The 57,671-nt window shown below is 39.1% G+C and carries 61 protein-coding genes and 3 pseudogenes (1 of these 64 running past the window's edge); 44 read left to right on the forward strand and 20 right to left on the reverse strand.

Annotation, left to right across the window (positions count from 1 at the left end; genetic code table 11):
- Positions 1–383: 383 nt before the first annotated feature.
- The 4 genes from PVV70_RS07665 to ssb (PVV70_RS07680) all read right to left on the reverse strand — a co-directional run bounded on the left by PVV70_RS07665 (position 384) and on the right by ssb (PVV70_RS07680) (position 2,040).
- A complete protein-coding gene (locus tag PVV70_RS07665) occupies positions 384–779 on the reverse strand; it encodes a type II toxin-antitoxin system HicB family antitoxin (RefSeq protein WP_273758679.1) in 396 nt (131 codons plus the stop codon).
- The gene (locus PVV70_RS07670; RefSeq protein WP_273758680.1) at positions 776–976 is read right to left on the reverse strand and encodes a type II toxin-antitoxin system HicA family toxin; all 201 of its coding nucleotides are present in this window, start codon (positions 974–976) and stop codon (positions 776–778) included. Before PVV70_RS07670 ends, PVV70_RS07665 begins: the two co-directional genes overlap by 4 nt.
- 64 nt (positions 977–1,040) lie before the next feature.
- A complete protein-coding gene (locus PVV70_RS07675) occupies positions 1,041–1,577 on the reverse strand; it encodes a hypothetical protein (protein WP_273758681.1) in 537 nt (178 codons plus the stop codon).
- A gap of 10 nt (positions 1,578–1,587) precedes the next feature.
- Entirely contained in the window at positions 1,588–2,040 is a 453-nt protein-coding gene (gene ssb, locus PVV70_RS07680; protein ID WP_273758682.1) for a single-stranded DNA-binding protein, read from the reverse strand.
- A gap of 301 nt (positions 2,041–2,341) precedes the next feature.
- On the opposite strand from ssb (PVV70_RS07680), the gene PVV70_RS07685 reads away from it, so the two are divergent.
- Both PVV70_RS07685 and PVV70_RS07690 read left to right on the forward strand, forming a co-directional pair.
- Complete coding sequence (locus PVV70_RS07685; protein WP_004859817.1) at positions 2,342–2,533, forward strand: hypothetical protein; 192 nt, start codon at positions 2,342–2,344, stop codon at positions 2,531–2,533.
- 67 nt (positions 2,534–2,600) lie between these two features.
- Positions 2,601–3,029, forward strand: a complete 429-nt coding sequence (locus PVV70_RS07690; RefSeq protein ID WP_273758683.1) for a type II toxin-antitoxin system HicB family antitoxin — start codon at positions 2,601–2,603, stop codon at positions 3,027–3,029.
- A 47-nt stretch (positions 3,030–3,076) separates the two neighbouring features.
- On the opposite strand, the gene PVV70_RS07695 is transcribed toward PVV70_RS07690, so the two are convergent.
- The 7 genes from PVV70_RS07695 to PVV70_RS07725 form a co-directional block, all read right to left on the reverse strand.
- Positions 3,077–3,607, reverse strand: coding sequence for an antA/AntB antirepressor family protein (locus tag PVV70_RS07695; RefSeq protein ID WP_273758684.1), 531 nt, complete (start codon positions 3,605–3,607; stop codon positions 3,077–3,079).
- A 273-nt stretch (positions 3,608–3,880) separates the two neighbouring features.
- Positions 3,881–4,207 carry a hypothetical protein gene (locus PVV70_RS07700; RefSeq protein WP_273758685.1) on the reverse strand — a complete coding sequence of 109 codons (327 nt, stop codon included), beginning with the start codon at positions 4,205–4,207 and terminating at the stop codon, positions 3,881–3,883.
- A 185-nt stretch (positions 4,208–4,392) separates the two neighbouring features.
- Positions 4,393–4,839 carry a hypothetical protein gene (locus PVV70_RS07705; RefSeq protein ID WP_273758686.1) on the reverse strand — a complete coding sequence of 149 codons (447 nt, stop codon included), beginning with the start codon at positions 4,837–4,839 and terminating at the stop codon, positions 4,393–4,395.
- On the reverse strand, positions 4,799–5,860 hold the full coding sequence (locus PVV70_RS07710) for a DUF1376 domain-containing protein (protein ID WP_273758687.1): 1,062 nt from the start codon (positions 5,858–5,860) through the stop codon (positions 4,799–4,801). The genes PVV70_RS07705 and PVV70_RS07710 overlap by 41 nt, the downstream gene beginning before the upstream one ends.
- Positions 5,850–6,329 carry a crossover junction endodeoxyribonuclease RuvC gene (locus tag PVV70_RS07715; RefSeq protein ID WP_273758688.1) on the reverse strand — a complete coding sequence of 160 codons (480 nt, stop codon included), beginning with the start codon at positions 6,327–6,329 and terminating at the stop codon, positions 5,850–5,852. Before PVV70_RS07715 ends, PVV70_RS07710 begins: the two co-directional genes overlap by 11 nt.
- Before the next feature lie 155 nt (positions 6,330–6,484).
- Positions 6,485–6,850 (reverse strand): hypothetical protein, encoded by a 366-nt coding sequence (locus tag PVV70_RS07720; protein WP_273758734.1) that lies wholly within the window; start codon positions 6,848–6,850, stop codon positions 6,485–6,487.
- A 99-nt stretch (positions 6,851–6,949) separates the two neighbouring features.
- Positions 6,950–7,201, reverse strand: coding sequence for a helix-turn-helix transcriptional regulator (locus PVV70_RS07725; protein WP_273758689.1), 252 nt, complete (start codon positions 7,199–7,201; stop codon positions 6,950–6,952).
- Between the two features lie 109 nt (positions 7,202–7,310).
- Between PVV70_RS07725 and PVV70_RS07730 the strand changes: the two genes are divergently transcribed.
- From PVV70_RS07730 to PVV70_RS07760, 7 genes are all read left to right on the forward strand, one after another.
- Entirely contained in the window at positions 7,311–7,928 is a 618-nt protein-coding gene (locus tag PVV70_RS07730) for an XRE family transcriptional regulator (RefSeq protein ID WP_273758690.1), read from the forward strand.
- 167 nt (positions 7,929–8,095) lie between these two features.
- A complete protein-coding gene (locus tag PVV70_RS07735; RefSeq protein ID WP_273758691.1) occupies positions 8,096–8,470 on the forward strand; it encodes a hypothetical protein in 375 nt (124 codons plus the stop codon).
- Between the two features lie 63 nt (positions 8,471–8,533).
- Positions 8,534–8,890 (forward strand): antA/AntB antirepressor family protein, encoded by a 357-nt coding sequence (locus PVV70_RS07740; RefSeq protein WP_273758692.1) that lies wholly within the window; start codon positions 8,534–8,536, stop codon positions 8,888–8,890.
- A gap of 71 nt (positions 8,891–8,961) precedes the next feature.
- Entirely contained in the window at positions 8,962–9,690 is a 729-nt protein-coding gene (locus tag PVV70_RS07745; protein ID WP_273758693.1) for a Rha family transcriptional regulator, read from the forward strand.
- Positions 9,691–9,702: 12 nt separating this feature from the next.
- A complete protein-coding gene (locus PVV70_RS07750; RefSeq protein ID WP_273758694.1) occupies positions 9,703–10,038 on the forward strand; it encodes a hypothetical protein in 336 nt (111 codons plus the stop codon).
- Positions 10,039–10,049: 11 nt separating this feature from the next.
- Positions 10,050–10,874: a hypothetical protein gene (locus PVV70_RS07755; RefSeq protein WP_273758695.1), complete on the forward strand. Its 825-nt coding sequence runs from the start codon at positions 10,050–10,052 to the stop codon at positions 10,872–10,874.
- A gap of 42 nt (positions 10,875–10,916) precedes the next feature.
- Complete coding sequence (locus tag PVV70_RS07760; protein ID WP_273758696.1) at positions 10,917–11,084, forward strand: hypothetical protein; 168 nt, start codon at positions 10,917–10,919, stop codon at positions 11,082–11,084.
- On the opposite strand, the gene PVV70_RS07765 is transcribed toward PVV70_RS07760, so the two are convergent.
- Entirely contained in the window at positions 11,075–11,332 is a 258-nt protein-coding gene (locus tag PVV70_RS07765; RefSeq protein ID WP_273758736.1) for a hypothetical protein, read from the reverse strand. The two genes, PVV70_RS07760 and PVV70_RS07765, sit on opposite strands and share 10 nt — an antisense overlap.
- On the opposite strand from PVV70_RS07765, the gene PVV70_RS07770 reads away from it, so the two are divergent.
- The 14 genes and pseudogenes from PVV70_RS07770 to PVV70_RS07835 form a co-directional block, all read left to right on the forward strand.
- Entirely contained in the window at positions 11,253–11,624 is a 372-nt protein-coding gene (locus tag PVV70_RS07770) for an endonuclease (RefSeq protein ID WP_273758735.1), read from the forward strand. The two genes, PVV70_RS07765 and PVV70_RS07770, sit on opposite strands and share 80 nt — an antisense overlap.
- Positions 11,614–11,964 (forward strand): DUF1376 domain-containing protein, encoded by a 351-nt coding sequence (locus PVV70_RS07775; protein WP_273758697.1) that lies wholly within the window; start codon positions 11,614–11,616, stop codon positions 11,962–11,964. Before PVV70_RS07770 ends, PVV70_RS07775 begins: the two co-directional genes overlap by 11 nt.
- A pseudogene (locus PVV70_RS07780) lies at positions 11,954–12,229 on the forward strand (hypothetical protein); the annotation flags it as partial. The gene PVV70_RS07775 and the pseudogene PVV70_RS07780, both read left to right, overlap by 11 nt.
- 52 nt (positions 12,230–12,281) lie before the next feature.
- Positions 12,282–12,512, forward strand: a complete 231-nt coding sequence (locus tag PVV70_RS07785; RefSeq protein ID WP_273758698.1) for a hypothetical protein — start codon at positions 12,282–12,284, stop codon at positions 12,510–12,512.
- Between the two features lie 186 nt (positions 12,513–12,698).
- Entirely contained in the window at positions 12,699–13,766 is a 1,068-nt protein-coding gene (locus PVV70_RS07790) for a YdaU family protein (RefSeq protein ID WP_273758699.1), read from the forward strand.
- Positions 13,759–14,199, forward strand: coding sequence for a hypothetical protein (locus PVV70_RS07795; RefSeq protein WP_273758700.1), 441 nt, complete (start codon positions 13,759–13,761; stop codon positions 14,197–14,199). Before PVV70_RS07790 ends, PVV70_RS07795 begins: the two co-directional genes overlap by 8 nt.
- Positions 14,200–14,244: 45 nt before the next feature.
- Positions 14,245–14,682 carry a hypothetical protein gene (locus PVV70_RS07800; protein WP_273758701.1) on the forward strand — a complete coding sequence of 146 codons (438 nt, stop codon included), beginning with the start codon at positions 14,245–14,247 and terminating at the stop codon, positions 14,680–14,682.
- Between the two features lie 195 nt (positions 14,683–14,877).
- Positions 14,878–15,309: a hypothetical protein gene (locus tag PVV70_RS07805; RefSeq protein ID WP_273758702.1), complete on the forward strand. Its 432-nt coding sequence runs from the start codon at positions 14,878–14,880 to the stop codon at positions 15,307–15,309.
- A 292-nt stretch (positions 15,310–15,601) separates the two neighbouring features.
- Positions 15,602–16,075, forward strand: coding sequence for a hypothetical protein (locus tag PVV70_RS07810; RefSeq protein WP_254475367.1), 474 nt, complete (start codon positions 15,602–15,604; stop codon positions 16,073–16,075).
- A gap of 83 nt (positions 16,076–16,158) precedes the next feature.
- Entirely contained in the window at positions 16,159–16,824 is a 666-nt protein-coding gene (locus PVV70_RS07815; protein WP_273758703.1) for a hypothetical protein, read from the forward strand.
- Positions 16,825–16,911: 87 nt separating this feature from the next.
- On the forward strand, positions 16,912–17,403 hold the full coding sequence (locus PVV70_RS07820; RefSeq protein WP_273758704.1) for a hypothetical protein: 492 nt from the start codon (positions 16,912–16,914) through the stop codon (positions 17,401–17,403).
- Positions 17,404–18,126: 723 nt separating this feature from the next.
- The gene (gene ssb / locus PVV70_RS07825) at positions 18,127–18,564 is read left to right on the forward strand and encodes a single-stranded DNA-binding protein (protein WP_273758705.1); all 438 of its coding nucleotides are present in this window, start codon (positions 18,127–18,129) and stop codon (positions 18,562–18,564) included.
- Between the two features lie 15 nt (positions 18,565–18,579).
- Positions 18,580–18,933: a hypothetical protein gene (locus tag PVV70_RS07830; RefSeq protein ID WP_273758706.1), complete on the forward strand. Its 354-nt coding sequence runs from the start codon at positions 18,580–18,582 to the stop codon at positions 18,931–18,933.
- Positions 18,902–19,225: pseudogene (locus PVV70_RS07835) on the forward strand (hypothetical protein); the annotation flags it as partial. The gene PVV70_RS07830 and the pseudogene PVV70_RS07835, both read left to right, overlap by 32 nt.
- 1,419 nt (positions 19,226–20,644) lie before the next feature.
- Here PVV70_RS07835 and PVV70_RS07840 read toward each other — a convergent pair.
- The 4 genes from PVV70_RS07840 to PVV70_RS07855 form a co-directional block, all read right to left on the reverse strand.
- Entirely contained in the window at positions 20,645–21,424 is a 780-nt protein-coding gene (locus PVV70_RS07840) for a hypothetical protein (protein WP_273758707.1), read from the reverse strand.
- A gap of 100 nt (positions 21,425–21,524) precedes the next feature.
- A complete protein-coding gene (locus PVV70_RS07845; protein WP_273758708.1) occupies positions 21,525–22,055 on the reverse strand; it encodes a hypothetical protein in 531 nt (176 codons plus the stop codon).
- Positions 22,056–22,140: 85 nt separating this feature from the next.
- Positions 22,141–22,830 (reverse strand): hypothetical protein, encoded by a 690-nt coding sequence (locus PVV70_RS07850; RefSeq protein ID WP_273758710.1) that lies wholly within the window; start codon positions 22,828–22,830, stop codon positions 22,141–22,143.
- A 1,216-nt stretch (positions 22,831–24,046) separates the two neighbouring features.
- Positions 24,047–29,023: a type ISP restriction/modification enzyme gene (locus tag PVV70_RS07855; protein ID WP_273758711.1), complete on the reverse strand. Its 4,977-nt coding sequence runs from the start codon at positions 29,021–29,023 to the stop codon at positions 24,047–24,049.
- A 1,409-nt stretch (positions 29,024–30,432) separates the two neighbouring features.
- On the opposite strand from PVV70_RS07855, the gene PVV70_RS09830 reads away from it, so the two are divergent.
- From PVV70_RS09830 to PVV70_RS07875, 5 genes are all read left to right on the forward strand, one after another.
- The gene (locus PVV70_RS09830) at positions 30,433–30,783 is read left to right on the forward strand and encodes a hypothetical protein (RefSeq protein WP_404977255.1); all 351 of its coding nucleotides are present in this window, start codon (positions 30,433–30,435) and stop codon (positions 30,781–30,783) included.
- A 48-nt stretch (positions 30,784–30,831) separates the two neighbouring features.
- On the forward strand, positions 30,832–32,523 hold the full coding sequence (locus tag PVV70_RS09835; protein WP_404977264.1) for a filamentous hemagglutinin N-terminal domain-containing protein: 1,692 nt from the start codon (positions 30,832–30,834) through the stop codon (positions 32,521–32,523).
- 17 nt (positions 32,524–32,540) lie between these two features.
- The gene (locus tag PVV70_RS07865; protein ID WP_404977265.1) at positions 32,541–39,029 is read left to right on the forward strand and encodes a hemagglutinin repeat-containing protein; all 6,489 of its coding nucleotides are present in this window, start codon (positions 32,541–32,543) and stop codon (positions 39,027–39,029) included.
- Positions 39,026–39,433, forward strand: coding sequence for a hypothetical protein (locus tag PVV70_RS07870; protein ID WP_273758712.1), 408 nt, complete (start codon positions 39,026–39,028; stop codon positions 39,431–39,433). Before PVV70_RS07865 ends, PVV70_RS07870 begins: the two co-directional genes overlap by 4 nt.
- Before the next feature lie 179 nt (positions 39,434–39,612).
- Positions 39,613–40,014, forward strand: coding sequence for a hypothetical protein (locus tag PVV70_RS07875; protein ID WP_273758713.1), 402 nt, complete (start codon positions 39,613–39,615; stop codon positions 40,012–40,014).
- Positions 40,015–40,116: 102 nt separating this feature from the next.
- Here the strand turns inward: PVV70_RS07875 and PVV70_RS07880 are convergent, their stop codons facing one another.
- Positions 40,117–40,317: an AlpA family transcriptional regulator gene (locus PVV70_RS07880; protein ID WP_015856172.1), complete on the reverse strand. Its 201-nt coding sequence runs from the start codon at positions 40,315–40,317 to the stop codon at positions 40,117–40,119.
- Positions 40,318–40,524: 207 nt separating this feature from the next.
- Positions 40,525–41,691, reverse strand: coding sequence for a site-specific integrase (locus tag PVV70_RS07885; RefSeq protein WP_273758714.1), 1,167 nt, complete (start codon positions 41,689–41,691; stop codon positions 40,525–40,527).
- A gap of 175 nt (positions 41,692–41,866) precedes the next feature.
- On the opposite strand from PVV70_RS07885, the pseudogene PVV70_RS07890 reads away from it, so the two are divergent.
- The 5 genes and pseudogenes from PVV70_RS07890 to PVV70_RS07910 all read left to right on the forward strand — a co-directional run.
- A pseudogene (locus PVV70_RS07890) lies at positions 41,867–43,141 on the forward strand (phage portal protein); the annotation flags it as partial.
- A 13-nt stretch (positions 43,142–43,154) separates the two neighbouring features.
- Positions 43,155–44,063 (forward strand): hypothetical protein, encoded by a 909-nt coding sequence (locus PVV70_RS07895; RefSeq protein ID WP_273758715.1) that lies wholly within the window; start codon positions 43,155–43,157, stop codon positions 44,061–44,063.
- A 94-nt stretch (positions 44,064–44,157) separates the two neighbouring features.
- Positions 44,158–45,285 (forward strand): N4-gp56 family major capsid protein, encoded by a 1,128-nt coding sequence (locus PVV70_RS07900; RefSeq protein WP_273758716.1) that lies wholly within the window; start codon positions 44,158–44,160, stop codon positions 45,283–45,285.
- Between the two features lie 20 nt (positions 45,286–45,305).
- Positions 45,306–45,686 (forward strand): hypothetical protein, encoded by a 381-nt coding sequence (locus tag PVV70_RS07905; protein ID WP_273719624.1) that lies wholly within the window; start codon positions 45,306–45,308, stop codon positions 45,684–45,686.
- 11 nt (positions 45,687–45,697) lie between these two features.
- Positions 45,698–46,078 (forward strand): hypothetical protein, encoded by a 381-nt coding sequence (locus PVV70_RS07910; protein WP_273758718.1) that lies wholly within the window; start codon positions 45,698–45,700, stop codon positions 46,076–46,078.
- A 35-nt stretch (positions 46,079–46,113) separates the two neighbouring features.
- On the opposite strand, the gene PVV70_RS07915 is transcribed toward PVV70_RS07910, so the two are convergent.
- Both PVV70_RS07915 and PVV70_RS07920 read right to left on the reverse strand, forming a co-directional pair.
- A complete protein-coding gene (locus tag PVV70_RS07915; RefSeq protein ID WP_273719622.1) occupies positions 46,114–46,398 on the reverse strand; it encodes an addiction module antidote protein in 285 nt (94 codons plus the stop codon).
- A complete protein-coding gene (locus tag PVV70_RS07920) occupies positions 46,379–46,687 on the reverse strand; it encodes a type II toxin-antitoxin system RelE/ParE family toxin (RefSeq protein WP_273719623.1) in 309 nt (102 codons plus the stop codon). Before PVV70_RS07920 ends, PVV70_RS07915 begins: the two co-directional genes overlap by 20 nt.
- Before the next feature lie 73 nt (positions 46,688–46,760).
- Between PVV70_RS07920 and PVV70_RS07925 the strand changes: the two genes are divergently transcribed.
- The 11 genes from PVV70_RS07925 to PVV70_RS07975 all read left to right on the forward strand — a co-directional run.
- A complete protein-coding gene (locus PVV70_RS07925) occupies positions 46,761–47,468 on the forward strand; it encodes a hypothetical protein (protein WP_273758719.1) in 708 nt (235 codons plus the stop codon).
- Position 47,469: 1 nt separating this feature from the next.
- Positions 47,470–48,927 (forward strand): hypothetical protein, encoded by a 1,458-nt coding sequence (locus tag PVV70_RS07930; RefSeq protein ID WP_273758720.1) that lies wholly within the window; start codon positions 47,470–47,472, stop codon positions 48,925–48,927.
- Complete coding sequence (locus PVV70_RS07935; protein WP_273758721.1) at positions 48,927–49,352, forward strand: hypothetical protein; 426 nt, start codon at positions 48,927–48,929, stop codon at positions 49,350–49,352. The genes PVV70_RS07930 and PVV70_RS07935 overlap by 1 nt, the downstream gene beginning before the upstream one ends.
- Before the next feature lies 1 nt (position 49,353).
- Complete coding sequence (locus PVV70_RS07940; RefSeq protein ID WP_273758722.1) at positions 49,354–50,196, forward strand: hypothetical protein; 843 nt, start codon at positions 49,354–49,356, stop codon at positions 50,194–50,196.
- Between the two features lie 103 nt (positions 50,197–50,299).
- A complete protein-coding gene (locus PVV70_RS07945; protein WP_273758723.1) occupies positions 50,300–51,679 on the forward strand; it encodes a hypothetical protein in 1,380 nt (459 codons plus the stop codon).
- On the forward strand, positions 51,679–53,784 hold the full coding sequence (locus PVV70_RS07950; RefSeq protein ID WP_273758724.1) for a glycine zipper family protein: 2,106 nt from the start codon (positions 51,679–51,681) through the stop codon (positions 53,782–53,784). Before PVV70_RS07945 ends, PVV70_RS07950 begins: the two co-directional genes overlap by 1 nt.
- Positions 53,781–54,413, forward strand: a complete 633-nt coding sequence (locus PVV70_RS07955) for a transglycosylase SLT domain-containing protein (protein WP_273758726.1) — start codon at positions 53,781–53,783, stop codon at positions 54,411–54,413. The genes PVV70_RS07950 and PVV70_RS07955 overlap by 4 nt, the downstream gene beginning before the upstream one ends.
- Before the next feature lie 10 nt (positions 54,414–54,423).
- Positions 54,424–55,425 carry a phage tail protein gene (locus tag PVV70_RS07960; RefSeq protein WP_273758727.1) on the forward strand — a complete coding sequence of 334 codons (1,002 nt, stop codon included), beginning with the start codon at positions 54,424–54,426 and terminating at the stop codon, positions 55,423–55,425.
- Positions 55,426–55,433: 8 nt separating this feature from the next.
- Positions 55,434–56,447: a phage tail protein gene (locus tag PVV70_RS07965; protein WP_273758728.1), complete on the forward strand. Its 1,014-nt coding sequence runs from the start codon at positions 55,434–55,436 to the stop codon at positions 56,445–56,447.
- Between the two features lie 7 nt (positions 56,448–56,454).
- The gene (locus PVV70_RS07970; RefSeq protein ID WP_273758729.1) at positions 56,455–57,588 is read left to right on the forward strand and encodes a phage tail protein; all 1,134 of its coding nucleotides are present in this window, start codon (positions 56,455–56,457) and stop codon (positions 57,586–57,588) included.
- A 9-nt stretch (positions 57,589–57,597) separates the two neighbouring features.
- A protein-coding gene (locus PVV70_RS07975) for a hypothetical protein (RefSeq protein WP_273758730.1) crosses the window boundary here: on the forward strand, positions 57,598–57,671 show its start. 142 nt of this gene lie beyond the right edge of the window; the window shows 74 of its 216 coding nt (coding positions 1–74); its start codon is at positions 57,598–57,600; the stop codon falls past the right edge of the window.

The following is a 57,671-nucleotide window of genomic DNA, read 5'->3' on the forward strand; positions in this document are numbered from 1 at the left end:
ATGCAAAATAGATAAGCCAATTTTATCAATAAAAACAGTAATTTAAACTGCTTTTAAAGCTTAATATTTTATCAAATTTTAGAGGATATTTTTGAATTTTAGATACAATACGACTAGTGCCGTACTGACATTAAATAAAATTTTTCACACATTGTCAACAGAAAAATCTAAATATTGTATAATTTCTATTTTAAAGCAAAATATATAGAATTCTGAAAACATTTTACATGTTATAAATTAATTAAACAGTTATTGTAGCAGGGAAGAGAAATGACAGGTACAGAAATATTAGATGCCGTGTATATGATATCAATGATAGTCATATCCCTCTTAACTATAGCAATTTGTTTACCTGCTGCTTTTTGATTTTCATTAATATATAGCTAAATATTAAGCTCATGGCGGGCTGCTGTTGCCAAAAAAGCAGATCTTGTTAAACCTCTCTCTTGTGCGCAATTATCAATTGCACGTAAAAGCCCTCGTTCAATTGATATATTTGTACGTACAACTTCTGCATCATTTTCAATAAAAGGAACTTGTATTAAAAAAGCTCCTTCTGATAAAGCTTTTTTAACAGCTTTCTGTTGTATTACTTCTTCAAATTTTAAAGGAACAGGCACTGTATCCATATCTTCACAATAAAGTTGTAAGGCTTCGGTAGCATTTATAATAAGATTTTCTCCTTCATCAGCAGCAGAGAATAGACCTTCAAAATCAGGAAACTGAACACCAAAAGCAGCATCTTCATCTTTATGAACAAGAGCAAAAAATCTTTTCATTCTTCTTCTCCTTTTTTTAACCAGCCTGCTTGTAATGCAATAGAACGCGCTGTACCGATTGGAAGATTTTTCTTAGGATGTGGAACAATAACAACCTTACCATCTTTTTTAAATTTATGGTGTGAACCTTTCACTTTCACAAACTCAAAGCCATCGCGTTTTAATTTTGCAATTATCTTTCGGCTGTTTTGTTCCATTACCCAATCTCATAATGTGTATATATTTACACATTATACTTTTTCTTATTTTAAGTCAATGTTTTTAATAACCAAAATATTTTTGGAGAGTATTAAGAACGATATGCAATGAAGGTACAAGATATGCTAACTCTTGATTTTCTATAACAAGATATTGCAATGCAGCATAAAAATTGTACTGTCTATAAAGGTGTTGTGTTTCTTTTATTACCTCTTGCATATTCAAAAATTGTTTTGTTGCAAATTCAGCCCACTTTTTTCTAGCTGCTTCATCAGAAGATGAGGGCATTTCATTATAAATTGCACTAGGCAATGTTTTTGCACAGAGGTAATCATTTCTTACTTCAAGATATTTTTGTGCAGCATCGTATTGATCTTGATTGAGATTTCCTTGTAAGTAAAGCCGTCCGATATAAGTACCGGAAAGCGGATTTTTTGCCTCTTCTATGGTCAAACAGAAGCGTTTGGCACGCATTTCAATTGCCAATTTATCGATAGGATCACGAGGCATTTTTGTCCGTGAGATACGCCCATTGGGTTCTCTGATACATCCTTCAATGCGTGGACGACCACGTTTTGCTCGTTTTTTTCTTTTTGTCATATTTTTTCAATCAGAATGGTATGCTGTCATGAAGAGATACGCTATAATCGGAGACACCAGAGGCGATAGCATAATTTTGAGAAGTAATGGGTGAAGGGGTAGAGGATGCTGATTGCTCTTTCTTTGCATCAAGCAAATACAACTCGCCTTTGAATTGTGGTAAAACAATCTCTGTTGTATAATGTTCACCACCATTTTTATCTTGCCATTTGCGTGTCTGTAATTTTCCTTCTACGTAAACCTTTGAACCTTTGTTGAGATACTGAAGAGCAATTTTTGCCAAATATGGATTAAAGATCACCACGGAATGCCATTCAGTTTTTTCTACTTTTTGATTGGTCTTTTTATCTGTATAGCTCTCAGAAGTTGTCATACGAAAATTGACCACCTCACCACCAGAAGTCATTGTTTTGCTTTCGGGATCAGCACCAAGGCGCCTGATTAACGTCACTTTATTTAGCATGTTTGTAGCCCCATTAGACTTGCAATTTAAAACGTATAAAATCTTAGCATAATTTGCTTATTTTTTCAATTATTTCAGTTTGTTAATAACAGTTTTTTAAGTATTACATTATAATATTATTTGACAAATCATGCATCAAAAAACCATGTCACACAAATGGCACGGCTTTCTTATTTCTGCTTTTAACTTTTCAATAAATATCCTTTCATTAAGAGTCTGTATCAAACTTTTTTGTTCGATTTATTGTTGACTGTCGAACCTTTTTGTGCGATATTCATTTTATGCAGAAAGGGGAGGCTAAATGAAACGAGAAGCACTGCTTAGAGAATTACGTAAAGAAGCCAGAAAAAGAGGCATTCATTACAGTGAAGCTCCTGATGCAGGTAAAGGGTCACATTATTTGGTAACTTTTGGAGACAAGACAACCGTTATAAAATCTGGTGAATTGACCCCACTTTACGTGAAAATAATAAAAAAGCAGTTGGGGGTATGAGTTACTCTCTCAACAGCTTTAATTTTTCGTTTTAAAAGCATTTCGATTATGGCGAGGAGACCTAAACATGGAGTACACTTATCAAGCAAAACTGGAATCTGACCCAGATGGTGGTTTTATTGTAACCTTTCCAGATGTACCAGAAGCAATAACAGCTGGAGAAAATAGAGCAGAGGCATTAGAGAATGCTGTTGAAGCTTTAGGGTTAGCATTACGGAGCTATCCTATGCGTGGTTTGCCTTTACCAATGCGACAACAGTATAAAGACCTTGTAGAGGTTACGGTAGATGCGTGGAATGCTCTTAAGCTCGCAGTGGTAGAAGCCTTTAATGAAGCGAATATCACAAAAACAGAATTGGCACATCGTTTGGGTAAAAAAGAAACAGAAGCAAGACGCATTCTTGATCCAAATTATCCAACTAAACTTCAAACTCTAGAGCAGGCACTGACTGTTCTTGGTAAGCAAGTCGTTATTACAATCAAAAACGCAGCTTGATCTCTTCCCCGCTTAAAGCAGGGAAGATAATCATACTTCCTTTAAATCTAAGCAGCTTTCACAACAGATCTTGCTAAAATCTGCTTTGCTTCTTTAATGATGGCTTTATATTTTTTGTTCTCTTCATCTACTCTAAAAGCATCAACAAGACGAACATGAATAGGACCTAAAAGATACAAAGCTTTTTCACCAGCATTCATACCCTCCCAATGGCTCGGTAAATCAAAGCGTTTATCACTATCATAGTCAATTGACTGTCTTCTTAGTTTCTTTTCACACTCAATAAAGTAACGACGCGCTTGTCTGCCTTTTTCATTGCGCTCAACCATTGAGAGCTCTTTCGCCATATCTAATGTGAGGCAATATTCTGTACTTGGACGACCACTTTTAGGTTTTACTAAATTTTTAGTAAAACTCACAAAGTCCTGATTTTCTTGAAAGTCATATTCTTTAATACGATTAATAATCCAATCGTTAAAACGAGATGTGATCTTTAAAAACACGTGTAATTCACGTGCACTCACGGTTTGTACAATTTCTTGCCCAACAGTTTGTTCTGATATTTTAATGAGAGTCATTGTGAACTCCTAGTTGTTAGAAGTTTTCTATTGACACTCAACAAAAAGTGCCGGGTGCTAGAAAACACGGCAACTAGCCCGTCGTTATGCTTTCCCTGCGAAGGTGTTTTATAGCATAACCACACCCGACAATATTATTATATGCGTCTAGCATACAATGAGTCAAAGCTTTTAAATTGCAGAAGACTGATTATTTCGGTAACCAATCCGCTAGTTGTTCTAAGGTGTTTTCTAGGCACCTGATTCGACAATAGACATGTTGTAGCCATATTGTCAAGAAGCTCCTGATCGTTTTTTGATTTCCTTGTTGATCTCATCTATCAACGCTTCATAATTCAAAATGCTTTTTGGTAAGTTGCCACCGTATATCCATGCTTTTACTTGCGCTTTGGTGCTAAAATCCGCATTTTCTGGTGTGGTATAATACTGACCACCATCAAACTTTTCACACTCTCTTGTACCGTTTTCATACTCGTAGAGATTGTAAAAATACTCAGCCGCTCCATCTCCCCACGGCACATAGCCAACAGCCGTTGCCACAAACTTTTTTTGCATGGGATTTTTACTTTGTGTTAAGAACAGGTGTTGTAAAATTTGCATGTCTTCATCCTTAAATTTGCCAATAGGGTTTTTGACTCAAATTTGACTGTACAGTGCATTTATACCTACAATGTGGTTTTTTGTATCAAAAAAAGTTCTAAATCACTCTGTATGGTGCCTTTTTATCGATTTAAACGCATATCTAATCACAAAACCATTAGCACTTTTCACTACTTTGCTGTTTTTCACTCAATGCCCTTTAAAACTTCTTCAAGCTCTTTTGGACGCTTTTCAATGCGTTCTGATGTTATCGTCGCCTCTTGATTTTTGCCCTCGATTTCTGGCTTTTGAAGAACCTTCAAAACACGATTGGCTTGAAAACGAATATCACTTTCAAGCTTTTCGCAGTAACGATAAAAATCTGCTGTTGACGGCATAAAAGTTGCATTTAAACCCTCTGCTTTGCCTTTCAAAGCGTTCTTTGTTGCTGTTTGCAATACCCAGCTGCTTATGCCTTCAAGAGTGTAAGCATACGCAAGCGCTGTCGCTTTTTCATCTGATCCAATGGGGCTTTTGAGACCATTTGAAAGGACAAGATACGCTGTTTGGATTTCCTCTTCCGTCGCTTTTCTTTCAAGCTGTTGCAACGCATCAGTAACCAATGCTGTAACTCTCTCCGCTTCTGCACTCAATGGCTTTTGTCCCGTTTTCCAAAGGAACGGTAGTTCTGTTGTCATCCTCGAATAAAAATTTGTACACACTATCTGAATTTTTGATATTGGACATGTGCTGTGCAACTCGATAACTCCTGCCACGCTGCTGTTCTGTTTGTTTAGTGCTTGTTTTTCCATAGTTTCCACCTTGTTGATTGATTTCGTAATTTTTTGAATTTCTCACCCAGTTACGCCACGTTGCTTGCCAATCACGTTTGCTAGCGTCCTTACCTGTCTTGGCATTCCAATAATCTCGAAATTTTGCGATTTCGACTTTGATCCGCTCTGGTGGCAAGCCCTCTGTGAGTGCAAAATCGTAATCGGGTTCAAAATCATCAGGCAACCTACACCCCCGATTAGCTTTCGCTTGTTTTGCTGTTTGGGAAATGTTTTCTTGCTCGTGAAGGGGAGGTTGGTTTTCTGATGATGTTGCATTTTGTTCTGATTGGCTTTGGAGGGTATCACCCTCGATTGGTTCGTCAACCAAATCGGTTGTTTCTAAATTTTCAGAACCAATTTCTTTTTTTGCTAATACGATAGTATTAGTTTTTTTATTATATATGTTATTGTTATTGTTAATGGCATCATTAAGCATATCGTTGGCATCATGCTTAGCATTTTGATCATCGCTAATTGTTTTTTCTTTATAATGTTTTGCCCATTTTGCTTGCGCTGCCTTCTGTGCTCTCTCTGAAAATTTATTTATATTTTCATTTGAGTTATTGAGTTCTTCCTCAACATCTGAACTCCACAAACGACCATCGTCTAAAGAAATGATGTGCCCAGATCTAAATAAATAATCTAACGCCTTTTCAAATCTTTTTACTGTACAACAAGTAAAATGAGATAATACTCGTGAATCATTCAAAAGAGGTTCACGCGTGTGTAACATTCTTATTCGCAATTTCACATAAACATTGATTTCCATAGGTGGTAAGTCAGAAAGTTTAAATAGCCACTGATCTGTATTAAGTCTCGTCCATGGTATTTTACTGGACATGCATACCCCCTTCTTTCTTTAAATATAAAATTGCCAAAGCATCTGCTTCGTTGTCATCTTCAGGCGCGTGCCCTTTTGCACGCATCGCCTTAATCATTTCTACTTTTGAGGCGTTTCCTTTTCCTGTCGTTGCTTTCTTAATCGTACCAACTGGAATGCCTTCATACGGTATCTGATGATGTTCACACCATGCCGTTAAGATTGATAACAAATCACCGTAAATATGCGCTGCATTAGTACCCACATGCCGGCGTACTTCTTCAAAATACACTGCGTCAATGCTGCCTACGGTCTTCTTTATTTCTGATAGACATCTCTTAAAGCGTAAATAATGCATTTCACCGACTTCAAAATATCGGGGGTGAAAATTCATGACACCACTGATGATGTGATTATCTGCACCGCAAATAGCCCAACCAGTCTTAGTGCCTAGATCAAGAAAGAGATTGGTTTGTGCATGCGTGATCATAATTCCCCCCTTAAGGTTGTTGTTGTGTGTTTATGCGTGCGTCATAACAGAGCGCGTTGCGATTGCTTGTCTTGCAAAGATGTTTTTTGAAAAAGGAACCTCGCAATGATTCATTGTTAATTAACAATCCTCATTTTTGGTTCAAATGACGCAAGTTAAAAAACTTCTCCTGCAAAAATAAAATCGATCAATCTTGGTTCTTCTTTTTTGTTGATTAACTCAATGATTTTATTATTTAATTCATCAATAACTTTCATCTGTGAAGCTAACTTTAGCCTTTGGCTGTATAGCGTTTCATTTTTTTGCTTAATTAAAGAGGATAAGTTTTCAAGTGCTACTTGCTGTTGTTCAATTGACTTATCTCGCTCTGCAAGAGTGGCTTCATGCCATCTCATCCAACTATCAAATTTTAACTTATGCCATTCTTCTTGTTTTTTAAGAATTGTTGTGTGAGTTTCGTGTCGTTTCACAAGATCTTCTACGCTACAGTCACGATATGGTACTTTTTTCCATTCTTCCACCAATCTATCTCCATTCTCGATTTTCGTATTACAACCTATTAATCTACAAATGCGTGTGTAGAATTTCTTCAATATCCCGGTTCTCATGATCTTTCTTCTTTAAGAGTGTGAATGGTGCTGCTGGTGCTCGTTATTATCTGTAGAAGCAGGTGTGAAAGCAGGCATAGGGATAGATCTATTTTTCAATTGTTGTAGTTTCAGATAATTTATTACAGAGATAGCTCCTCTTTTTTCCCACTTGCAAACAGCTGCTTGAGTTACACCAAGCATTTTAGCCATTTCTGATTGTGTCCAATTAAATTTTCTTCGTATTGACTTAGTCAAATTCTTAAAATCTTCTCTTTTATCCATTTAAAAGCTCCAATTACAGCTTTGTCTCATTTTATTCATATAATTATAGTTATATAAAGTCAAGGAAATTTATCTTTATCAACGACAAAAAAATAAGGTAGACAAAAGTATGAGTAATAAATCTAACATTATAAGCACATTAAAAAAGATTTTGACCGAGTTTAACTTAACGCAAGAAGATGTAGCCAAACGGCTGAACGTAACACAAGCTTCAGTGTCTAAGTGGTTAAAAGATTCTGATCCACGTGGCTCTAATCGAGATGCCATTTTAGAATTATATAAAGAACTAACAGGCGACAATCACTTAACGACTTTTATTCCTCTTATGGGGTATATCGGAGCAGGTACACAGATAGATCCAAGCTTTGAACAAATTCCAGAAGATGGGCTTGAACAAGTAGAAATCCCTTTTGCTTTACCTGATGATATGGTTGCTTTTGAAGTTAAAGGCGATTTTATGCTTCCTGCATACAAAGATGGGGATATGGTTATTGTAAGACGGCGCCAAATCAAAACAATAGAATCCTTCTTTGGCAAAGAAGCCGTTATTCTTACACATGATAATAAAAGATATATAAAGCAGATTAGCAGAGGGATAAATGGAGAGATAGATTTGCTCTCTTGGAATGCACTCCCCATTAAAAATGTTAAAATTGCATGGATTGGAGAAATCTTTGCTATCTTACCAACGAATTCTTACAGTAAACCGATTCGGTCTTATCGCTAATTATCTTTTATATTAACAAACACTTTTCTCTTATTATTTTACAAGACTTTATTATATTTTTTATAAAAAATATAATTTTTCTCTTGATAATTTATAATTATAGTTATATAAATATATCCATAAACCACGCACAAACAATCGCCAAGAGGCGTTAGGGAGGAGAAATTATGGAAAAGCCAATTCTTATAAATTCCAATGAAATTTTATTAGTTACTTATGATGATGATCAAAACATTGCAGAGTCTGGACCGCTTGATGCAAGCCAAATTCTAAGCATTGTTGATGAGGGAGATGATGCCATCCAAATCTTTCGTATAAATCCTTCTGAAAAAAGTTGTGAAGATATCTCTGAAGAAATTGCAGACGCATATGTAGAAGAAAATATCGAACATCTCCATGAGGAGAGCGAGGTTCATTACTTTATACGCGAAAGTGATACTTACAATGACCTTTTAGATGATTTAGCAAAAGAAAGATATAATGATGAGGTCTACGGTACTTATGAACAACAGCACCGTTTGCGTCCTTGTGATGTGCTTTAAAATTCTGAAGGGCGTTTAAAAAGCGCCCCCTTTTTCCCATCAATAATTGATTAGAGTAAACTTATGAACACACATGATAATGATAGTGAAGGATATCTCATATCTGAAAACGAGGCAGACAATAGTATTGGTTATGTCCAAATGGTCAATGCCCATGTCATGCATAGGTACTTAAATTTAAAACAAGATTTTAATACTTGGTTTAATGATTGTGTTGAAAAGCTTGATCTAAAAGAAGGTGTGGATTTTGTTTTTACAAAACAAGAATGGAACAAAAAAAAGATTTGTCCAAAATCTGAAATAGAAACAGATAAAACCGATAATCATCACTTCAAAATTCACGCAGCAAGAAAAGTTGCTCAAGCAGAACGCCACAGAAACTATGGCAGAATATTATATCAGATCTTGCATTTTCTTTAATTAAGGAAGTGATGATGCAAAATTTTATTAGAACATATGAAAAAAATACAAGCTTCTTAAAGGAGTCCATCATGCATAATTTTGTCACAACGGCCAAAAGCAATTTTAATAACCAAACTGTTCAAACTATGTCTAGTCGTGAGATAGCCGAATTATGTAATAAGCAACATGCACACATTATGCGTGATATTAGGCAAATGTTAGGGGAATTATACCCTGAAGAGGGTCAATCCAAATTTGGATCCACCTATTTAGACAAACAAGGCAAACCCCAAAACTGCTACCATCTCCCCAAACGTGAATGCCTCATCTTAGTTTCAGATTATAACATGACATTACGTGCTAGGATTATAGATCGCTGGCAAGAATTGGAAAAGCAAGTGGTCGCACCACAAATCGACTATTCAAGTCCAAAAGCTATGATTGGCTTTTTGAATTACCTCCAAGGGCAAATAGATCAAAAAGACAGCATTATTGAAGATTTAACACCAAAAGCCATGGCACTTGAAAGCTTACAGCGTCATAATGGGCTCTTTGGTCTTACAGAAGCCGCGAAAATACTCGAGATGCAACCAAAACGATTCATTCAATTTTTACAGAAAAAAGGTTGGGTTTACCGGCGTGCAGCAGGTGGAAATTTGCTTCCTTATCAAGACAAAATCCAAAAGCAACTGATGGACTGTCCAACTATCACGCTTCAAACCGCTAGTGGAATAGAAAAAGTCATTCCTTGCGCAAAAATTACCACAAAAGGCATGGGGCTTCTGTCTCAAGAACTTAAAAGACAAAGTATGCATTAAGAGGAGGTTATCATGATAAAAAAGAAATATAAACTCACTGATGAAACAATCAAAATTGATGGAATAACGCTTTACCGTATCCGTGCATTAAAAGACTTTGGAGATGTTAAAAAAGGTGATCTTGGTGGCTGGATAGAGAGTGAAAGAAATCTTAGCCATGATGACAATTGCTGGGTTGGTGGTGAGGCATGGGTTTATGAAAATGCCAAAGTTTATGAAAATGCCAAAGTTTATGAAAATGCTAAGGTTTATGATGATGCCGAAGTTTATAATAACGCAAAAGTTGGTGGTAATGCCATAGTAGCTGGCAAAACAGCATTTTATGGAAGTGATGCTATCTTAAGGTAGAGGCAAAAACCATGGAAAAGAAATATGAACTTACTGATGAAACAATTGAAGTTAATGGACGTACTTTACACCGTATCCGCGCCTTAAGAGACTTTGGTGATGTAAAAAAAGGCGACCTTGGTGGTTTGATTGAACATGAAGGTAATTTATCCCATGATGGCAATTGCTGGGTGTATGATGATGCTTGTGTCTATGGTCATGCCCGTGTTTATGGTGAGGCCAAGGTTTCTGGTGATGCGTTCATTCATCATGATGCTTGTGTTGGTGGCAATGCCGAAATTTATGGTGATGCCATGATTTTTGGCAATGCCAAGGTTCATGGCAATGCACGTGTTTATGGCAATGCCAAGGTTCATGGCAAAGCCGAGGTTTATGAAAATGCCAAGGTTTATGAAAATGCAAAGGTTTTTGGTAGTGTGCGTGTTTATGAGTATGCCCGTGTTTATGGTGTGGCGCGTGTTTCTAAAGGTTTAATTAGAAGTATTGCTATTGTTGATGGTAGAGACAGAAAATACGAACTGACAGATGAGACAATTGAGGTTTATGGACGTACGTTGTATCGCATTCGCGCTTTGAGAAGCTTTGGTAAAGTAAGAAAAGGTGATTTAGGCGGTTTTGTAGAGAGTGAAGATAATCTCAGTCACGAAGGCAATTGTTGGGTTCGTGGTAAAGGAGTGGTTTTGGGAGGCTTAAAAATAAGGGGTGAAGAAGAAGTTATCAATTTTCAGTATATTGATAATGCGACCACTAGAGAGTCCATATTAACACCACAGCAATACATGCAATCACTACCTTGGCACCGTAGAATATGGGAACGACTCCGTTATTATAGGTAGTTCAGAATATGGCTGTAAATAAAAGTAAGTGAGGAGAAAGAAATGGCTTTAATAGCAGCGCTTTGTTTATCTACGATGGTCAATATTCAACTAGCTATTCAACTTTATTGTTTTGATAAAAAAATTCAAAAACTTATAAAGGAGGTACATAAAAGAGATAAAATAATAGAAAGACAAGAAGAGAAAATTTACAAATTACCTTATTCTTGAGAATTTTCATCTTCAAAAGCAAGTAAAAACTCTGTCCAAAACTTGGTTTGAACCACTCTTTCTGGATGATTTGATGAAGTGTGTTCTAAAATGAAGAGTGGAGAAGCTGGTTTATCTAAATTTTGGGGAAGAATAAAAATATCCCATTTCTTTTCTTCTCCTGGGTCGATGTTAAATGGAGCAATAGTGCATCTATATTTACGTTTTAAGAGATGGCTTACAGAGATAAAGCAGACAGCAGGTAACATTGACGCGGTGTATTTTGAAGAAGTGAGGCGTCATGTTGGAACTGATGCAGCGCACGTTTACGGTGGTTTGTTAGCAACGTTAACGGCGTGGTGTGAACATCATCAGATACCGTATGAGGGGATACCGGTTTGTACGATTAAGAAAGTGACGACGGGCAAGGGGAATGCGTCGAAAGAAGAGATTATAAAGGCGATACGTGCAAAAGGACACGCGCCTTGTGATGATAATGAAGCGGATGCTTTAGCAATTTTACATTTAGTTAAAGAAAGGGAATTGGGGTATGTCCAATAAATTACCATGGACAAGGCTTTTTGCTGATAAATGGCTTTTGACTCTTTTTTGTTTGTCGCCGACCGAGAAATGTATCTATGTCACGTTGCGACTTCTAATGCTCCATATTGGTGAGCCTATTTCAAATGACTTAAGGGAATTGGCTCTTGCGGTTGGTTATCCAGTAAAAGAGTTTGAAGCAGCTTTGAATTCCTTGATTGAATGTGGAGTCATCATACGTTTAGAAGATGGTCGTTTGTGGAATTTAGAAGTTGAAAAAGAACTCAACAACTCAAATGAAGAGCTAGATAATTTCACTTGCAATAATAATGAAGAAAGGGAGGTGAAGTATGTCCAGTAAATTACCATGGACGAGGCTTTTTGCAGACAAGTGGTTACTTGATCTTGCACATTTGCCTGCGATTGAAGGCAATGTTTATATGCGGTTGCGATTGCAAATGTTGCGTATCAGAGAACCTCTTTTCAATGATGCGCAAATATTATCTCATTTTACTTGCTGTTCAGTAAAAAGGTTTCAAAAGGCATTAGATTATTTATTTAGATCTGGACACATTATCTGTTTAGAAGATGGTCGTTTGTGGAGTTCAGATGTTGAAGAGGAGTTAAAAGCAGAAGAAGCATTAAAGGAAGCAGCTTTTATTCAAGAGGGGGAGGGGAATGATGGCAAATAAATTACCTTGGGTACGTAATTTTTATCAAGAGTGGATTATGGACTTTGCTGGCACTGATGCAGCAGAAAAAGCGACTTATAGTACACTCACTGCTTTTATGTATAGAACTTGTGAACCGCTTTATGATGATGCTTCTGTTTTAGCACGTGCTGTTGGCTGTTCAGTACAAAACCCGCTTTCGAAAAAAAACAATCTTATAAAACACGTTATGTATTGAGAGGCGCGGTGAATAACACGATTCTTTGTTTTGATCTAGGTACGAAGACGGGGTGGGCGATGTGTGGAGAGAGAGGTGACATATTTAGTGGCATCGTTGATTTTAAATCACGCCGTTTTGAAGGCGGTGGGATGCGTTATTTACGCTTTAAAAGATGGCTTATAATTAAAGAAAGGGAGAGCGGGCATGTCTAATGGTATGCCATGGATAAGATTCCACTTGTATGACTGGATAAGTGGTACAAATGGAATGACATCTGAACAACGGGGGATTTATATAACCCTTCTTGTTCTTATGTATGAAAAAAAAGCACCACTTAAAACAGACTTTCAAACGCTTGCACGCGTTTGTCATTGTTCACAAAAAAAATTCTCAACGACTGTCGAGTATCTCATAAGGAATGATAAACTTATTGAGACAGATGATGGATTATGGAATACGCGTGTTGAAGAAGAGCTAAAAGATTTTTCGGATAAAAAGGATCACATATCACGAGTTCGTAGTGAAGCTGGTAAAAAAGGTGCACAAGCGAAAAGTAATATAAAACAACACGTTGATAATTTTGCTGAAGCAAACGTTAAGCAAAATAATAATTTTGCTGAAGCAAACGACAAGCAAAATCAAGCTATAAAGAATAAGAATAATATATATAAAAAAAATAACACTATCGTGTTATCAAAAAAAGAAACTGAATTTGAAGATTTAGAAACAATCGATTTGGTTGACGAGCCAATCGAGTGTGATGATGTTGATAGCCAATCAGAACAAAACGCAACATCATTAGAAAACCAACCAATCATTCACGAGCAGACAAGCGTTCCTAAGAAAGCCAAGCGGGTTAAAAACGACCGCGGTTGTCGATTGCCTGCTGATTTCGAACCCGATTACGATTTTGCACTTGCAGAGGGCTTGCCACCAGAGCGTGTGAAGGTCGAGATAGCAAAATTTCGAGATTATTGGAATGCCAAGGCGGGTAAGGATGCTAGCAAGCGTGATTGGCAAGCAACATGGCGTAACTGGGTGAGAAATTCAAAAAATTACAAAAAAGGAGAAAATTATGGAAAACAAACCAATTCTCAAACAGAACAACAGCGCGGTCGTGCCTATAGAATTACACAACACATGTCCGATTTCAAAAATGCAGACAGTCCGTACAAATTTTTATTCGAGAATGATGCAAAACCCTCCATTCCATTGGTTACCGGGCAAAAAGCCGTCACCTGCAGAAGCGGAGAGAATTATCTCGTTGGGTAATGAAGTTTTGCAAATGCTTGATGAAAAAGCTTCTGAGGAAGAAATAAAAGCTATGTTTCTCATGCTTTCTGGTGGGCTTAAAAGCCAACCCGGAGAAGATGAAAAAGCTACAGCAGTTGCTTATCTCTTTTCTCTCAATGGGTTAAGCCGTTGGGCAATCAAAACCGCAACAAAGGATGTGATGAAAGGTAAAGCAGAAGGCTTATCGACAACGTTCATGCCTGCTTCTGTAGATCTTCTGCTTTACTGTGAAAAGCTTGAAGACAATATTCGAACGACAGTTGAAAGGATATTCAAATCACTTGATAAACCAGAGATTAAACCGAAAGGAGAACCTGTTTCTGCTGAAAAATGGAATAAGCTGATGCAAATGTTTAAAAAAACAAAGATTGGTTTAAGTCCTTTTAGAAACCAATCTGATGGAACAGCTTGAATAACTTTTAAAGTACTTTTGATTTAATAAAAAATTGAGAGAGAAATGACACAAAATTTTGATGAAATATTAGAACTTAAAATTTTTTTGGCTCAGATTTCAGAGCGCATCAAGCAAGGTGATGCACAGATCACTAAGGAAGAGGAAAAAAAAGCAATAAAAGCTTGTCAAAAGTTAAAAGAAACAATTGCTGTAAAATCTTCTTCCAATAATGTTGCTAAGGCTTTTGCTTTACTTGAAGGTGGCTTAATAATGCGACAAACGGCAAATGTAGATGCTTGTGCTCACGCTTATGCCATAGCGCTTCAAGGGATTTCACGATGGGCGCTATATAATGCTGTCGAACAGATTATACGTGGTGAAGCCAAAGATATGTCAACAACGTTTGTACCAACATCTGCTGATCTTGCTGCGTATTGTAGAAGTTTGGAAAAAGATCTTTGTGCAGATGTTAATTTTGTACTCACAGCTCTTAGTACATAGCAAAGTAGTGAAAAGTGCTGATTGTTTTGAGAATAGATATGCGTTTAAACAGCCAAAAAAGTACCGTACAGAGCGATTTTAGATTTTTATGATTAAAAACCACATTGAAATTAAAAACGCTTCTGTACAGTCCAATATGAGGCAAATAAACCCATTGGTAAAGTTATGGATTTAGACTAGGGGATATTAAATCAGATGTTTTTAAAAAAACGTAAACAGCCCATTCAAAAAAAGTTTATCGCAACGGCGGTTGGATATGCACCATGGGGATTAGGGGTGGCTGAGTATTTTTATAATCTTTACGAATATGATGATGGGATGAGAGAATATGAGGAATTTGAAGGCGGTCAGTATCATGAGATACCTAACAAAGTTGATTACAGTACCAAGGCACAAGTGAAAGCGTGGATATACGGTGGTAATTTACCAAAAAGCGTTTTGAGTTTTGAAGCGTTGATAGACGAGGTGAATGAGAAAATCAAAAAGCGTACAAAAGATGATCAGTTGATTAGTGAGATAACGAATGATGGAGAATGGGGTTATCCATTGTCTTGTGAAGAGATGGACAGAGAGCTAGCAAAAGCCGTTGATATTCAATTAGGTAAGAACCAAAATGAAAAAAAGTGAAAAAAATAAAAAATACGTATTGACTTTAAGGAAAAGATCGTTTAGTAAGGTCGACAAGTGCTGAAAACACTTAAACCATTAGCGGGTAAACCACGATAAGGTTTCTCCCATTTCTTAAAATACTGGCTGTCTTTTATGCTTTGGATAGCGTATAACGATTTTGTCGGGTGTGGTCGCACCATACAACACTCTTTATGAGAAAAGTGTGACGACGGACTAATGGCCGTGTTTTCAACGCCCGACGCCCTTATAGGGTGTCAATTGAAAACTTCTAACCATTAGGAAAACAAGCATGAATGCTACAGCTAAAAAACAAACTTTCCCCATTATTGCTACCGTTGCAAATGATAATATTGCACAAGATTTCGTATCAAAAGATACACAACAGACTAAAAAATATGAACTTTCATTAGGTGCTATTGAATTTGGTAATCGTTTATTTCGTCGTGTTATAGCTTTAAGAGATTTTGGAAGCGTTAAAAAAGGCGACGTTGGTGGTTTTATAGAACATGAAGGTAATTTATCCCATGATGGCAATTGCTGGGTAGCTGGTTATGCTTTAGTATTTGGTAAAGCGCGTGTTCTAGATGATGCGCGTGTTACAGGTTATGCAAAAATTTTTGGAGATACAGAGATATCAAATAAAGCACGTGTTGGTGGTCATATGAAAATTTTTGGTCATAGTGATGCTTTTGGTAAGGTATTGGTTTCTGGGCGTGCACGTCTTTTTGGAAATGAAACTATCTCTTTTGGTAGTTTTCGATAACCTTTGAAATGCAGCGCGGCGGGGGCGCCCCTTTAAAACATCTCATTTAAAAATTTAACAAATATGAACTTAGGGAGCTACCTATGACCACGACAACTGTATCTAAAAAATATGAACTTACTGATGAAAGTCATGATATTGAAGGGATTACTTTACACCGTATACGTGCTTTAAGAGATTTTGATGATGTAAAGGCGGGGGATTTAGGTGGCTTTATCGAAAAGGAAGATAACCTATCACATGATGGCAATTGCTGGGTATATGATGATGCTATAGTTGCATATGATGCTATTGTTAGTGAAAATGCAAAAATACGTAATGATGCTTGGGTTTTTATGGAAGCAAGGGTAGCAGGGAATGCAGTGGTTAGTGATAAGGCGCGGGTTCTTGAAAAGACTGCTTATGTTCATGGCAATGCAAAAATATGCGATAATGCAGCAATTTGCGGTGAAATTTATGGGAATGCCATTGTTTGTAATAAAGCCATGGTATCTCAAGAGGCAAGAATTTATGACAATGCAAAAATTTTAAATAGCGCTTGTGTTGCTGGCTTTATTTATGGGAATGCAAAAATATCGGGGTCGGCTTGTATTTATCCCGAGGCAGAGATTTATGATAATGCATGCATTCAAGGAAAAGTTAAAGTTTATTTCTTTGTAAAAGTTTTTGGTAATACCGTTATTAAAGGTAATAGAAAAATTTATAAAGATAGTGATGTTAGTGAACAAAGCACAAATAAAGCAGCATAATTGAACGCGCGAGCGGTGCGGGGGCGCCCCTTTAAAACATCTCATTTCATTTACAAATTAATCGAATATTATATTAGGGAGCTACCTATGACCAGTACAACTGTATCTAGAAAATATGAATTTACTGATGAAACTACAGAAGTTAAAGACCGTTATGGTAGAGTTATAACACTTTATCGCATTCGCGCTTTGAGAAGTTTTGGAAGTGTTAAAAAAGGTGCCCTCGGTGGCTTTATTGAAAGTGAATACAACTTATCACATGATGGCAGTTGCTGGGTTGGTGATAATGCAAAGGTTTATAATGCCGCTATTGTTTGGGGGCATGCAAAGGTTTTCGAAAATGCAATAATTTGTGATGAGGCGCATGTTAATGGATTTGCAAAGGTTCATGGCAATGTACGTGCTTATGGGAGTGCAATTATTGGTGGCAGGGCACGTATTTTTGGAGATACGCAACTTTTTTCGGGGGCATGGGTTACAGGAAGAAAAGAGATTTCTACAGGTTTAATGTCTTTTGGAGATAGGGTAAAGACTGTAGATGAATTGATTAAAGCGGCTGCGTCGTATTCTAAAAGATAGAATTAAAAGAAAGCCGTGTCTTTAAGGGACGCGGCTTCTTTTTACCAAAACCATTATTGACAAGGACAATTCATTATTAAAATGATTAGTAAATTACATAGTTTGTGTATAAACGCAAGTTTATTTTTATTCAAATTGAAGCAATCAACATAGTGTGCTATATTTAAAAACATAGAAAGCGTAAAAAACTTTCTTTTGCAGCGTCGTGATGGCGTTGTATTTTAACCATTCCTTCGGTTAAAGTAATATACTTTTTAAAAATCGCTATAAAAAGCCGTGTCCTTTAAAAGACGCGGTTTTTTTGTGTGTTAACGCTTGTAATTTTACACATAATGTGCTACATTTTGTATGACTTGAGAAATTGATAAAGTCGTGAAAGCCTTGTTATGTATTTACGTAATGGGGCTTTCTTTTATACTGGGGGTTGGTTTTCTCTATTCAATTTAAATGCATTAAAGCCATGTCAATTTCTTGACACGGCTTCTGTTTTGCAATGCATGACTGTTGTATTGTTATTCGAAAGTATATGAACATCTCTTTATTGCACAAAACGTATCAAAATGCAAGCAAATAAGTAAAATAAAAACATGATTCATTCTTTAGATTCAGTTTATTAAAACCATTTTTGCTTGTAATAATATAGCATAATGTGTTATATTATTGTTATGTATCAGTTATTTTCGTTTATAAGTACCGTTTCCCATAAAAAGGACAGCAAAGCAAATGCTTAATAAAGTGATTTTAATTGGTCATTTAGGTGCAAATCCAGAAAGTAAAACAATGCCGTCTGGAGCAGAAATAGTCAATTTTCGTATGGCAACGTCTGAGAGCTATACAGACAAGGCAACCAATAAGAGAATAGACAAAACAGAGTGGCATTCCATTGTGGTGTTTAATCCACATCTTGCAAAAATAGCGCTTCAGTATCTTAAGAAGGGTAGCAAAGTTTATATCGAGGGGCGCTTACAAACCCGTAAATGGCAAGATAAAAACGGTAGTGAACGGTATGTAACAGAAATCGTATTGCCTCCTTACAAAGGCGAATTACAGCTTTTAGACAGCAAAAATAATGATGATCAAGAGCCGTCATCTGCTTATGCAAGCATTTACAGACCTCTTGATATGTCTACAAACGCCTTAAATGATGATGTTCCTTTTTAAACAGAAGGTGCTTTAATGGATAGTAAAAAGAAGCCTAGGGTTAGTACAGAAGAATCTGAACCCGTTTATATGCTTACAGAGAATGATATAGAGCTATTAAGAGGTTGTACGTCATCTACATCAATGAGTTATTACAGTATAGTGATGGGTGCTTTATTGAGTACACTTTTCATTCTGCTCTTAAAACTTTCTTGGGATCAAAGTCACTTAAAACTTAAGTTAAGTGTTGCTGCTGTAATATGCATTTTAGTGGTTTTATTGTTCTTTTTAAATCGAATTTCATGGTCAAGATCAGAGAAAATCTGGCAATATATCAAGAAGGTATCAGAGGGTGTAAGTGAAAGCAAACAAAAAGAGGGGACGCCCTAAAATCATAGGGCAAATAAGAGAAGCCAATGGTCGTATATCACGTGCAAAAGCACCGCGTGAAGCCGTTGATAAATTGGCAATAGAAATGCGTGCAAAACGCTTCGGTTTAACCTTATATGACGCAAAAAATCCACTCGCTGGTACTTACATAGGGCGGCTTTGCTTGCAAGGTGTACTCACACAAGAGCACTATGACACCGCGCAACAGTACCTACAGATAAGAAATAACTACCTTTGTGCAAAAGGATTGCCTAATGCGATTTATGACGAAATGCCATCATCTGCTGATGATAACGTATTATACATAAAAAACTAATAAAGTCAATATGTTGAGTGCAATTATTTCATATGAATCCACTTAAGAATCCACATTTTTATACGTGATTCATTTGACCATTTTTGATATAAGATTGGCACGTATGAATAGACCATAAAAAGCAAATCATGATGTGAATATTATAACGCATGTGTGCATTCAAATAAAATGAAAAGCAGTTATCATTCATAACAGTTCATAAATTTTATGATACGTTTTTTATCACAGCAGAAATCACATTGTTTAAAATTTAGTCGTTTGGAATTATCGATAACATAAATCGCATACGTTTAAAGATCACATCTTGTTTTAAAGATTGGATTGTTTAATCGTATAAAACCAAAATTATTGCTTCCCAAAATTGGGAAGCAAAAATCTATATCTCTTATAGCAATATTTTATTCCCTATAAAGAGGGTAATCGTTTGAAACTGTTATAAGCTTATAGGTTTTCATTTATTAAGGGCGCATAAAAAGATTTAAAGACAAAATCGTTTTTAAAGCGCTTTCTAAAAATTTAGAAAACGATAGGCAGGCATTATACAGATCCTATCATCACAACAGATATGAAATTCAAGAAGTTATATCTTATGAAATCAAAAGCCTTTTTATGACGTATGCAAGCAAGTTATTAAAAAACGTTTTAAAAGTTATCGTTTAAAAATATGAAACCAAATGGGGTCACCCCAAATTTGGGGGCACCTATTGAAACAAAGATAAGCAAGCAAAGTTCAAAACCATTATAACATCACAAAGGCATGGGATTTTTCTAAATTTTTAGAAAACGCGACACTGTTTAAAGAATGCTCTATTCTAAAGTTAACGCTCCCAAAATTGGATTGGTTGATTTTGCCAACTCAAAATTGAGCCGGCTAATTTACAAAGAAATTAGGTTTTAATGAAAAGTAAAAATACGCTTATAAGGATTTCTTTAAGTGAATGTATAAACGTTTGAAACTGATGTTTTATAACAGTTATAACTTAATTTCATTTAACACATATTTTCTTTTGATTGGCTTGGATAAACCTACAAAGCGTTTTGATTTGTTTGATATTTTGATTTTAGAATGTCAGTTATCTCAATTCACTCAACTCAACTTCGAGGTCAGTAGATTGAAATATTTTTAAGAAGCATTGTGATTATGTGCTTCGTTTCAAATGAATCTCTTTAAAGAAAAGGGCGTTATGATTAATACGTTTGAAGCCATATGAGAGTTTATAGGTTCTAAATTCACTCTCTCATTTAAATGCATGCTATCAAGATCATACCCATCATTTACGGTTCTTTTGATAAGTTTTTATAAAAACAATAGAACGCTTGCAATATGATAGGTTTTAAGGAATGCATCTTATAATGCTTTTATAGCTATAAAGAAGGCACCCCCCATGCCCTTCTTTATTCTGTTTTATCAATAATCTTGATAACATGATCGCTTTCATAAACCTCATAATTTATAGGAACTTTCCTTACTTTGCTTCTCTTGGTTAATTTCGCATTGCCATAAGCACGACCCCAGACCTTAGTATAGAATAAAACCTTGGCATTGCCAAAAACAGAGCCATAAATTTCAGCACAACCGCCCACCAAAGCACCGCCATAGACCTTGCCATAAATTTTGGCACGCCCATTAATAAAGGCATAATTATAAACCTCAGCATAGCTATGAATACGAGCCGAGCCAGCAACAATGGCACGACCATAGACCCTTGCATAACCAAAAACCGTAGCATCATAAGAAACATGCGCATAATCATAAACATGAGCATCAGCAAAAATGCGGGCGCCACCATTTACATGGGCATACCCATAAACATTGCCATAAACATGAGCATTGCCATAGACACAAGCATGGTCATAAACTTTTGCATATTGAGAGATGAAAGCCTTGCCATAGATTTCACAATTCCCATAGACTTGACCACAAACTTGAGAAAAATGGCGTATTTTTGCATTGTCATAAACACGGGCGTGACCATAGACACAAGCATCATCATATACCCAGCAATTGCCATCATGAGATAAATTGACTTCCTTTTCAATAAAGCCGCCCAAGGCACCCGCCTTAACATCATCAAAACCTTTTAAAGCCCGAATGCGATAAAGATTGATAATTTTTCGTGTCAGAGCATGTTTAATTTTTTTGATTTCGCTAGTTAATTCATATTTTTTGCACATAAGAATACCCTCACAATCTAATGTGATAAACGTTTGATAAAATTTGGAATGGAAAAATTTGCTTAGAAAGCAGGCGCCCCCGCAACGCCGTTGCTTTTATTTATGCAGCGCCTTTTATGGTTTGATCACAAATGTTAATATGACCATTCAATTTTTTGGTATCTATATATGAATTGCCAAAAACACTCACTTTATTGCAAATGTATGTATAGCCGGTAATTTTTGCATTTTCATAAATACAAGCATTATCACAAACCACAGCAAAAAACCAAACTTGCGCATGGTCATAAATTCTTGCATTGCCATAAGCTTGCGCATAGCCAGTTAATAAAGCATTATCATAAATTTTTGCACCATCAAAAACTTTAGAATTGCCTTCAATTTTTGCATTATCAAAAACATAAGCTTCATTTAAGACTTTAGCATTATCAGAAACATGGGCATTATTATAAACACAAGCCTTATCATATACCCAACAATTGCCATCATGAGAAAGGTTATTTTCACTTTCAATAAAACCACCTAAATCCCCAGCCTTGACATTAGCAAAGTCTCTTAATGCTTTAATGCGATAAAGAGTTTGATTATTTAATACACGTGTCTCATTTGTGAGTGCAAATTTCTTTTGCATAGCACAATTCCTTTATAAGAAGATTTAATTTTTGAATGAAAGAATTTAGTTAGAAAGCAGGCGCCCCCGCCGCGCCTAGTGTTAATTACATTGCCTCGTCATAATATTCATGACGGTAATAATCATCATCACTACCAAATCTTGGAATTGCCTCATCATGAATTTGATCATCTTCTGTTAAAGAGGCAGCACTATGGACACAAGAAGAACCTGATACATAAGAACCAGAAACCACGGCATCATCAATAACATAAGAATGATCACAGATATAAGCACCATCGCTTATTTTTGCATTTCCTCCGACATGAGCATCATCACAAATAACAGACATATCAGAAATATGAGCATAACCACTTACATGGGCGTTATCATAAATTTTAACATTGCCTTCAATTATAACAGCATTTTCAACATGGGCATTGCCATAGACCTCACAATAATCATTTATTGCCATGCCTTGAAAAATAGCATTTCCATAAATTTTAGCATCGCCATAGACGTCTACAAAAAAGCCTTTAACTTTAGCATTGTCATAAACCCTTGCATTTTCAAAAACACGCGCTTTGTCATAAACCCAGCAATTGCCTTTGTGAGATAAGTTGCTTTCCTTTTCAATAAAGCCGCCTAGATCGCCAGCTTTAACATCTCCAAAATCTCTTAAAGCACGAATGCGATATAAGAAATGACCAGCTACGCAATCCATTTCGCTAGTAAATTCATATTTTTTAGATGTTTTTTTCTTATTAATGGGGGTGTTTTTTGAAATATTTGTCATATTTAAAACCTACATGATTTAGAGTTTTGAATTGACAGCCTATAAAGGCGCCGGGCGCTCAAAACACGGCATGTAGTCCGTTGTTACGCTTTTCTCATAAGAGTATTATATGGCGTAACTACACCCGACAAAATCACCATATATGCTAATCATAGCATAAAAGATAGTCAGTTTTTATAATAGGATTAGGTTTATCGCAACCTTTTCGCTACATGTTTAGTGTTTTGATCACTTGATTATCTATATAACAAAATACGTATTTATTGTCAAATAATTTATGCACTTTTTTGATATTTTTATGCTTTTTTAAATTTATTATGTGTATATATTTGTCATATGCTTATTAATTGATTCTTTTATATTTATGTGCTTTTAAAGCTATATTATGAGCTTTCTTAAACGATTGCATTATTTTTTGAATCTATAAATTTATAATATTTATAAACGCTCTAATCATGCGTATTTTTAGTTTTATGACGTATCTATTTTTTACTAAATGGTTTTTAAGATTTCTGTTAATTTCTTTTATAACACATTTGCAACTTAACAGCCTTTTATAGAGGCTGTCTTTATAACAAATGCTTTCATTTGCATTGTGATTATGAAAGCCTGCTGTTTTTATGCATTCTCTATAGCTGTTATCTTCTTTATAGCCACCGCATTATTTTTCATTTTTATAAGAGAAAGGATAATTGCGATTTATAGTCTGTTATGAAAACATCTAAAGAGATATTGATAATTATAGAAATTAGCAAAATTCCTTTTAATAGACTTTTGTCAGTTCTTTTTAGACCCTATAGTATTTTTTTTAAATGAGAGAAAATTAAAAACATTATATTTCAATATGTTAATATTTTAAATAAACAACCTATATTAAACACAATACATAAATACAATCTTTAATATATATTTAAGAGGGTTTTGTAGGGATTTTGGGGGTTTTAAACACCGTCAAAACCTATAGCAAAATGAATATACATAACTCTCTTTAAAAAGAGCTTTTAAAAAGGATAAAGCTATTATTTGAGATTGCGGCATAATCTCTTAAAGGCAATCCAAATAAGGGTGTTTAAAAGGCAAATGTTCTTTTTAGAATAACGCAATATAAACACTCCTTTTAAGATTGTATCTAATCAACTTAAGAAAAGAGCTATAGCTATATTCTATACCCCGTAATGAGATTAGCATACCCATTATGTGAGCATGCTTTATAAGCTCATTCAGTTTCTCTAATTTCTAATTTTGGTAGGCTCTTAACAATTTTCATTGTCTCTAAACTTACAGTAATAACCCTTTGAAACAACTCTAATGGATAAGCAGGGTTTCCAACGGTCTCAACAGCATAGCGATTAGCATCATTAACAATGCCACTCTTTTTATCTGTTTTTACGCATTGACGACCCATAACCCATTCAAGGGCGGGTCCACCATTTATGATATACTCATAAGCCTCAAGAGGGATATCAGTCATGATGATATTGCTGTTGTAAATAACAGTCGATTTATCCTTTTCCTTACTATTCTTAACTTTTGCGAATTTCATTTCTGTAACGTAGTAAAACTTTTCTGGATTAGAAATATCAGTCTGTTTTGGATTACCCTTTTTAAAGGTCACTGGATAAGGTTCCACATCTTCATAATTTACGTGCAAATGCCCCAGTTCACGCCCTGCTGTAACAAATTTCCAAAAATCATCAGCACTCTTTACACAAGGAATGCGAGGCAATTCTTTAGAAAGGTTATCAGCATAACGAGCGCGAAAATCTTCTGAATGTAAAATACCATAGACATAATAGAATAGATCATCTTTTGTTATGGTTTCATTAGGATAAGCTGCTTTAAAATGTGCTAGTCCTTCATCAGTAATGGCATCACGCCATTGTAAATCAGTATTGTTGCTTTCTTCTGTAGAATTTGTAAATAAATGGGGTTGTTTCGCACTTTTACTTTTTGAAACCGTAGTATCTTCGTAAATATAGCGTGGAAAGCATTGACCTTTATCTACTACATCTAAATTAGGTAAACTTCTCGCCATAAGTACAGAAAAGCCTGATTGAGTTCCTGTACCTGTAACTTGTATTACCTTATTTTCAACCACTTTTCCCATAGGGAATATACGCGGCATTTGATAGACTCTTTCATTGAAAATACGGTTGTAGTATAGCCATTGCTGTATAAAAGGACGATAAAGGCTTTGAATAAGGCATCTATCTTCAAGTTTAAAGGTTTTCCCTTTTACTAGTTCTTGTTTAACATTATGGCTCCAACTTATCTTCCTCTCATCTGTATTGACAAAATAATCTACAGCATTGGCACGTGTTTTACGGTCAGCATGTGGATAAACAGCATTAAAACGTTTCACTTCGCTATTATAGAAAGCAATCATATTACTCATGTTCTTCGCTAAAACTTCACGACTGGAGTTATAAGCCCAAGCATCACGATTGGTTACAACTCCAAGGGAAAACGTTTCAAAGAGCTTTTTATCATTACCCTTTTTATCACCCAAGGTTAGAAAGTTGGAAAAACTGTTATCACGTTGATGTATCCAATCCCCATGCTTGTCTGGTGTAATCACTTGCCAGCTTGATTTATTTGTGATGCCCCCAACACTACCAAAATACTCGAGGGCTGTAAGTTTTTCTTTTGTCGTGAGATTATTACCGATATCATGATAGTAAATTTTACAAGGTTGGTTATTGTCTGGATTACGCACAAAAAGAGTTATCGCTATTCCATTTTGACATCCGGAATCAAAAACATTTCCTCCTTCTTTTGAAAGTTCTTTTGACTTTATATTTTTCCGAATATCACCACGAAGATTAATAATATAAATAGACGAATATTCGTTCTGTAAGCATTTTCGCATACCATCAGCAAATGCTTTATCTATCCATCCATTTCCAGAAATATAAGCTACAATACCACCTTGCAAATTTAAGCGATTACTTGCCCATCTAATCGCTCGAATATAGCTATCATAGAGATTTCTTTTTAGGGTTGCTTGAGATTTAAATGCATACGTATTTTGGATACTTCTATCAAGTATTTCATATTCTACATTTGCATTATTATCGTTTTCACTTCTTTGACCAGAAGAATAAGGGGGATTGCCAAAAATAACTTCGATATTCAGATTTTTTTGATGTTCTAAATATTCACTGTTTTCTTTAAATAGTTCTTGCAACAAATCTTTTCTTTCAAGCATTTGGAATGTATCAGTTAAACCAATATGCTTAAATGGGATATAATTCCCTTTCATAAGACTATGATAGGTTGCTTCAATGTTAATCGCTGCTATGTAATAGGCCAGTAAAACAATCTCATTGGCATGGATATCATGACGGAACTTATATTCCATATCCTCTGGTTTGATGAGATTTGATTGTAAAAGCCTTGTGATAAAGGTACCAGTCCCTGTAAAAGGGTCAAGAATAGAAACACCACGTGATCCTAGGCTTTTTCCAAATTCATTGCGTAAGACATCATCAACAGAGCGAATGATAAAATCTACAACCTCAACGGGGGTATAAACAATTCCAAGCCTATCGGTGGTTTTCTTAAAGGCTTTTGCAAAAAAACTTTCATAAAGCTTGATAATAAGATTCTGTTTTGCGTGAGTTTCGGTAATCCCTGCTGTACAGAACGTGACACTTTTGTAAAATTTATCAAGATCTTTGGTTTTTTCTTCAATATTCGTTTTATCCAGTTCTCTTAAGATCTTGTCCATGGCTTGCGAAATAGCATTGTTTTGCACAAATTCATTGCCCTCAAACAAGGCTTCAAACACGGGACGTGTCACAAGATGCTGTGCTAACATCTCAATGGCTTCTTCTTGCTTGATTGCACTGTTTACGTTGTTCTGTAATTCCTTATGAAAGGCATCAAAAGCATGAAAGGCTTCACTGGTTTCATCAGCAAGTAGATTTTGAAGATGCGTAATATGGTTTTGTGCAATCTCAGCAACATTGCCAGCCCATATACCCCAATAATCCGTGATTTTAAAACTATCCAGAAAAATCGCTTTGACAAAATCAAAAAATTCAGAACGGCGGAATAAGTCTCTTTGCTCGTTATACCCCGATTGAGATTTGCTTGCTGCTGTTCCAATAACATGTCCAGAACTTTCTGTTTTTGATTGTATCGTGACCTCATCAACTGTTGTGGTAAGTTCTTTTAATTCATTGTCACGCTTAATCTCTATAATCTCAATTGTATGACTGCTATCTTGTCCTAAAGACATCTGATTAATCGTCCGAGCAAGTCTCTCATCATGAGAATGTAAAGCATGCAAAACTTGCCAAACAACACGGTACCTCTTATTGTTTCGTAAAGCTTTTTTGGCTTCTAGGTGTGAAGGAATGATAACCGGTAAAATGATATAGCCTGTCTTTTTTCCCTTGGCACGGCGCATCACACGCCCTACCGCCTGTATCACATCCACTTGGCTATTGCGTGGGTGTAAAAACATGATGGCATCAAGAGCAGGAACATCAATCCCTTCTGAAAGACACCTCACATTGCTTAAGATCCGACAAACATTTTTACCCGCATCTTGTTTCAGCCAATCCAATTCTTCATTGCGTTTTTTGACACTTTGTTTTCCGTCAATATGTCTTACTTCACAGTTGAGAAAAGGAACGTTTTTAAGGAAATCATTGATATGAGATTTGATAATTTTATTGAAGAGCTTTGTAACATATTTAGAAGTATTGATATCTTTGCAAAAAGCTAAAGCTTTACGCATAGGCTCTGTATCATCATCATCAACAGCTGCTTCCTTATCTATTTTAGTCAGAGCTCTATAACAGCCAATAATTTTTGCCGCATCATCTAAATCAATTTCACGGTCTTCATTGGCAATAATCTCTTGTATGGCTGGTGTGATATAGGTTTCATTAATGCCTAAGACCACAATCTTGTAAGGGGTTAAAAGTTCATTATCGACAGCTTCTGCGAAGCTATAATGATGGAGTTGTTTGCCATAAAGCATCTCATCATCCATAGACGCCAAAACGGCATTAATCTCATCAGCCCGTCTTTTGGCAGTCTCACTAAAGATACGAGGCGTTGCTGTCATGTACAGACGTTTTTTGCCTTGAATGATACTGTTATCATGAACTTTGACAAATTCAGATTCATTGTCGTCACTTCCCAATGATGTTCCAGTGGTTCTATGGGCTTCGTCACAAATGATCAGATCAAATTCGGGTAAACCATAGTCTTTTTGTGCATCTGAAATCACTTGAATGGAATGATAGGTTGAAAAGATCACTGTCATTGCCTCTGTGAAGCTTTCACAAGCTTCTTTGGCAAGGGCTTTGGCATCCGTTGTAGCAGGCAGCACAAGATCTGATGTTTCCATCCCAACAATATCATCTTGGTTTTTACGACGTTTACCTACTTTTGTATCCGAACACACGGCAAAGGAACGCAACGGGATTTGTGCATCGGCTGTCCATTCACGGATTGTTTGTGAGACTAAAGCAAGAGAAGGCACCAGAAACAACACACGCTTGCCTTTCCCAGCAAGGGTTTCTGCTATCTTCAAACTGGTGAAAGTTTTACCCGTACCACATGCCATAATCAGCTTGCCACGGTTTGCTTCTTTTAACCCTTCACAAACTTTCTTGATGGCTTCTTCTTGATGGGGACGAGGATCTTTTGTTGATTTAAGAACAATTTCTTTTTTCGTTGCAAATATTTGCCAGTCTATACGACTGTTTTCCATATGACGAAGGTCAATGCGATAAACGGGGATCGCTTGTCCTTTGATCATGGCATTGACATTGTCACTTAATTCCACTTCTGTGGTATCAACGAGAAGACGATATTTAAAGATGTCTTTTCCAGAGGCAGCGATAAAACTATCAATATCCTTTTTACTGATCTGATGGTCTGCTTTATAAAACTTACATTGAATAGCCACATAGCCTTCTTGATGACGAAGCTTTGCCACCAGATCAATGCCGATATCATTTTTATTCCAACCTTCACGCTCTTTAGCCCATTCATAATAGCTCTCAACCGTTTCATATCGTCCAAAATGGAGAGGGTCATGCATAAGATAAGCCATGACAAGATTTTCAAACAATGTTCCCAATTCACGGGGTGATTTTGCTTGTTGACGATAATATTCTAAGAGAGAGCGTAAAGAGACATGTTCATGATCAGAATGGTGAGGGCGAAGCATAAAGAATAAACTCCATAACAATATATTCTATTGATTAATTCTCTTCAAAAGAATCGAAATGAAGTTAATTAAATCCATTTTGAATGAATAGTGTGAAAAATGCGGGAAATGCTAAAAAGCGGATAAATTTTTTTCAAAAGGTTTTTTGAAGGCTGTTTATCCACAGCCCATGAGAGAGATTAGATCAGCAAAATAGTGAAATTTGCTGTTTATTTTATGGAAAAAAGACAAATGCACCTATGTTCTTTAAAATATCAGAATGAGTATTTTGATAAGTTTTTACGAATTTTATTTATAGGTTTTGTCTGTTTTTAAAACCCCCAAAACACCGACAAAACCCTCTTAAATATATATTAAAAATTGTATTTATGTGTTGTGTTTAATATAGGTTGTTTATTTGAAAGATTAACTTATTGAAATATAATAACTTTTATTTTTGACTAAAAATATATATAAAGGGAGGGGTAAAAAGACCCCCCAAAACCCCCATAACCCCCTAAACTCATAACCATAATAGTCTTAATAGGATTTCTTATCATTATAAACTGTCTTTTGAAAATTCACTTAATATGTTTTAAAATAACTTTTTACTCTTATTATTTTTTTAAGTACCAACCTTTAAATCTATAAATACGTCTTGATAGCATTTTTATGATTATAAACCGTTTCTTTTGAAGGCTTTAAAGGATCACATGCTTTTCATAAAGCACATTTTAATCACTCACTAAAATAATCATTTTGTCAGTTCAATTTACTGACAGATAACTGACAAATATATATTATTGATTGTATTTATTTGGTGTATCTTAATAATGGTTGTATCATTAAAATACTAACTTATTGAAATATAATGTTTTTAATTTTTTATCTCATTAAAAAAAATACTATAGGGGTTAGAGTTAACTGACTAAACTGACAAGGCTGACAACTCTAGACAAAACTCTTCTTATAAGATCACTCAGATCATTTTTGGGGAGAAAAGTTCCTTGATGAGAATGGCATAAAAAGAGTTTTGCGTGGTTGTTTTAAGACTTCAAAAGAGGTTCTTTATTGTTTTCTATGATGGTTTTTGAGGACAGGATGTGCTTGATCGCATGATGTCTCGTTTATATGCGTGTTGAGTGGTTTAGAGGAGCTGGAGAGTGAATTTATCTCTAATTATTGATAAATATATTGTAGCGTTAAACTGGGGATATTGATGTATTAAGCATTGACGGGCTAAACAGTTTTGTTTAGAGGTCTTTTTACATAAATGTGGGGGAGATATCTTCAGCAATTAGAATAGAGCAGTTTTGGGTGTCACTTTTTGGGTCACAGAGGCATGTGCTTTTGTTAAAAGCGTTATAGGGCAGTGGCTGTTTTGAGTGGGCTTGTTAGAGGTTCCATGAAGTTCTTTTAAAGAATGCTTCATGAAGTGTGCAAAGCGGGGGCAATCTGTATTGTTTTCTGTATTTTTACGCCAGAGTTCTCTTTTGAGAATTTTTCGTGCCATTTTTGTTTTCTTTGGCTTGTTTACAGGTGTAAGTGTTTATGCGCGCTCCTCAGCTATTTTTCATTCCCCAACCGATAATTTTTCTCGCCAACAATCTGAGAAGCAGCAATTAGAAAGAATTGAGAAATTACGGTCTTTAACGCTTGGCAAAGTTTCTCTCTCTTTTGAAGAAAAATCGGGACCATTTTGGAGGGAGGGATACTGTTTTGCAATTCATCATATATTTTTTGGAGCACAGTTAAGCACAAGAAATCAGGAACATTTTTGATGACATTAACAATGGAACTTTAAGCGTTTTTTATTGGGGAGTTAACGTATGAGATATGAGAAGAGAGCAGAAAGAGCAGCTTTATTAGGTGTTTTGGTCTCCAGTACGATGCTCAAAAAGGTTTTATTTGGGGGACTTGGTTTTTCTTGTTTATTCGCACCTTCAGCGTTACAGGCACAAATTACTGTGGATCCTAACGCAGGTAGCGCATATCGTCCGGATATAGTGGCAGCGCCCAATGGGGTTCCCTCGATTGATATTGTTACCCCCAATGGCAAGGGCTTATCACACAATAAATATGATGATTTTAATATTGGCAATGCAGGTGTGATTTGGAACAATCATGCGCAAGAAGTGGGGCAATCGCAGTTGGGGGGCATTATGCCGGGCAATCCGCATTTGCGTGTTACGGGTTCGGCGAAAGTGATTTTAAATGAAGTGACCAGCAGCAAGCGCAGTGCGCTTCAAGGTCCAGGAGAGGTTTTTGGGCGCCCTGCCGATGTGATTATAGCCAATCCCAATGGGATAAGCTGTGATGGTTGTGGTTTTATCAATACGCCCCATGCGACCTTAACCACAGGTGTACCCGAAATTGATGGGAGTGGTTTTCTGAAAGGCTTTGAGGTGCGAGGTGGGGACATCACCTTTGGTGCAAAGGGAGCCAATTTTTTCTCAGGTCAAGGGGCTGTTGATATCGTCGATATTGTCTCACGCACAGTGCATTTTGAAGGAGCTGTTGCGGGTAAGGAGATTGGAGTGACAGCAGGGACGGGTCACTTTGATTATGCTTCTCGGCAGATGAAAGAGCTAACTGATATTACTGGTAAACCGGAATATGCGATAGATGGTTCTGCTTTGGGGGCTCTACAGGCGGACAGAATAAAACTTGTGGCGACGGAAAAAGGTGTTGGGGTTCGTATGCGCCATGATATGGCGGCTAATGCGGGGCAGTTGCATCTTTCTGCTGACGGAAAAATCTCGTTGAAGAATGTTTTTGGTCATGGGGGTGTTGTTCTCAAATCGAAAAGCCAGAGCGTATTGGCAAAACACATCACCTCGAAAAAGCATATTGATATTGCCGCACATAAGGATGTGACGTTAGAGATGGTTGGCGCTGATGGTCATTTGAAAATAGAGGCGCAGGATGGGCTTTTATCGATTGCCGGCAAGGCAACCTCTGGGGGTAATATGGAGCTGTCTTCGCGCCAGACACTTCAAGTTTCAGGGCTAGGGTCAGGCGCTGATATGGCTCTTGAAGCGGGTGGAGACTTGCAACTTGAGGGGATTGTTTTAGCGCAAGGGAACCTCAAGGCACATGCCGGTGGTGATATACAAGCTCATTTTTTAGCCGGTGGGGTTGATATGGCGGCAACGGGTGCTTCTGGTGTTGTTGTTCTTGGCACCCAAGGGGATGTTGATCTCCAGAGTAGTCAAGGTGCGATTGTTGCTGAAAGTGTTTATGGAGCAGGAGATATCACCCTGGTTTTTCATAACGGGCTTTCTGTTTCTGAAACAATTCTGTCGCATCAAAATGTTGCCATTCAAGCACAACCAGAAACAAATGCCCCCGTTCATTTTGGACAACTTTTAGCTCATGGCAAGGTAAATATTGAGGGCGGGGCGGTTGACTTTTCTTCGCTGATGACGGGTGAAGAAGCTGTTTTAAAGGTTGGCAGCCTTGATGCAGGCACACTGATGACGGTGTTGTTTCTACGGGCGGTTCAGGGGATCTTGTTTTAGATGAAAAGGGCTTTCTTTTGATTACAGCAAAAGAAGGGGTGAAGGTTGGTCAGATTGCCAGTGGTGGCAATATTGAAATTTTTGCAGGCAACGACATCTATTATGATCAGGTCATTGGCTATGGCACAGCCACATTGACATCGGTATCAGGAGGGATCAGTGTTGAGAATGTGCTGTCTGTTCTGGGGGATGTGAGGTTGACAGCACCGACACTGGATTTAAGCAATAATCGTTCTCATATTTACACGCCGCAAACGCTGTATTTAATTGCAGATCATATTGATGTCTCGGGCAGCGAATTGACTTATGGCGGTTTAGACTTTCAAAGCACCAATGCCCTTGATATTCACAATGCGCGGCTCCAAGCCGTGACAGATGAGGGTGGGACTGGAGATATTCTCTTTGTTGCTCCAGGCGTTATGGTGGATCAGGCAACTTCTGTTTTAGCGGCACGAGATTTTGTGATCAAAACGGGGGAGCTTGGAAATAGCGGTCAATTGGCATCGGGGCAGAATTTAGTCTTTAGCGTGACGGGCAATGTGACCAACAGCAAAACGGGCTTAATCTATGTGAAGGGCAATGGTGCTTTACAAGTTGATGGGGCTTTGTTGAATGATTTTGGTGCCATAATGGCAGAAGGTGATTTATCTTTTACCAATGCAGCTGGCACAGGAAAAAGCCTTTCCCTTGTTAATAAAGCGGGCTTTATTCAAGCTGGTGGAAACTTAAATATCCAAACCAAAACTCTCAAAAACGAAGCCGATAGCACACCCCTCATCACGGAAAAAACGGAAGAAGTCGCCGTCGCATTCGAAAAACCAGACAAATATAATTTTCTCGATGGTAGGGATTTATATCATGATACGAGATCGAATAGCTGGGGCAAAGGAAAGCTTTCTAAGTGGCCGTTTGGTAGTGATAAGAAGAATTTTATATTTGAACAGCAGGTTTGGGCGAGCAAAGAAGAAACCTATGGCACTGCAATTTTAAGCGATGGAACAGTCTATAAGGCTTTTACTTGGGAATATAATGATAGCAGAAAAGGCATAGAACAGTATTCCTGGAATGGTTCTCGGCGGAAGGGAGGATGGTTCGAGTCAATAAACGAAAATTGGTCACACATGACAGAAAAGACTGTCACGCAAGGGTTTTCGCATAAACCGACGGTTCAGGGGATGATACAATCTAGTGGCAATCTCATCATTAACGCTGATAATATTGACAACCATTATAGTCTCATAGAAGCAGGGGGAAATGCTGATATCCACGCCAATGTGCTGACCAATTTGGGGGCAACGGCTTATAAAAAAACCTATCTTGGTTGTCAGGCTTATACAGACAGTTGTTATGGCTATAAAGCTGATGGAAGCCGCGATGTTTCTTTAGATATAGCCAATGGCAAGGATCGCCAGATTGGTTCAGAAGCTTTGGAGAGCGTTCCTGGTCTTGTTCAAGCGGGTGGCACTTTAAATCTGGTGGTCGATCAACTCAATAACACGGCAGCGGAAGGTTCGATTACAGGGGATGCGCATTTTGAAGCAAAAACCGTTGGAGGCAACCCACTGGAGGCATTAAGTGGTTTAACTGGGGCTGGTGCTCTCTTTACACCAAAAGTAGATCTCAATAATGCAGGGGAACTTTCTGAGGGGCTTCCTTTACCAAAGCCCCAATCGGGTGGGGTTGGGGGCACGCTGCCCAACCAGAATTTCCTTTATGAAACGCGGGCAGAATTTCTTGATGTTGGCAAGTTTTATGGCTCAGCTTATTATTTGAACAGAATTGGCTACAATCCTGACAGAGAGATTTTTTTCTTAGGCGATGCTTATTTCGAAAAGGAATTGATTGAAAAACAAATGCGTGATCTTGTTGGTCAAGGTTTGGGCAAGGGCTCCTTTATTCCTGGAAGTGATGCCATTGAACAAGTCAAAACTTTGCTGGATGTCGGGGCAGACTATGCAAAAACACACAATTTGACTTTTGGTGAGGCTTTGAGTGAAGAACAATTGGCGTCCCTAGAAGCGCCGATGGTGATTTATGTGCGCCAACAGGTCAAGGGCATGGATGTTTATGCACCGGTGCTTTATATCCCTGAAAAAGACAGAGCCTCCTTTGTTTCTGCTGGGGCTTTGATCATGGGCGATGATGTCAATATCACCAGCCAAAATACGAGCAATTCCACGATAACCAATTCAGGGCGGATTGCGGCAAACCACCAATTGCATGTGCATGGTGGGGATATCCTCAGTCAAGGGGGGCATTTTGCGGCGGGTGGTGATGCTGTTTTAGTTGCACAGAAGAATATTCGTTTGGATGCAGGGCGCACAACGGTTGACGGCGTGGAGACCGTTTTAAACACCGAGGCGCTTTCTGCTGGGGGCAATGCGAGCGTGATTGCTAAACAAGATATCACAGCCTCAGGGGTGGGGATCACCACCGGGGGCGATTTTGCCATGGCTACAGAACAGGGCAACTTGACGATCGGTTCAGCAGAAACCCATTACCATGATGAACAGGGTGATGCCACCATGCATCATAAATCAGAAGTCAACTCCGGAGGCTCGACGATACTTCTCTCTGGAAAAGATTTGAATATCTTAGGCTCTGATGTTCAAACAAAGGATAATCTTTCCTTACAGGCTGAGAGGAATGTTTCGATTGATGCCACGCGCAACAGTGCCAATAGCCGTCGCGGGGATCAAACTTCTCATGTCGCCGTGCACAATGGCTCTCATTTAAGTTCTGGAAAAGATACCACTGTCATCTCAGGGCAGGATATCCATATGGCTGCTTCCGATATAGATGCGAAGGGCAATGTTGGTCTTGGCGCCCAAGGGGAGATAACAATAGGGGTGAGAAACGATGAAATGGAATATCATCTTCGCGCCAAAAACACGAAAGTAGATATGCAAGCCTCTCATGCGGTTGGCTCTTCGATAAAATCGGGAGGTGATACCACGGTCATTGCAGGGCAGGATGGCAAGCCGCATGATCTCACTATCACAGGTAGTTCCATTGCGGCTGATGGCAAGGTAGGGTTGAAAGGTAGCAATGATATTCTCATCAATAATGCAGAGGATAGCTTACACTATGAGATGTCGTACCACAAAGAGGGTGGGGTGTTTAGTAGCAGCAAATCTGAGCATAACAAGGTTGATGCGACAGAAGTTGTGGGTTCACTCATAACAGGGGGCAAAGGCGTTGCGATTGAATCGGAAAAAGATACAACAATCATTGGCTCTATGCTGCTTGCTGGCAAACAAGAGGCAACACTAGCAGAAAACGCACAGGGAGAAAAAACACCAGGAGAACAGAAACAAGCGGATATTACCATTCACTCTGGTGGCAATATTCTCATCAAAGGGACGCAAGAGAAGTATGATCAACAAGCACAATCCTCAAAAAGTGGCTTTTTGCATGAAAAATCTTCCGATAAATCTCAATCACATAGCACAACGGTTTCCTCTATCCTTGGGGCGACGGGCAACATTATTACGCAATCAGACAAAGAGACCACAATCACAGCTTCTCATATGATTGCCAATGAAGATATCAATGTGGCAGGACAAAGCGTGACGATTGATGGCATGACAGATCACCATGAGAGCCATTCAGAAACCCATGAAACGGGTTTTGGTGTGGGATCAGGCAAGGGCTTTGTTTCGATATTTGGGAGTGAATCAAAGACAGAGAATGAAGAAAGTTTTGAACATCAAGGCTCTTCGCTCAATGGTAAAAATATTACCATCACCGCCAAAAAAGACGATGTGAACGTGGTAGGTTCTGACTTTACCGCAGAGGAAAATATTAATGTTTCGGCAGTCCATAATGTGAATGTTTTGCCTGGTCACAATAGCCATAGCACAAGCTCAAAGGAAGAACGTACAGGTTTTGGGATTCAGTTTGAAAAGAACAAAAGTGGTGGCTCTATTGGTGTTGGGGTTGAGAGCAATAAAGATACGGGCGATCAATGGGAAAAGACGAATACGCCGTCCAATTTCCATGCGGGCAATGATGCAAATTTTAATGCCGGCAATGATGTGAATTTTCAAGCGGCAAATGTTTCGGCAGACCGTGATGTCAACATCGATGCAGGCAATAACGTGACGTTTTCAGCAGCTGATGATACCTCTAATGCACAAGAAAAGCATGAAAAAACCTTTGCCGGTGTGACAGCCTCTGCGGATATTGGTGTCCTTGGTACGGTACAAGGCTTAAAAGATTCAGCAGACCGCATGAATAATAAGGATGGAAATAACACAGTTATGAATGGCATCCTGACCGGCATGAAAATCAATCACCTCTTTACCAAAGGCAGGGAGTTTGTTGATTGGTTGAGTGGTAATACAGGGGAAAGGGGAAATATAACCAAAGGACTGAGCAGCCCATTAGGAAGTATGGGGGGCTCCACCAAGGATGTTCTTGCCAATATGTCTGGTGCTTCTGGCAGTGTGAGCGTGGGCTTTAAGAGTGAGAAAGCAGAAGCCTCTTCTCAAGTCTCCACAGCGACGACGACGACAATAGAAGGGGGGCGTTCTGTTAACATAAATGCTCACAAAGGAAACATCCATGGTGAGGGGAGCGATATTATTGCAGGTACAAACCCGATTTATGTGCTGAACAATGATGCACAGAGCGGAAATATTAATATGATAGCGGGGCAAAATATCACCTTTGAAAGTGCACAAAACACGCAGAGCACACAAAACAGCAGTGAAAATACTTCCATGAGTGTGGGCTATGGTTATGGCACGGGGGGGGCAGGGGCAACAGGCAGTGCTGCTTTTAGTCAAGGGGAAGGTTCCAGTGATGAAGTGCACCACAAGAACAGCCATATTATAGGCACCGGCACTGTTCATAGCAATAGTGGAGGGAACACCACACTAGCAGGCGCTGTAGTTTCTGCAAACCGTGTAGAGATGGGTGTTGTTGGTGATTTCACCATTACTAGCCAGAGCGATACCGGAAAAACTTCCAGTAAGCAAAACTCTGTTTCTGTTGGGTTTGGCGCTGGACAAACGGGTGGTGGGGGCTCCATGAGCGCCTCTTTCCAAAAGGATAAATCCTCCAGCGATTATCATAGTGTTATGGAACAATCAGGCATCAAAACCGGTGATGGTGGCTTTAAGATCAACGTTAAAGATAAAACAACGCTGACCGGAGGACTTATTTCCAGCACAGCCTCGGCGGACAAAAACAGTCTGACCACTGGAAGCATCAGCACCAGTGATATTACCAACAGTGCCCATGCGCAAGCCAGCAGCCATGGTTTTAGCCTTTCTGGGAACGATACGGTAAAAAACATTGTCAAAAATGTTTTAAATCACGGAAAAGCCAAGGATAGCGCAGAAGGAGAAACCAAATCGGCTATCAGCGATGGCACCATCATCTTAACCGGTGAAACCAATCAGAGGGCGATGGGGCAAGATGCTGGACAAATCATTGATGCACTCAACCGCAACACCGCAGCAGCCCACCAAGCTGTCGCACCGATAGACGCCACACCGCTTGAAGGAGCAGTGCATAATCGCTTAGACATGATCAATGATTTCTCCGATGAGGGATTTGGTTATTGGGATAAAGTGCGTAAAATGGCATATTATGTTGCCCACCCAGTGGGTGAGGTTGCGCATGATGAAAATGGCAATACCCTCTATTTAACTGATGACAATGGAAAACCTATAAAAGGCAATGATGGAAAAAATATTGTTTTGTATCATTTTTTAAAACCAGAGGAAGAAAATCATTTACAAAAAGGCTCTGATGGCAACAGGCGTATGTTCTATAATGGTATTTCTAATTCATCTGATGAAGCAGCCCGTAATGCCGTCAAAATGGCTGATAATGCGCATGAACCCCTTTATTTTACCTACCACCCCCAAGCTAAAGATAAGCTAGTAGAGTTCGGGGTAGCAATTTATGAGTATTTTGGGGGATGGAGTAATTCGACCAAGAAATTCCAAGATTTTGCCTCTCGTTATGGTAATGATGGGGCGATTATTAGTGCGCATAGTCGTGGTAGCTTAACAGTAGGCAATGGACTACGTGACTTTGAAAAGCGCGGCATCCACGGTATAGCAGAAAAAACAGATATTTATCTTTATGGACCAGCGGATCATGCTCAATCGATAGCGAATGCATTATATGTCGTAAGCGATGGCAAAAATGATCATGTTTACTTACAAAGCCATGCATCTGACCCTATTAGTACGTTGTTTGGTTACAATGCACCTACTTTTTATAAAGTACCTTTAAATCTAGATGTTTCACTTTTGGAGAAAGGTATAAAAAATCCTTTATATATGACGCTGTTTGTAGGAAACAGTTTATTGACTACAGCAACCTCTCCATTGATAGAGGGAGGGAGGGCGTTAGGTGGTTATGATCCTAGTCCCCATAATTGTTATGGTGATGCAAGTAAAGCGTGTATAACTAATTATGGAACATCTCCTACTAAACAAATTCATTCAATTTATTCGACTTTAGATCATTTATGGAAGAAAAAATGAGACAAATTTTAAAATTATTGAGTGGTATAGTCCTATTAAGTGTGACTGGATGTGACATATCAAAAATTGACAGCAGTCCTCCAGAGTACGTGAGTATGTGGGAGAAGGCAGGTGCAGATTCTACTGAGGTAGGAAAAGCCTTATTAGAATGTGGAATGCCGAGTCTTATTGATGCTGATTCAGAAAATAGAAAGCTTAGTGTTAATGAGGATGCAACAATTTATGCTTGCATGGTTCAATCAGGATTCCATTATAAAGGGAGAGGAAACTGGTGTTATACATTTAGAGAAGAAAACCTTCCCATTTGTCAGTTTGGTGCTGTCATCCCACAGAGAAGTGTTGAGAAGCGCTTAAATAGCCCATTTTGTAAAAGGTATAAAAATGCGGATGAATGCCAGCCTTAAATCTTGCTGTTTGTAATGATCAACAATCCGCCATCCTTGCCTTCGTTTGGAATGGCGGGATTGTTTCCTCAACTAACCATTTCAATATTGTTCACTGTTGTTTTCAGCAGCGGTGACAGAAAATATCAACAAGCTTCCGAGCTGTTTTATCGTAAATAAATCCATTGAAAGAGGGGAAAATGAAGAAAATCTTAAAACTGTTGAGTTGCATGGCTTTGTTAAGTATCGCTGGATGTGACTCAAAGCCTCCTTCAAGATACTTTGTTATATGGCAAAAGCCAGATGCAGATTCTACTGAAGTAGCAAAAGCATTGTTAGAGTGTGGTAAGCCAACTCCTTATAATGCCGATACAGAAAATAGTGGATTAGGTTTCGGTGAATGGGCAATAATTCATACTTGTATGCTTCAATCTGGCTTCCACTATAGAAGTGAAAATGGAAAGTGGTGTGAAAATTGTCAAGATGATAGGATTCCGGTGTATCCTCTTAGTGGTTCTATCACGCCTCAGCGAAGTGTTGAGAGACGCTTAAATAGCCCTTATTGTAAAAAACATTCAGAACAACTTGAATGCCAGCCTTAAGTCTTGCTTCAGCAGAGAAAGCCTTGAATTTACACCAAATAAAGCTCTAGGTTGATGAGTTTGAGAAAGCCTTGTCCGTTCTTACGTGACAAGGTTTTCTTTTTATGCTGCGTCGTTATAACGTTGCTGTTTTGCTTGTTCGATGACATTCAAAAGATCTGATTGTAACCAACGCGATAAAAAACCAAATTTTAAAGGTTTTGGCAAAGAGCCATTGGTAACATGGCGGCGGAATGTTGAGACACTCATATGAAGCAATTTTGCACTTTCACGGTCTGTTAAAAGAATATCATTTTCTGTCATACTAAAATCCTTTCTATCAAAAAATGAGAACAAATCATAACTATTTATTAACCACATTTTGGTTCATTTAGAAAGATGTTTTATTCATAGAAAACAATATTTTATCATATAATTTCTGATGTGATACGTGATGAATCTTATTGAGAAAGAATGAGAGAGAAGAGAGCTAAAGTTATCCACAGATCATGGGGTTATGCACCCCATATCTTAAGATTGACCCGTGACATATGCCGCCCATTTATCCATATAGACACGGCGCTGTTCTAGATAATCAGTGCGACGATAGGCACGCTCTACTTGTCCTCCGACCGTATGACTTAGAATGGTTTCAGCGACCTCATAGGGGGCGTCTGTTGTTTCAGCAAGCCAATCGCGTAAACTAGAACGAAATCCATGGGGGCAGGCATCAAGTTTATTATCTCTCATATATTGAGCCATACACTTCTCAGCAAGAGGTCCCCGACCGGTTGCAGAAAAAAAGAAGTCATTACGAGAAAGCAAGCGCGCTTGTTTTAAAATTTCTAATGCCTCTGTTGATAAGGGCACGCGAAATTCTTTTGTTGTATCACGCTTTCCTTTCATATTCTCAGCAGGTATGGTCCAGACATCATCTTCAATTTGATCTTCACGAATATGACGCAAAGGATTGGTACGAACGCCTGTCAGAATAAGAAACCGCAAAGCCAGTTGTGTTATGGTTGATGCTTCACAGAGTGTTTTATAAAAAGCCGGTATATCTCTCCAATCCATGGCTGGTCTATTAGTGACCTTATGGCGTTGTTTTCCTAAGAGAGCTTTTGCTTTTTCTACAGCTTGTAAATCAACATCTACACCTAACGCAGCCGCGTGTTTGAGACAAAGATTAAGACGTATCAATGCTGTTCGAGCAATTACAGCTTTTGTATGCCAAATGGGAGCAAGCGTATTACGTATCTCCGTTTGTGTAATCTCTGAAACGGGCAAACAGCCTAATTTGGGAAGAATATGAAGGCGTAAAGGTGTAAACCATTTACCATTTTTACCATCCCCTTTTAATTCAGCTTTACGACTTTCAAAAGCATCTAAAGCAATATCTTTTAAATAATGGAGATTACTTATTGCCTCACGCTTTTGTTTATCGCGTTCTTTAATAGGGTCACGCCCTTCACGAAGAACAGAGCGCCACCCAGTTGCCAATTCACGTGCTTGTTTTAAAGAGACATCTCTTAAAGCACCCAAGCCCATTTCGCGACGACGCCCGTGAAGGGTATACCGTAAAATCCATTGAGCACCTCCATCTTTACGCTTATGAAGTAACAAGCCGGCACCATCATTATATTTGCCAGCCCCCAATGTTGCGACAGCCCTTGCATTAAGACGGTTCATAAGGACCATTTTTACTCCTTTCTTATACAAATTTTATCCACACACTCATCCCACTTGTTATGTGCAAATGAGTGATTTTGATTGATTCAAGATAAACAGATTTGAAATGAGAGAATCTTACGTTATTCGGGACTCTCATTCAACATGCAAAACAGTGAAATATCATTATAAATCAATGTCTTGAACGCTTGTTGAATGCCGTTGGTTTGAAAGCGAGAAATATTACAAGGCGCCCGATTTAGAAACGGGAGAACTTCGTGATTACAGCGAAGAGGAGTTTAAGCAACTCCAATGTATGATGCCCGATATCCAAGGGGCGGCTTTCAATAAAAAGGTTGTTAAACGCGCTTTTTTAGGAAGAAAATTGCTTGAAACGCCCGATCAACCTTTAGTTCCTGCGGGTCAATTGGGTTGGGAGTGTATCACGGGGTATTTTGATAAGATAGAACGGCAATTTTATGGGGTTGTAAGACCGACAAAAGATCCGCAACGCTGGGCAAATAAATATTTTAGTCAAGTCATGCACATTCTCAACAGCCAATCCAAAGGCGGGATAATGGCAGAGAAGGGGGCATTTGAAGACGAGCGAGAAGCGGTAAAAAGTTGGAGCAGGGTAGATAGTATTACGGTTTTGAAAAATGGCGCTTTGGCTGGTGGTAAAATACAACCCAAACCCGTAGCGCAATTTCCAACCGGTTTTTTCCAACTGTTTAATGAAGCGAAAGAAGCGATTAATCAAGTTACGGGTTTATCGCCCGAGTTTATTGGAACGAGAGAAGTTTCACAAGCAGGGATTTTAGAGGCACAACGGCGTCAATCCAGTCTTAATTTGCTTGCTTGTTTGTTTGATGGTTTGCGTTTGTATCGCAAAAGGCAGGGCAAGATTATTTTGCACTTGATACAGAATTATCTGTCAGATGGTCGCTTGGTACGGATATCGGGAGAGGAGAATGCACAATATATTCCCTTAACGCGTGAAGCTGTCATGAGTGTTGATTATGATATTGTGGTAGACGATGCGCCAACCAGTCCGAACGAAAAAGAGCGTACCTTTGGCATTATTACGCAGCTGTTACCGTTGCTTCAAAATGCCGTTACACCGGATATCATGCTTGATTTACTTCGTTATTCACCATTGCCTGCGTCTCTGCTTAATCGTGTAAGTGAGAAGATGCAACAGCAGCAAATGGCACAACAAGCCCAACAACAGCAAATGAATCCAGAACAAGAGATGAAGTTGCAAGAAAAGCAGCAGGATATTGCTGCTAAAAGTCAGATGCAACAGATGGATTTACAAGGAAAGCAGCTTGAATTGGTCATGCGTCAAGAGAGAGCAAAATTGGAAGCGGAATTGATGCAACAACGCCATGAGCTTGAACGGGAGCGTATTCTTAATGAACGAGCGCAAAATCAGATTATGCGGGAGAGAGCCGCAACGTACAGGGGAAGAAGCATTTAAGAGAGGTTAGAGAATGAATGCAGAAATGAACGAAGTGATGAATGAAGGTATGAATGAAGATTATAGGGTTGGAGCACCGGTTTTTGATGATGATGAGAGCTCTTTTGATGTTGATCATGAGGTCGAGACAGTTGAGAGCCATGATGCAACATCTCCAGAGCCGATTACAGAGCCCGTTGAAAAGCCTTCAGAAATCGTTCCTAGTATAGAGCAGCAACAGCGTGTGGAGCAAAAAGCTAATGAGGCGCGTGAAGCGCTTAAAAGGTTCTACGAAGCACAATCCCAAATGCCGAAAGTTGAAGGAGAAAGTGCGCCCCCAGACTTACGTGAGGACCCAATTCTCGCATTAACGTGGATGTTAGATAAGATTCAAAAGCAAGATGCGTATATTCGTGCACAGCAAGAAGAACAAAGACAAGCCATTGAATACCAAGAATTTAATGGACATTTGAACCAGTTTTTAGAAAGTTCTGCTGAAACTGCGAAGAAGAAGTACAGTGATTTTGATGCGGCAGCAAATTTTCTTTATGAGACGCGTGCAAAGCAGTTGAATGCATGGTCCTCTGTTTATCCGGATTATGCACAAAAGAGCACGATAGATGCGATTATAGGGGATGAATTGCGTACAATTGTAGCAACTTGCGCCCAAAAAGGGATTAATCCGGCAGAAGAGCTTTATAGGATAGCGCAAAATCTTGGTTATCAAAACCAAGCGATCCAAGCCAATAATCAAGTTGCAGCGCTTCAAAGTCGTCAGAATTCTGCGCGAACCTTAACGGCATCTGGTGGAGGAGGCAATGTTGGACCAATGACTTTAGCAAGCATTGATAAGATGTCAGAAGAAGAATTTGACGTTTGGATATCCAATCCGAAAAATAAAGCGATTTTTCGGCAATTGCATGGTGCAGGTAATGGGTATTAAGCGCGCATTTTTATAACAACGAGCCTGCTTTTTATGCAGGGTTATGGTCCGGCTTTAAAGCCGGTTTTTTTTACAGCAAAGAAAGGTAAAATCAATGGCATTAACAACAGTTAGAGCAGATGATCCTCATGCAATAAGCACGTGGTCAAAATTATTAAATACAGAAGTTTCAAAAGCGATCCCTATTGCCCCCCTTATAGGCAAGGGGTCAAACAGCATTATTCAACTTAAAACCGAAACACAGAAAGGCAGAGGGGACTGTGTTACGTTTAGCTTACGGACACAGCTTTTGGGACGGGGTGTCACTTCTGGACAGACGCTTGAAGGGAATGAAGAGGCATTACAATTCCTTCATGACAGACTATACATTGACGAGCTTTCGCATGCAGTTCGTGTAGAAAATGAAGGGAGTATAGCACAACAACGTACAACGTTTGATTTACGTGACGAAGCAAAAGATGGTTTGGTTGACTGGTATGCAGATCGCTTAAGCATGATGTTTTTCATTCAAGCTTGCGGATATACAGCAAGGACAATCTCTTTTGAAGATCGGATGATCGATATCGAGAATGTGCATTATGGATTTAATGAACCTCTGGCACCAAGCAGTAAGCGCATTATCCGTCCAGATGCGAAAACCAAGGATGAAGATCTAAGTGAAGCATCAAAACACAGCTTTAGTTTAAAGCTTATTGATGAAGCCGTAAAAATGGCAAAACTTGCTAACCCCAAAATTCGACCAGTGCGTGTGAATGGGGAAAGTGTTTATGTACTCTATTTGCACCCAACACAAGTGATGCAATTACGTACCAATACGCAGACTGGTCAGTGGCTTGATATTCAGAAAGCTGCTTACACAGGTTCGCGTGCAAAGAACCCGATTTTTGATGGTTCTCTAGGCATGTATAATGGTGTGATTTTACGTGAATCTGAACATGTAACCCATGGTGTTAAATCAACAGATCATACAGCGAAAAAAAGTGTACGTCGCGCTGTTTTGCTTGGTGCACAAAGTATTGTTATGGCTTTTGGAAATAATCGCAATGTCAATCGCTATAAATTGGTGGAAGAGCATTTTGACTATCAACGTTACTATGGTTTGTCTGCGAAAACACTGATTGGCATGAAGAAAACCCGTTTCAAATTTCCAAATAGCTCTCAAGCAGCGCAAGATTTTGGAACGATTGTTATTCCTACCTACAGTGGTGAACCAGATAACTAATCGTAGGGAGGAAAAAAGACATGGCAGATCATTTACCACCTTTATTACAGGGAAGAAATCTTCACACCCAACAGGTAAGCTTTTTGCGTTTGAATATCTCGCATAAAGAGAAGCATCTCACAACGAAAATCGGAATTTTGCCTCGAGGTGCTTTGATTACTTCAATTAAAACGTTTGTGAAGACAGCGTTTTCTGAGGCGAAGTTAAAGATTGGCAGTACCTATGGGGGCAATGAGTTTGGCGAAAAAGATATCAAAGCCCAAGGAACACAGGATTTTACACCAACAGATCAAAAGGTTTTTGCTCCAGAGGATAAAGAGATGACCCTTTATGCAACACGGGATAAAACCACAGATGCTGGTGAATGTATTGTGGTCGTGCAATTCATAACAAATCATTAAGGGGATAAGACATGGCAGATCATTTACCACCTCCCTTACAGGGGAGAAATCTACATACGCAGCAGGTAAGCTTTTTGCGTCTTAATTTTAGCCATGAAGATAAAGAAAACGCGATGAGAATAGGCATCTTGCCACGTGGTGCTTTAATAACTTCGATTAAGGTGTTTGTTAAGACGGCGTTTTCGGACACGAAGGTTAAAATAGGCAGTACTGCTGGCGGGAATGAGTTTGGGGAAGCAGAAATCAAACAACAGGCAGTTAAAGAGGTTAAGCCTACCAATCAAAAGGAGTTTGTTCCTTATGATAAAGAGCTTACTCTCTATGCTAAAGCAGACAAAACGGTACAAGCCGGTGAAGCAAGTATCGTCGTTGAATTCGTAACCAATCACTAAAATTGAGAGGAGAGATTTATTAACTCTCCTTCAGTTTATGAAGTAGAAGACTGTACAGAGAGTTGTAAATTAAGGGCAGATAAGACAGCAACTAAAGTAGAAAGCTTGGGGTCACCCGTTTTACTTAAGGAGCGATATAATCCACTGCGTTCGCGATTGGTTTCTTTTGCTAAGGCGCGCATATTTTGAGAGCGAGCAACGATACCAATGGCATCCGCTATATGAGAGGCGTCACCGGTTTTGAAGGCTTCATTGAGAAATGCTTGTTGTACTTCAATGTCTTCAAGATATTCTTCTGGTTTAAATGGGGTTATTTTCATCACTGTACTCCTCTTTTAACTTTAACGCTTGTTCAATATCCCTTTGCTGCGTTGATTTATCTCCACCGCATAACAAGAGGATAAAATCAGAGCCTTTTTTTGTGAAATAAATTCTGTAACCAGCACCATAGTGGATACGTAATTCACCTATGCCATTAAAAAATTTAACATCACCCAAAAGTCCTTGTTTTAAGCGTACAACACGTTGAAGAATAATCGCTTTAGCCTTTTTATCTTTGAGTTTCTTAAGCCAATTATCAAATTCTATCGTTTTATGAATGAATATCATTAGTGCATTGTAGTGCACATAGTATGTAATGTCAAGTTAGTTATAATTTTTGTATCACTGGAAAGGTATTTTGATGACGCGTCAATATATTCGGGTTAGGACAGGCGGACCAATACCGGCTAGTCAAAATGTTTATCGCCATAGAAAAACGCTTTCACACCTCATATCTGTTATTCAAGATGAGATTGACGATATTACGGACGAGTATGTCGCACAAATCCAAGAAAGTATTTTTGCTGCTATTCGTTTTTGTGAGAGAGAAAGTTTTTACTTTAATGAAAGCCGTGATGTGGTGTTTGAAACACGGGCAGGGAAAGGTATCTATGATGCAACGGACACTCACCATATCGAAACAGCTGTTAAAATAAGGAGCGTTTATCTTCGTTCTGATCCACATCATAAGATTGAATTAGAGCGCAGGAGTCCTTTTTCTCTAGAGTCTTCGTTATCATCAGAGCAGCGAGGAACACCGGTTTGTTACAGTTATTTTGATAGGAAATTGCATCTTTATCCCACACCGGATAGAGCGTATCAGATTCAACTCATCCTCTCTCCACAACGTTTATCCGAGATAGAGAGTGTTGATGAAGAGCACCCATGGTTTGTGCATGGGTTTGACTTGATTAAAGCACGTGCAAAATATGAACTTTACAAGAATATTCTTAAAGATCCCGATTGTGCAACGGCAGCTTATAATGACTTTACCGAGCAGTTGCATGAATTGCGTGCAGAGACGTCTAAACGTCATAACGTCACGCGGATAATTCCAACGGATTTCTAAAATGGTTTATTTTCCAATCGCTGATTACCGCCCCGATGTTGCGGTCGTCAATGGCAGCTTTACGGATACGCTTGTGAATGTTTTACCGGCAGATGGAGGCTACATTCCGATGCCTAGTGCAATGGTTGTGTCTCGTTCTTTGGGAGAAAAGCCTTTGGGGTGTATAGCGTTTCGAAGTGGTAATGGGGTTAAGATTATCGTAGGAGGAACCAAAAAGCTTTATAGTTATGATAGTCAAACGCAGGGTTGGAAAGACATTAGCCAAAGCGGTGTGACCTATCAGGCAAATGAGGATAATCAATGGTCATTTGCCTTGTTTGGTCAAAGAGTTATTGCGGTGAATAAAAATGATAAACCGCAAGTTTTTCATACCCATAGTTCTGAACGATTTGAAGATTTAGGAGGCAGTCCACCGAAAGCAGGATTGGTCAAGGTTTGGGGTGATTTTGTTTGTTTGATGCAATTGACAGATAATCCCAATCGTATTCATTGGTCGGGTCTGAATGATGCAACCCATTGGACCGTTAAGCAGAAAAATTGTGATTTTCAAGATTTTCCAGATGGAGAATATGTACAGGGGGCAACAGAAACGACCAATCCTCTCATTTTTCTTCGTTCTGCGATTTATGCAGGAACTTTTGTTCCAGGTTCTAAGCTAGTCTTTACGTTTCAAAAGATTCAAGACAAGCGAGGAGCGCGCAGTGCAGGCTCTATAGCTTGTCGAGGCAGTGATGCTTTTTTTGCGAGTGATGGTGGCTTTTATCAGATGAGTTTTGATGGTCAACTTTTACCAATAGGCTTTGAGAAAGTTGATAGAACGGTCTTTAAAACATTTGATAAACTTGCTCTTGATGAGATGCAAGGAGTGATAGACCCCGTTGATAACCGGATTTACTGGTCATTAAAGAGAGGCAATAACGAGCAAACGACCTTTGTTTATGATTGGGGATTACAGAAATGGTCGACGCTACAAGGAAAGCCTTTGACGTTGTTTCCAGTATTTACGACAGGTTATACTTTGGAGCAGTTAGATGAGATCTCGATCAATCTTGAGACATTGCCGGCTTCTTTAGACAGTCCCCGTTGGCAAAGTGGGGCTCCTATGCTTGGTGCTTTTGATGAAAACAATCGTCTTGTTATGTTTACAGGGGCGTCCATGGAGGCAACGGTTGTTTCGCAAGAGATGGGGGCACCGGATGGAAGTTTTAACTTTATCACGAAGATGTTTGCAGAAGTTGATACGACGCAAGGTCTTTTAAGTATCGGAGAACGTCGTCTTCGCGATCATCAGACACCGATCACATGGCATAAAGAGAGAGAATGTTCCTATGCTACGGGTGCTTATCATGGTCGTTCGCGCAATCGTTATCACCGCTTTAAATTGCGCATTCCTAAAGATGAATCTTGGACAATGATTACGGGATTCAATGTTGATTTACGTCCTTTAGGCAGAGGGTAATGGCAAAAGTCTATTTGACCACGTCTTGGGATACGGAGCGTATAGCGCCTTATCTAGAGGAAATTATTGCGTCATTTCGAGGGTATGTTGAGCGTTTCAAACATGAAATGACGTTGCAGGAATTGATTGAAGCCATTTGCACGGGCAAGAAACAGTTATGGCTTGTTTTGGATGATGAAGAGCGATTTTTAGCGGCTGTTACGACCCAGATACAACAGATAGTTTTAGGAAAGAAACGCGCGCTCATTTGTGAATGTAGTGGGAAGGGTGTTCTTGATCAAGTTGACAATTTGCAGGTTGCAGAGGATTGGGCGCGTGAGAATGGCGCTTCTGAAATGGAGATCTTGGGTCGTTTGGGTTGGAAACGTGCTCTGAACAAACAAGGTTATGGCATAACGATGCTTTATTATAGGAAGGAATTGTGACATGGGGAGTAAAACACCCTCAACGACAGAACAGAAGCAGGTGCAGACAAGTGCTCCTCCTTCTTGGATGGCAGATGTATTTAAGCGTGGTGGTAGGGATGCGTATAATCTATATAATATAGGGGCGGGTGGTAATGTTTATGGGGGACCGCGTGTTGCCCCATTAAGTGATCAAACGCGCTATGGAATTGGTGGACTTGGCAGCATACCTCAGCATTATCAAAATCGCTCTTTGATGAATACGGTCTACAATCCAACGTCGGCAGCCAATAATCTTGGAAGCATGGCTTCGGGTGGTATGGTTGGACAGAACCCCTCTTTTAATGCCGCCCTTCAAAATAGCTTAGAGCGTGTAAGAGATACGATTAACAGCTCTTTTGCCGGTGCAGGTCGTTATGGTTCTGGTGCACATACAGGGGTATTGGCAAATGAACTTGGTGCTTTGTCGACAAGTGCGACAGCGAACCAATATAATCAAGATGTACAGAATATGATGCAAGCCAATGCAATGGTTGACCAAGCCAATCAAAATCAATTGGGAGCCTCCAATAACTTCTTACAAGGTTATGGGAATGCCTATTCCAATGCCATAGAGGGGGGAGGTGTTCTTGATACGCACAATCAGAGAGTTGTTGATGCTAATCGTGAACGTTGGCTAGAGCAAGACAATAGCGGTTGGAACAGACTGAACATGTTGATGAATGCTGGTCATGGCTTTGCAAGAAATTACGGTACGACGACAAACAATCTGACAGGTACAATGATGCAAGGCAACGACCCTTGGAAGAACGCTATAGGGATTTTAGCTAGCCTTGGTCAAATTGCTTCTGGATTCAAAAAGTGAGATAGTTATGGAAAACAATAGTGATAATATTTTCTCAAGACTTCTTAAGTCTATATATGCAATGGACCCATTGACGTCACGTATACTTCTGCAAAATCAACGCATGGCACGAGAAGACGCGAAACGACAAGAAAATAATTTTCCTTATTTAGTCCCTTCTTCGTCTATAGCTACATTTGGTTCGCAACCAAATATACATGGCTTAGCTAAAAATATTCCCCCTTTAGCAGATGTAAGTTCGTCTTTGAGACCAGCAGGATTTAAACCGGATGTACCATCTTCAGTACCTTCTTTACCTATAGCGACTTTTGGTTCACAACAAAATCCTCTAGGTTTAGGTAAAGATATAGAGCCATTGCCTAATGCAATTTCGGATTTGGCATCATTGCAACCAAAGCAGGCTCAGTTACCAGAACCTATTTCAACGGTAGAACCACAAAAGTCTGTACAACCACAACAGAGTGTCGCTCCTAACCAAACGGCTGGTTCTCAACAGAGTTTTTGGGATCATCTACGGAGTCCAGAGTTTTTACAAAGATTAGCGGATTATGGGATTGGTTATGCCTTGTCAGATGGAACGGTGGCACAAAGTTTAGCCAGTGGAGCCATGAATCTTCGTCGTGGTGATATGGAAAGAGAAAAAAGAGGGCAGGTTAATCAAACCGTCGAGTATCTGAAATCTAAAGGCTACAGTGAAGAAGAAGCGCGGGTTATGGCAAGTAATCCTCAAATGCTTAGTGCACTGTTAACAGGTGATGATACTCCTAAGTTACTTGCGGGGCATGAATGGTATACCAATCCACAGACAGGTAAACGTGGACAGAGACCGATGGAAGGGACTCTACAGGCATTGGAGTATAATCAGAAGGAAAAAGAAATAGAAGAGTGGGAAATAAATAAGAGAAATGCTGCTGATATAGCAGCAAAAGAAATTGATAACATTATGGGGACAGTGAATGATGCTCTTCAACTTATAGATGCGAACCCCAACAAGGTTGCGGGTATAGTTGGTGCAATCGGTCAGTATGTTCCAGGATCTGATGCAAAATCATTAAGAACGAAATTCAAACAGCTTGAAGGCGGTGTCTTTACTCGAGTGATTGAAGCAATAAAGAAGCAAAGCGATGGCGGGAAATTAGGCGTTGGACCATTATCTAATGAAGAAAGTGCGCGGTTGGTAGCATCTTATGGTTCTTTGGATATTAGCGATAAACCTGAAGAACTACATAAAACGCTGCTAAAAATTAAAGATATGTTTGATCTTTTTAAACGACTGAATAATGAGGAAATTTATAGGTTATCAAATGGAATGAAAGTAAGCCGGCGTTTAAATCCCTCTGCTCAATATTCTAATCAGTCGATATCGCAAGGAGGTCGTGCAAATATACCTAAGATGAGTATGCAGGAAGGTATCGATAGAGATGATATCACCGTATTTATTGATGTTGCTACCGGTAAGCGTATTGAAAAGGAAGAGTATTGATGAATACTTACACTAACATTTCTAAACATGTAACATCCAAAAGTGGAAAGCGCTATCGTTTGCGCGTTATCGATGATAATTCTAGAGGTGGCATTCCTGAATATGCAATATCTAAAAGTGGGAAACGTTATCGTTTGCGTGTTATCAATGATAACACCGATTTTACAGAAACAACATCATTACAACATCCTGAAATAAGCGAGAGTGAAGCCTCTGATTTTTCATTTGATGATAAAGATCTTACATGGTGGGATGCACTAAGGAGTCATGGTACATCTGGTTTGACAGCAGGATATAGTGATGAGATACAAGCGGCGAATGAAGCGGGCTTTAAGGATTATTGGAGTGGCGATAAACGAGCAGAAGAGATCTATAATAGACGGGTAGCTAAGGAACGTGCTTACCAAAAAGCCTTGGAAAAGAAACATCCATGGTTGTCTCATGGTGCTTATATTGCTGGTTCGATTGTACCAACAGTACTCTCATTTATCCCTCCGCTTGGATTTTTGAGAGCAGGTACTGCGCTATCAACATTTGGAAATATTGGTAAAGCAGCACTTTTAGGAGCAGGTTCTGGAGCTTTGCATGGCTCTGGTGCAGGAGATGGTTTTTATGGTCGTCTTGGTTCGGCAGGAGTTGGTGGTTTGATTGGAGGAGTTGCTGCTCCAGTTGGTTCTCTTGCTGGTACAGGAGCTTCTTGGATAGGAAGAAAAGTAGGACATGGATTGCAACATATTCCTTTTATAAAAGGAGGACGTTTTAATCCTGCTCATAAGGAAGTTAAAACCAAAGCGGTGAGAGAAGTTGCAAAAACATTATATGATGATGGTGTTGAGAATGTTGCAGAACATCTTGCAAGTGCGCCACGTCATGCATTTTTGACAGATATTAGTCCGAATTTAGAAGTATTGCTTGCGAATATGGGGAAAACCAATCCGCGTGTTTCTTCACTTTTGAAAGGAGCCCACGAGGGACGGATGCAGGGAGCCGTTCAGCGTCTTCGTCAATCGGCAGATGACAACATTACTCCTCTCCAAGATACGAAAGTTTTAAAAAGGTTGCTTAAAGAGCAAGGGGAAGCAGCACATGGACATCTTTATGCACAAGCCTATCGTACTCCAATAGAAAAAAGATATTATCCAGCTCTTAATAGGCTTTTTAAAAATAAATGGTTTCAAGAAGCTCTCAAAGAAGCAGTTGATACCTTAGAAGGACACCCACGTAAAGCAATTGCTCAACGATTTTATGATAAAAATTTTCGCCATATTAACTATAAGCCCACAATGGAGTTATTAGACCAAACTAAGCAATCTCTAGATAATTTGATAGAGAAATATAAAAATTTTGGTGATATGGATAAGAGCTCTGGTTACCAATTGATTAAGAACAATTTGGTAAAGATAACGGACGAAATCTCTCCTACTTATAAAGCAGCACGGGGTAGCGCAGCAAAATACAAAGGCTTTGCAGAAGCCATAAGCCAAGGCAAAAGAATTGCAGAAAAAGATATTTCAGGAGAGGGAATAGCCGAAGGACTTCGTAAAGGAGCGATGCCGGATGGTTTTAATACCTATCGCGTAGGGATAAGGGACTATATCGATGATATATTAAAAAAATCCCGCTCTGTTAATAGACTTTCGAATATTTTACAAACCGAGAGCATGTCTGAAAATCTTAGCAGGTCTTTAAGCCCTAAAAACGTTAAAGCGTTTAGGAAAGCTGTAGATGATGAAAGATTTTATGAAGATGCGGCGAAAAGAGCGCTAAAGCCATTTCATGGAACGCCAGAGGCTTCTGTTCTAGAAGGAGTTCGCTTACCGCACGGAAAAGTTAGTGCAGCACATGAAGGGGCAAAAATTACTCAAAATATTTTATCTGATACGATTAGAAAATTGCCGCAAAAAGAGAAACAAATATTTGAACGGGATATAGCAAAGTTAGCAACTTTTGGCGGTAAAGGTATGACCCAGCAAGAAGTTGCTCAAATGTTACAAAGGTTCATAAATTGGCATAAAATGGGAGTTTTGACTGAGAAAACATTGCATTTCATTTCTTCGGTACTGATGGGAGAAGCGGGCAGATGGGGAAGGAGTAAGGCTCAATGACCCGTTATCATTCTTCAGTTGATCAAGCGATCCGTCAAGCAGCGGTGCGATATGGCTTGCCGGAAAGCTATTTATATCGTGTTGCGCAAGTTGAAAGTGGCGGCAATCCCAATGCAAGGAATCCACGCTCTTCTGCGGGTGGGTTGTATCAGTTTATAGACAGCACCGCCAAACAATATGGTTTGCAAGACCGTTTTGACCCTATGCAGGCAGCCGATGCCATGGGGCGGTTTACCCTTGATAATCGCAACCATTTAAGCCGTCTGTTGGGAAGGGCGCCTACAGATGCGGAATTGTATTTAGCCCATCAACAAGGAGCAGGAGGAGCCGCGCGTCTTTTGCAAAATCCCCATGCCAATGCAGCGCAATTGGTTGGGAGTAATGCGGTTGGTTTGAATGCAGGCAATAACGCAATGCGCGCAAGTGATTTTGTTAATCGTGTCTTTCAAATGTATGGGGGGCAGCCTTATAGAGCAAGTCCTATCGCACGGGGTGGTATGGGCGATAGAGCAAACTTGCTGGAGGTTTTACGAGCATTATTAGCGTCACAGGAAGAGCCTCCAGAAGAAGAGCGTGAAGATGATAATCCTTTGATGACGCAATTCATGCGGGCTTTTTACGGAATTTAGGATAAAACCCATGTCAACGATTTATGATTGGTCGCTAAGAGCGGCGGATAACACGCGCGCAGATGATTTGATTGATTGGTCCGAAGGACAGCACCCTAGTAGCGTGAATAACAGCGCGCGTGTGATGATGCAGCGTATCAAGGAATACTTGTTAGATGTGGGTGGAACGCTTGAAGGGGTTGTGACGAATGATCATGTCCAACGAATAAGTACAATACGTCTTGAAAGCCAAACGGCATTTTTAGAATACAAGAATGGTATCGTTTTACGCTTTATGGCTAAGGATAAAAATATTGGAGCAACCACGGTTTTGCTTAATGCTTTAGAGGGCAAGCCGGTTTATAAAGCGACCGCCTTAGGGATTGGTCCTTTATCGGGCGGCGAAATCCAACAGGGATGCATTTATACATTAGTCTATAATGGAGATGGTTGGCATCTTGTTAATCCAACCTCTATCCCTTTAGAAGAAGAACTCAGTCTTTATCCTACTGGTTTTATCGGAACGTTTGCGATGCGTGATTTTCCAACAGGTTGGTTACTCTGTGATGGAAAGGCTTATTCGCGGACTGATTATAGTGATTTGTTTTCTGCGATAGGGACGGTTTGGGGAGAAGGGAATAGTGTTACAACGTTTAATGTTCCCGATTTTAGGGGGATGTTTTTACGAGGTTTTGATGACGGTCGTCATATCGATGAGGGGCGTTCTTTTGCCAGTGTGCAAACAGATTTAATGGAGTCTCATCAACATCAGGGGCAAAGTCTTTCCTTTCCCCATTTTACCAGCAATGAAGACTTTTGGGATGGGAATACGACGGCTGTTTTGGGGTACCGTCTAGGATTGTTTGGAGGGGGGGCACTTGCAAACTTTATGGGAATAGAGCGTGAGAATTTAGGGAGCTATATTGCAAGTCCCTATAGCCATGATGAAAATCAAGAGGTTGATTTGAGAAGCTCTGGTGAAGGTGAGACGCGTCCAGTGAATGTTTCTGTTCTGTTTGCGATTAAAACGTGAGATGTCAGATGTCGACGATTTATGATTGGTCTTTGAGAACCTCTGAGAATGGCTATTGTGATGATTTGATTGATTGGTCAGAGGGGCAGCGTCCAAGCAGCGTGAATAACAGCGCGCGTGTGATGATGCAACGGATGAGGGAATATTTATCGGATACGAGCGGTCTGATTGAAAGCACCTTTTTGGTTAATACGGAACAACAGACGACGTTGATACGCCTTCAAAGCTCATCACATTTTTTGAAATATCAGAATGGGATATCGGTTTGTTTTAAAGCAAAGGGTAAGAATGTTGGAGCGACAACAATTGCTTTGAATACGTTAGGAGGAAAGCCGGTTTATAAGGCGACAGAATTAGGCATGAGTGCTTTATTAGGAGGTGAGATACAAAAGGGGTGCATTTATCGTTTGGTTTATCGGGATGATGCTTGGCATATTTTAAATCCTACGCCGGTTTCTTTATCACAAGAGCCGATGAAACCGATTGATCCTGCGGGCACGATAGGGATTTTTGGGATGCAAGTTTTACCGGAAGGTTGGTTGTTGTGTGATGGAAAGGCTTATTTGCGCAGTGAGTATAGTGCTCTTTATGATGCGATAGGAACAAGATGGGGTGGCAGTGATAGTTGGACGAAGTTTCATGTTCCCGATTTGCGAGGTGTCTTTTTGCGCGGGGTTGATGATGAGCGTGAGATAGACCGTTTTCGTTATCTTGGTACTTTACAGAATGACGCCATGAGAAAGCATGATCATGGTGGTCAATCCTTTACGATTTTGAATGCTGAAAATGAGGAGGAGAGTTGGCATGGCGATATGACGATTATCTGGGGTTATGTGCTTAATGAGCAGCAAAGGTTGAAGCTTGCCGAACGCCTAGGTGTGAGGGCAGAAGATATACGGGTTCATCATAAGCTAGCCTTTCCCCATTCCCATCTTCATATGCGTGATGTTTCAGCGGCAAGTTTTGGTGTCAGTGAGACACGCCCGATTAATATGAGTGTTGTGTTTGCGATCAAGACGTGAGGTTGTGATGTCAACGATTTATGATTGGTCTTTAACGGCATCTGAAAATGGTGGAGCCGATAATCTTATTAATTGGTCAGAGGGGCAGCACCCCAACACGGTCAATAACAGCGCCCGTGTGATGATGCAAAGGGTGCATGAGTATTTATATGATACGGGGGGTGTGATTGAAGGGATTGTTACGGTTAATCAAGAACAAAAGACCAGTGGAATACGTCTTCAAAGTCAATCTCAGTTTTTAGCGTATAAGAATGGGATATCGGTTTGTTTTAAAGCGAAAGGTAAGAATGTTGGAGCGACCACGATTGCTTTGGATAATTTGGCTGCTAAGCCCGTTTATAAGGCGACGGACACCGGTTTATTAGCCTTATCGGGAGGCGAGATCCAAGAGGGCTGTCTTTATACTGTTATATATGATGAAGAGATAAGTGGTTGGCAAATTCTCAATCCAACAAGAGAGAAAGTTTCTTCTTTAAAACGCCTACCGTCTGGTTTTATTGGTCCTTTTGCAATGGAGCGTTTGCCGGAAGGTTGGTTAGTCTGTGATGGGCGTGCTTATTTGCGAAGCAGTTATAGAGCGTTGTTTGAGGCGATAGGAACAACGTGGGGCGCGGGAGATGGCGTTTCGACCTTTAATGTTCCCGATTTTCGGGGAATGTTTTTACGGGGCATGGATTATGAACGTGGTCTAGATCCTTGGCGTTCCTTTGCCAGCCAACAAGCGTGTTCTTTAAAAGCGCATGAACATTTAATAGGACCTGCCTCTTCAGAAGGTGCTTCTTCACGAAAGAAACGGGCTTTTTCTTCTTCTGACGGTTCTTTGCCAAGGCAAAAAAGATCTCTAGACGAAGAGTGTCTAGGATTAGACGGAGATGCCTTGGACAAGTGTCATCAAGAATTTGACCAGATAGCAGGCAGTCCACAGGTAGAGGTTCCCTTTTGGTTTACAGAAAAAGATAAGCCAGCCCGCTTGCCTTGGTTTATCCGAAGCCCCTTTGCCAACTTTTTATATTATTCAACGCCGATCAAAGAGGGCGTCCATGACAGAGCGCATCATGAGCATCACCTTATGGCAGAGAGGGTTGGTGGACTTGAAACGCGCCCGGTTAATGTGAGTGTGGTTTATGGGATCAAGACATGAGGAGTTGAAATGTCATTAAAACCGTTTGCAATATCAGAACTTAGCGACCCGTCTCAAGTACGGGTTGTTTTGTATTCGGGGGA

Source organism: Bartonella sp. AU55XJBT (assembly GCF_028618525.1).

Bases quoted from the DNA above. Each gene is read 5' to 3' on its own strand.
- PVV70_RS07665 (WP_273758679.1), bottom strand. From the start codon at position 779: ATGAAAAGATTTTTTGCTCTTGTTCATAAAGATGAAGATGCTGCTTTT.
- PVV70_RS07670 (WP_273758680.1), bottom strand. From the start codon at position 976: ATGGAACAAAACAGCCGAAAGATAATTGCAAAATTAAAACGCGATGGC.
- PVV70_RS07675 (WP_273758681.1), bottom strand. From the start codon at position 1,577: ATGACAAAAAGAAAAAAACGAGCAAAACGTGGTCGTCCACGCATTGAA.
- ssb (WP_273758682.1), bottom strand. From the start codon at position 2,040: ATGCTAAATAAAGTGACGTTAATCAGGCGCCTTGGTGCTGATCCCGAA.
- PVV70_RS07685 (WP_004859817.1), top strand. From the start codon at position 2,342: ATGAAACGAGAAGCACTGCTTAGAGAATTACGTAAAGAAGCCAGAAAA.
- PVV70_RS07690 (WP_273758683.1), top strand. From the start codon at position 2,601: ATGGAGTACACTTATCAAGCAAAACTGGAATCTGACCCAGATGGTGGT.
- PVV70_RS07695 (WP_273758684.1), bottom strand. From the start codon at position 3,607: ATGACTCTCATTAAAATATCAGAACAAACTGTTGGGCAAGAAATTGTA.
- PVV70_RS07700 (WP_273758685.1), bottom strand. From the start codon at position 4,207: ATGCAAATTTTACAACACCTGTTCTTAACACAAAGTAAAAATCCCATG.
- PVV70_RS07710 (WP_273758687.1), bottom strand. From the start codon at position 5,860: ATGTCCAGTAAAATACCATGGACGAGACTTAATACAGATCAGTGGCTA.
- PVV70_RS07715 (WP_273758688.1), bottom strand. From the start codon at position 6,329: ATGATCACGCATGCACAAACCAATCTCTTTCTTGATCTAGGCACTAAG.
- PVV70_RS07725 (WP_273758689.1), bottom strand. From the start codon at position 7,201: ATGGATAAAAGAGAAGATTTTAAGAATTTGACTAAGTCAATACGAAGA.
- PVV70_RS07730 (WP_273758690.1), top strand. From the start codon at position 7,311: ATGAGTAATAAATCTAACATTATAAGCACATTAAAAAAGATTTTGACC.
- PVV70_RS07735 (WP_273758691.1), top strand. From the start codon at position 8,096: ATGGAAAAGCCAATTCTTATAAATTCCAATGAAATTTTATTAGTTACT.
- PVV70_RS07740 (WP_273758692.1), top strand. From the start codon at position 8,534: ATGAACACACATGATAATGATAGTGAAGGATATCTCATATCTGAAAAC.
- PVV70_RS07745 (WP_273758693.1), top strand. From the start codon at position 8,962: ATGCATAATTTTGTCACAACGGCCAAAAGCAATTTTAATAACCAAACT.
- PVV70_RS07750 (WP_273758694.1), top strand. From the start codon at position 9,703: ATGATAAAAAAGAAATATAAACTCACTGATGAAACAATCAAAATTGAT.
- PVV70_RS07755 (WP_273758695.1), top strand. From the start codon at position 10,050: ATGGAAAAGAAATATGAACTTACTGATGAAACAATTGAAGTTAATGGA.
- PVV70_RS07760 (WP_273758696.1), top strand. From the start codon at position 10,917: ATGGCTTTAATAGCAGCGCTTTGTTTATCTACGATGGTCAATATTCAA.
- PVV70_RS07770 (WP_273758735.1), top strand. From the start codon at position 11,253: ATGTTAAATGGAGCAATAGTGCATCTATATTTACGTTTTAAGAGATGG.
- PVV70_RS07765 (WP_273758736.1), bottom strand. From the start codon at position 11,332: ATGTTACCTGCTGTCTGCTTTATCTCTGTAAGCCATCTCTTAAAACGT.
- PVV70_RS07775 (WP_273758697.1), top strand. From the start codon at position 11,614: ATGTCCAATAAATTACCATGGACAAGGCTTTTTGCTGATAAATGGCTT.
- PVV70_RS07785 (WP_273758698.1), top strand. From the start codon at position 12,282: ATGATGGCAAATAAATTACCTTGGGTACGTAATTTTTATCAAGAGTGG.
- PVV70_RS07790 (WP_273758699.1), top strand. From the start codon at position 12,699: ATGTCTAATGGTATGCCATGGATAAGATTCCACTTGTATGACTGGATA.
- PVV70_RS07800 (WP_273758701.1), top strand. From the start codon at position 14,245: ATGACACAAAATTTTGATGAAATATTAGAACTTAAAATTTTTTTGGCT.
- PVV70_RS07805 (WP_273758702.1), top strand. From the start codon at position 14,878: ATGTTTTTAAAAAAACGTAAACAGCCCATTCAAAAAAAGTTTATCGCA.
- PVV70_RS07810 (WP_254475367.1), top strand. From the start codon at position 15,602: ATGAATGCTACAGCTAAAAAACAAACTTTCCCCATTATTGCTACCGTT.
- PVV70_RS07815 (WP_273758703.1), top strand. From the start codon at position 16,159: ATGACCACGACAACTGTATCTAAAAAATATGAACTTACTGATGAAAGT.
- PVV70_RS07820 (WP_273758704.1), top strand. From the start codon at position 16,912: ATGACCAGTACAACTGTATCTAGAAAATATGAATTTACTGATGAAACT.
- ssb (WP_273758705.1), top strand. From the start codon at position 18,127: ATGCTTAATAAAGTGATTTTAATTGGTCATTTAGGTGCAAATCCAGAA.
- PVV70_RS07830 (WP_273758706.1), top strand. From the start codon at position 18,580: ATGGATAGTAAAAAGAAGCCTAGGGTTAGTACAGAAGAATCTGAACCC.
- PVV70_RS07840 (WP_273758707.1), bottom strand. From the start codon at position 21,424: ATGTGCAAAAAATATGAATTAACTAGCGAAATCAAAAAAATTAAACAT.
- PVV70_RS07845 (WP_273758708.1), bottom strand. From the start codon at position 22,055: ATGCAAAAGAAATTTGCACTCACAAATGAGACACGTGTATTAAATAAT.
- PVV70_RS07850 (WP_273758710.1), bottom strand. From the start codon at position 22,830: ATGACAAATATTTCAAAAAACACCCCCATTAATAAGAAAAAAACATCT.
- PVV70_RS07855 (WP_273758711.1), bottom strand. From the start codon at position 29,023: ATGCTTCGCCCTCACCATTCTGATCATGAACATGTCTCTTTACGCTCT.
- PVV70_RS09830 (WP_404977255.1), top strand. From the start codon at position 30,433: ATGAAGTGTGCAAAGCGGGGGCAATCTGTATTGTTTTCTGTATTTTTA.
- PVV70_RS09835 (WP_404977264.1), top strand. From the start codon at position 30,832: ATGAGATATGAGAAGAGAGCAGAAAGAGCAGCTTTATTAGGTGTTTTG.
- PVV70_RS07870 (WP_273758712.1), top strand. From the start codon at position 39,026: ATGAGACAAATTTTAAAATTATTGAGTGGTATAGTCCTATTAAGTGTG.
- PVV70_RS07875 (WP_273758713.1), top strand. From the start codon at position 39,613: ATGAAGAAAATCTTAAAACTGTTGAGTTGCATGGCTTTGTTAAGTATC.
- PVV70_RS07880 (WP_015856172.1), bottom strand. From the start codon at position 40,317: ATGACAGAAAATGATATTCTTTTAACAGACCGTGAAAGTGCAAAATTG.
- PVV70_RS07885 (WP_273758714.1), bottom strand. From the start codon at position 41,691: ATGGTCCTTATGAACCGTCTTAATGCAAGGGCTGTCGCAACATTGGGG.
- PVV70_RS07895 (WP_273758715.1), top strand. From the start codon at position 43,155: ATGAATGCAGAAATGAACGAAGTGATGAATGAAGGTATGAATGAAGAT.
- PVV70_RS07900 (WP_273758716.1), top strand. From the start codon at position 44,158: ATGGCATTAACAACAGTTAGAGCAGATGATCCTCATGCAATAAGCACG.
- PVV70_RS07905 (WP_273719624.1), top strand. From the start codon at position 45,306: ATGGCAGATCATTTACCACCTTTATTACAGGGAAGAAATCTTCACACC.
- PVV70_RS07910 (WP_273758718.1), top strand. From the start codon at position 45,698: ATGGCAGATCATTTACCACCTCCCTTACAGGGGAGAAATCTACATACG.
- PVV70_RS07915 (WP_273719622.1), bottom strand. From the start codon at position 46,398: ATGAAAATAACCCCATTTAAACCAGAAGAATATCTTGAAGACATTGAA.
- PVV70_RS07920 (WP_273719623.1), bottom strand. From the start codon at position 46,687: ATGATATTCATTCATAAAACGATAGAATTTGATAATTGGCTTAAGAAA.
- PVV70_RS07925 (WP_273758719.1), top strand. From the start codon at position 46,761: ATGACGCGTCAATATATTCGGGTTAGGACAGGCGGACCAATACCGGCT.
- PVV70_RS07930 (WP_273758720.1), top strand. From the start codon at position 47,470: ATGGTTTATTTTCCAATCGCTGATTACCGCCCCGATGTTGCGGTCGTC.
- PVV70_RS07935 (WP_273758721.1), top strand. From the start codon at position 48,927: ATGGCAAAAGTCTATTTGACCACGTCTTGGGATACGGAGCGTATAGCG.
- PVV70_RS07940 (WP_273758722.1), top strand. From the start codon at position 49,354: ATGGGGAGTAAAACACCCTCAACGACAGAACAGAAGCAGGTGCAGACA.
- PVV70_RS07945 (WP_273758723.1), top strand. From the start codon at position 50,300: ATGGCACGAGAAGACGCGAAACGACAAGAAAATAATTTTCCTTATTTA.
- PVV70_RS07950 (WP_273758724.1), top strand. From the start codon at position 51,679: ATGAATACTTACACTAACATTTCTAAACATGTAACATCCAAAAGTGGA.
- PVV70_RS07955 (WP_273758726.1), top strand. From the start codon at position 53,781: ATGACCCGTTATCATTCTTCAGTTGATCAAGCGATCCGTCAAGCAGCG.
- PVV70_RS07960 (WP_273758727.1), top strand. From the start codon at position 54,424: ATGTCAACGATTTATGATTGGTCGCTAAGAGCGGCGGATAACACGCGC.
- PVV70_RS07965 (WP_273758728.1), top strand. From the start codon at position 55,434: ATGTCGACGATTTATGATTGGTCTTTGAGAACCTCTGAGAATGGCTAT.
- PVV70_RS07970 (WP_273758729.1), top strand. From the start codon at position 56,455: ATGTCAACGATTTATGATTGGTCTTTAACGGCATCTGAAAATGGTGGA.